Source organism: Cryobacterium sp. Sr8, assembly GCF_004403225.1.
GTDB classification, from domain to species: Bacteria; Actinomycetota; Actinomycetes; order Actinomycetales; family Microbacteriaceae; genus Cryobacterium; species Cryobacterium psychrotolerans.
Window position 1 is genome coordinate 1 of sequence record NZ_SOHO01000070.1, and the last position, 56639, is coordinate 56639.

General features: G+C 69.6%; 53 protein-coding genes (1 of these 53 running past the window's edge). 30 read left to right on the plus strand and 23 right to left on the minus strand.

The features are described from left to right. The 3 genes from E3T54_RS14500 to E3T54_RS14510 form a co-directional block, all read left to right on the plus strand. Positions 1-315, plus strand: a 315-nt coding sequence (locus tag E3T54_RS14500) for an aquaporin (RefSeq protein ID WP_174844434.1), incomplete at its 5' end; no start/stop codon positions are given. Positions 316-388: 73 nt separating this feature from the next. Beyond that, the gene (gene glpK, locus E3T54_RS14505; RefSeq protein ID WP_134476306.1) at positions 389-1903 is read left to right on the plus strand and encodes a glycerol kinase GlpK; all 1515 of its coding nucleotides are present in this window, start codon (positions 389-391) and stop codon (positions 1901-1903) included. A 395-nt stretch (positions 1904-2298) separates the two neighbouring features. Further along, the gene (locus tag E3T54_RS14510) at positions 2299-3189 is read left to right on the plus strand and encodes a hypothetical protein (RefSeq protein ID WP_134476307.1); all 891 of its coding nucleotides are present in this window, start codon (positions 2299-2301) and stop codon (positions 3187-3189) included. Positions 3190-3648: 459 nt separating this feature from the next. Here the strand turns inward: E3T54_RS14510 and E3T54_RS14515 are convergent, their stop codons facing one another. From E3T54_RS14515 to E3T54_RS14535, 5 genes are read right to left on the minus strand one after another with little or no spacing between them, the layout of a single operon-like run. Then, a complete protein-coding gene (locus E3T54_RS14515; RefSeq protein WP_134476308.1) occupies positions 3649-4488 on the minus strand; it encodes an HAD family hydrolase in 840 nt (279 codons plus the stop codon). Continuing rightward, positions 4485-5054, minus strand: coding sequence for a GNAT family N-acetyltransferase (locus tag E3T54_RS14520; protein ID WP_166804933.1), 570 nt, complete (start codon positions 5052-5054; stop codon positions 4485-4487). The genes E3T54_RS14515 and E3T54_RS14520 overlap by 4 nt, the downstream gene beginning before the upstream one ends. A gap of 2 nt (positions 5055-5056) precedes the next feature. Further along, positions 5057-6061, minus strand: coding sequence for a tryptophan--tRNA ligase (gene trpS / locus E3T54_RS14525; RefSeq protein WP_134476310.1), 1005 nt, complete (start codon positions 6059-6061; stop codon positions 5057-5059). A gap of 42 nt (positions 6062-6103) precedes the next feature. After that, positions 6104-6958, minus strand: a complete 855-nt coding sequence (locus E3T54_RS14530) for an exodeoxyribonuclease III (protein ID WP_134476311.1) — start codon at positions 6956-6958, stop codon at positions 6104-6106. 28 nt (positions 6959-6986) lie between these two features. Continuing rightward, positions 6987-8078, minus strand: a complete 1092-nt coding sequence (locus E3T54_RS14535; RefSeq protein WP_134476312.1) for a YihY/virulence factor BrkB family protein — start codon at positions 8076-8078, stop codon at positions 6987-6989. Between the two features lie 228 nt (positions 8079-8306). On the opposite strand from E3T54_RS14535, the gene E3T54_RS14540 reads away from it, so the two are divergent. Beyond that, complete coding sequence (locus E3T54_RS14540; protein ID WP_134476313.1) at positions 8307-8633, plus strand: hypothetical protein; 327 nt, start codon at positions 8307-8309, stop codon at positions 8631-8633. Positions 8634-8682: 49 nt separating this feature from the next. Here the strand turns inward: E3T54_RS14540 and E3T54_RS14545 are convergent, their stop codons facing one another. The 5 genes from E3T54_RS14545 to E3T54_RS14565 all read right to left on the minus strand — a co-directional run bounded on the left by E3T54_RS14545 (position 8683) and on the right by E3T54_RS14565 (position 13427). Continuing rightward, the gene (locus tag E3T54_RS14545) at positions 8683-9441 is read right to left on the minus strand and encodes a succinate dehydrogenase iron-sulfur subunit (protein WP_134476314.1); all 759 of its coding nucleotides are present in this window, start codon (positions 9439-9441) and stop codon (positions 8683-8685) included. Between the two features lie 2 nt (positions 9442-9443). After that, positions 9444-11261: a succinate dehydrogenase flavoprotein subunit gene (sdhA, locus tag E3T54_RS14550; RefSeq protein ID WP_092323202.1), complete on the minus strand. Its 1818-nt coding sequence runs from the start codon at positions 11259-11261 to the stop codon at positions 9444-9446. 18 nt (positions 11262-11279) lie between these two features. Next, positions 11280-11732: a succinate dehydrogenase hydrophobic membrane anchor subunit gene (locus tag E3T54_RS14555; protein WP_134476315.1), complete on the minus strand. Its 453-nt coding sequence runs from the start codon at positions 11730-11732 to the stop codon at positions 11280-11282. 11 nt (positions 11733-11743) lie between these two features. Further along, the gene (sdhC, locus tag E3T54_RS14560; RefSeq protein WP_134476316.1) at positions 11744-12160 is read right to left on the minus strand and encodes a succinate dehydrogenase, cytochrome b556 subunit; all 417 of its coding nucleotides are present in this window, start codon (positions 12158-12160) and stop codon (positions 11744-11746) included. A 112-nt stretch (positions 12161-12272) separates the two neighbouring features. Beyond that, positions 12273-13427, minus strand: coding sequence for a glycosyltransferase family 1 protein (locus E3T54_RS14565; protein ID WP_134476317.1), 1155 nt, complete (start codon positions 13425-13427; stop codon positions 12273-12275). Positions 13428-13505: 78 nt separating this feature from the next. Between E3T54_RS14565 and E3T54_RS14570 the strand changes: the two genes are divergently transcribed. From E3T54_RS14570 to E3T54_RS14605, 8 genes are all read left to right on the plus strand, one after another. Beyond that, complete coding sequence (locus E3T54_RS14570; protein ID WP_134476318.1) at positions 13506-14627, plus strand: mannose-1-phosphate guanylyltransferase; 1122 nt, start codon at positions 13506-13508, stop codon at positions 14625-14627. Between the two features lie 29 nt (positions 14628-14656). Then, entirely contained in the window at positions 14657-15724 is a 1068-nt protein-coding gene (locus E3T54_RS14575) for a BMP family protein (protein ID WP_134476319.1), read from the plus strand. Between the two features lie 160 nt (positions 15725-15884). Then, complete coding sequence (locus E3T54_RS14580) at positions 15885-16985, plus strand: BMP family protein (RefSeq protein WP_134476320.1); 1101 nt, start codon at positions 15885-15887, stop codon at positions 16983-16985. 79 nt (positions 16986-17064) lie between these two features. After that, on the plus strand, positions 17065-18585 hold the full coding sequence (locus E3T54_RS14585) for an ABC transporter ATP-binding protein (RefSeq protein ID WP_092323191.1): 1521 nt from the start codon (positions 17065-17067) through the stop codon (positions 18583-18585). Continuing rightward, positions 18582-19883 carry an ABC transporter permease gene (locus E3T54_RS14590; protein ID WP_174844435.1) on the plus strand — a complete coding sequence of 434 codons (1302 nt, stop codon included), beginning with the start codon at positions 18582-18584 and terminating at the stop codon, positions 19881-19883. The genes E3T54_RS14585 and E3T54_RS14590 overlap by 4 nt, the downstream gene beginning before the upstream one ends. Continuing rightward, a complete protein-coding gene (locus E3T54_RS14595; RefSeq protein WP_134476321.1) occupies positions 19880-21175 on the plus strand; it encodes an ABC transporter permease in 1296 nt (431 codons plus the stop codon). Before E3T54_RS14590 ends, E3T54_RS14595 begins: the two co-directional genes overlap by 4 nt. Positions 21176-21195: 20 nt before the next feature. Continuing rightward, complete coding sequence (locus tag E3T54_RS14600; RefSeq protein WP_255452888.1) at positions 21196-21612, plus strand: cytidine deaminase; 417 nt, start codon at positions 21196-21198, stop codon at positions 21610-21612. 11 nt (positions 21613-21623) lie between these two features. Further along, a complete protein-coding gene (locus E3T54_RS14605) occupies positions 21624-22979 on the plus strand; it encodes a thymidine phosphorylase (RefSeq protein WP_134476547.1) in 1356 nt (451 codons plus the stop codon). 7 nt (positions 22980-22986) lie between these two features. Here E3T54_RS14605 and E3T54_RS14610 read toward each other — a convergent pair whose 3' ends face one another. Next, entirely contained in the window at positions 22987-23931 is a 945-nt protein-coding gene (locus E3T54_RS14610; RefSeq protein WP_134476323.1) for a nucleoside hydrolase, read from the minus strand. A 178-nt stretch (positions 23932-24109) separates the two neighbouring features. Here E3T54_RS14610 and E3T54_RS14615 point away from each other — a divergent pair, with 178 nt between their 5' ends. Genes E3T54_RS14615 through E3T54_RS14625 form a run of 3 tightly spaced genes read left to right on the plus strand, consistent with a single transcriptional unit; the run spans position 24110 to position 26006 of the window. Then, positions 24110-25231: an adenosine deaminase gene (locus E3T54_RS14615; RefSeq protein WP_134476324.1), complete on the plus strand. Its 1122-nt coding sequence runs from the start codon at positions 24110-24112 to the stop codon at positions 25229-25231. A gap of 41 nt (positions 25232-25272) precedes the next feature. Then, the gene (locus tag E3T54_RS14620) at positions 25273-25737 is read left to right on the plus strand and encodes a PTS sugar transporter subunit IIA (protein WP_134476325.1); all 465 of its coding nucleotides are present in this window, start codon (positions 25273-25275) and stop codon (positions 25735-25737) included. Next, positions 25734-26006: a PTS sugar transporter subunit IIB gene (locus tag E3T54_RS14625; protein WP_092323182.1), complete on the plus strand. Its 273-nt coding sequence runs from the start codon at positions 25734-25736 to the stop codon at positions 26004-26006. The genes E3T54_RS14620 and E3T54_RS14625 overlap by 4 nt, the downstream gene beginning before the upstream one ends. A 1-nt stretch (position 26007) precedes the next feature. Here E3T54_RS14625 and E3T54_RS14630 read toward each other — a convergent pair whose 3' ends face one another. The 3 genes from E3T54_RS14630 to E3T54_RS14640 form a co-directional block, all read right to left on the minus strand. After that, positions 26008-27261 (minus strand): hypothetical protein, encoded by a 1254-nt coding sequence (locus E3T54_RS14630; protein WP_134476326.1) that lies wholly within the window; start codon positions 27259-27261, stop codon positions 26008-26010. 36 nt (positions 27262-27297) lie between these two features. Next, the gene (locus tag E3T54_RS14635) at positions 27298-28965 is read right to left on the minus strand and encodes a phospho-sugar mutase (RefSeq protein ID WP_241977270.1); all 1668 of its coding nucleotides are present in this window, start codon (positions 28963-28965) and stop codon (positions 27298-27300) included. 77 nt (positions 28966-29042) lie between these two features. Further along, positions 29043-29876 carry a purine-nucleoside phosphorylase gene (locus E3T54_RS14640; RefSeq protein WP_134476328.1) on the minus strand — a complete coding sequence of 278 codons (834 nt, stop codon included), beginning with the start codon at positions 29874-29876 and terminating at the stop codon, positions 29043-29045. A 117-nt stretch (positions 29877-29993) separates the two neighbouring features. Between E3T54_RS14640 and E3T54_RS14645 the strand changes: the two genes are divergently transcribed. After that, the gene (locus tag E3T54_RS14645) at positions 29994-31430 is read left to right on the plus strand and encodes an NAD(P)H-quinone dehydrogenase (protein WP_134476329.1); all 1437 of its coding nucleotides are present in this window, start codon (positions 29994-29996) and stop codon (positions 31428-31430) included. 158 nt (positions 31431-31588) lie between these two features. Here E3T54_RS14645 and E3T54_RS14650 read toward each other — a convergent pair whose 3' ends face one another. Together E3T54_RS14650 and E3T54_RS14655 are read right to left on the minus strand one after the other, a co-directional pair. Then, positions 31589-33361, minus strand: a complete 1773-nt coding sequence (locus tag E3T54_RS14650; protein ID WP_134476330.1) for a biotin carboxylase N-terminal domain-containing protein — start codon at positions 33359-33361, stop codon at positions 31589-31591. Between the two features lie 100 nt (positions 33362-33461). Continuing rightward, entirely contained in the window at positions 33462-34124 is a 663-nt protein-coding gene (locus tag E3T54_RS14655) for a nucleoside triphosphate pyrophosphatase (RefSeq protein WP_134476331.1), read from the minus strand. A 43-nt stretch (positions 34125-34167) separates the two neighbouring features. Between E3T54_RS14655 and E3T54_RS14660 the strand changes: the two genes are divergently transcribed. From E3T54_RS14660 to E3T54_RS14675, 4 genes are read left to right on the plus strand one after another with little or no spacing between them, the layout of a single operon-like run. After that, positions 34168-35481, plus strand: coding sequence for a class I SAM-dependent RNA methyltransferase (locus E3T54_RS14660; protein ID WP_134476332.1), 1314 nt, complete (start codon positions 34168-34170; stop codon positions 35479-35481). A 50-nt stretch (positions 35482-35531) separates the two neighbouring features. Next, positions 35532-36230: a response regulator gene (locus tag E3T54_RS14665; RefSeq protein WP_370255637.1), complete on the plus strand. Its 699-nt coding sequence runs from the start codon at positions 35532-35534 to the stop codon at positions 36228-36230. Between the two features lie 40 nt (positions 36231-36270). Then, the gene (locus E3T54_RS14670) at positions 36271-37602 is read left to right on the plus strand and encodes a sensor histidine kinase (RefSeq protein ID WP_134476334.1); all 1332 of its coding nucleotides are present in this window, start codon (positions 36271-36273) and stop codon (positions 37600-37602) included. Then, positions 37599-38657: a hypothetical protein gene (locus tag E3T54_RS14675; protein ID WP_134476335.1), complete on the plus strand. Its 1059-nt coding sequence runs from the start codon at positions 37599-37601 to the stop codon at positions 38655-38657. The genes E3T54_RS14670 and E3T54_RS14675 overlap by 4 nt, the downstream gene beginning before the upstream one ends. A gap of 343 nt (positions 38658-39000) precedes the next feature. On the opposite strand, the gene E3T54_RS14680 is transcribed toward E3T54_RS14675, so the two are convergent. Both E3T54_RS14680 and E3T54_RS14685 read right to left on the minus strand, forming a co-directional pair. Continuing rightward, positions 39001-39240, minus strand: coding sequence for an acyl-CoA carboxylase epsilon subunit (locus tag E3T54_RS14680; RefSeq protein ID WP_092323164.1), 240 nt, complete (start codon positions 39238-39240; stop codon positions 39001-39003). Between the two features lie 7 nt (positions 39241-39247). Next, a complete protein-coding gene (locus E3T54_RS14685) occupies positions 39248-40819 on the minus strand; it encodes an acyl-CoA carboxylase subunit beta (RefSeq protein ID WP_134476548.1) in 1572 nt (523 codons plus the stop codon). A gap of 246 nt (positions 40820-41065) precedes the next feature. Between E3T54_RS14685 and E3T54_RS14690 the strand changes: the two genes are divergently transcribed. After that, on the plus strand, positions 41066-41917 hold the full coding sequence (locus E3T54_RS14690; protein WP_134476336.1) for a biotin--[acetyl-CoA-carboxylase] ligase: 852 nt from the start codon (positions 41066-41068) through the stop codon (positions 41915-41917). A 7-nt stretch (positions 41918-41924) separates the two neighbouring features. Beyond that, positions 41925-42590 carry a PH domain-containing protein gene (locus tag E3T54_RS14695; RefSeq protein WP_194088200.1) on the plus strand — a complete coding sequence of 222 codons (666 nt, stop codon included), beginning with the start codon at positions 41925-41927 and terminating at the stop codon, positions 42588-42590. On the opposite strand, the gene E3T54_RS14700 is transcribed toward E3T54_RS14695, so the two are convergent. Continuing rightward, positions 42552-43097 carry a GtrA family protein gene (locus E3T54_RS14700; protein ID WP_134476337.1) on the minus strand — a complete coding sequence of 182 codons (546 nt, stop codon included), beginning with the start codon at positions 43095-43097 and terminating at the stop codon, positions 42552-42554. The two genes, E3T54_RS14695 and E3T54_RS14700, sit on opposite strands and share 39 nt — an antisense overlap. 144 nt (positions 43098-43241) lie before the next feature. On the opposite strand from E3T54_RS14700, the gene E3T54_RS14705 reads away from it, so the two are divergent. The 3 genes from E3T54_RS14705 to E3T54_RS14715 all read left to right on the plus strand — a co-directional run bounded on the left by E3T54_RS14705 (position 43242) and on the right by E3T54_RS14715 (position 46293). Beyond that, entirely contained in the window at positions 43242-44378 is a 1137-nt protein-coding gene (locus E3T54_RS14705) for a 5-(carboxyamino)imidazole ribonucleotide synthase (protein WP_092323158.1), read from the plus strand. Positions 44379-44464: 86 nt separating this feature from the next. Continuing rightward, positions 44465-44932 carry a 5-(carboxyamino)imidazole ribonucleotide mutase gene (gene purE, locus E3T54_RS14710; protein ID WP_134476550.1) on the plus strand — a complete coding sequence of 156 codons (468 nt, stop codon included), beginning with the start codon at positions 44465-44467 and terminating at the stop codon, positions 44930-44932. Next, a complete protein-coding gene (locus tag E3T54_RS14715; RefSeq protein WP_241977248.1) occupies positions 44929-46293 on the plus strand; it encodes an LCP family protein in 1365 nt (454 codons plus the stop codon). The genes purE and E3T54_RS14715 overlap by 4 nt, the downstream gene beginning before the upstream one ends. A 78-nt stretch (positions 46294-46371) precedes the next feature. Here the strand turns inward: E3T54_RS14715 and E3T54_RS14720 are convergent, their stop codons facing one another. Genes E3T54_RS14720 through rfbB form a run of 4 tightly spaced genes read right to left on the minus strand, consistent with a single transcriptional unit; the run spans position 46372 to position 50600 of the window. After that, positions 46372-47556, minus strand: a complete 1185-nt coding sequence (locus tag E3T54_RS14720; protein ID WP_092323157.1) for an acyltransferase — start codon at positions 47554-47556, stop codon at positions 46372-46374. A gap of 32 nt (positions 47557-47588) precedes the next feature. Beyond that, positions 47589-48749, minus strand: a complete 1161-nt coding sequence (locus E3T54_RS14725; protein WP_134476338.1) for a glycosyltransferase family 1 protein — start codon at positions 48747-48749, stop codon at positions 47589-47591. Further along, positions 48746-49600 (minus strand): dTDP-4-dehydrorhamnose reductase, encoded by an 855-nt coding sequence (gene rfbD / locus E3T54_RS14730; RefSeq protein ID WP_134476339.1) that lies wholly within the window; start codon positions 49598-49600, stop codon positions 48746-48748. Before rfbD ends, E3T54_RS14725 begins: the two co-directional genes overlap by 4 nt. A gap of 13 nt (positions 49601-49613) precedes the next feature. Next, positions 49614-50600, minus strand: a complete 987-nt coding sequence (gene rfbB, locus E3T54_RS14735; protein WP_134476340.1) for a dTDP-glucose 4,6-dehydratase — start codon at positions 50598-50600, stop codon at positions 49614-49616. Positions 50601-50761: 161 nt separating this feature from the next. Here rfbB and E3T54_RS14740 point away from each other — a divergent pair, with 161 nt between their 5' ends. The 5 genes from E3T54_RS14740 to E3T54_RS14760 all read left to right on the plus strand — a co-directional run. Then, positions 50762-52996 (plus strand): cell wall-binding repeat-containing protein, encoded by a 2235-nt coding sequence (locus E3T54_RS14740; protein WP_134476341.1) that lies wholly within the window; start codon positions 50762-50764, stop codon positions 52994-52996. Positions 52997-53109: 113 nt separating this feature from the next. Further along, the gene (locus tag E3T54_RS14745; protein WP_134476342.1) at positions 53110-54498 is read left to right on the plus strand and encodes a polysaccharide biosynthesis protein; all 1389 of its coding nucleotides are present in this window, start codon (positions 53110-53112) and stop codon (positions 54496-54498) included. Positions 54499-54506: 8 nt separating this feature from the next. After that, positions 54507-55337 (plus strand): NAD(P)-dependent oxidoreductase, encoded by an 831-nt coding sequence (locus E3T54_RS14750; protein ID WP_166804934.1) that lies wholly within the window; start codon positions 54507-54509, stop codon positions 55335-55337. Between the two features lie 151 nt (positions 55338-55488). Further along, positions 55489-56445, plus strand: coding sequence for a glycosyltransferase (locus E3T54_RS14755; RefSeq protein WP_134476344.1), 957 nt, complete (start codon positions 55489-55491; stop codon positions 56443-56445). Continuing rightward, positions 56438-56639, plus strand: the 5' end (the start) of a protein-coding gene (locus E3T54_RS14760; RefSeq protein WP_241977249.1) for a glycosyltransferase. 683 nt of this gene lie beyond the right edge of the window; the window shows 202 of its 885 coding nt (coding positions 1-202); it begins with the start codon at positions 56438-56440; its stop codon lies beyond the right edge, outside the window. The genes E3T54_RS14755 and E3T54_RS14760 overlap by 8 nt, the downstream gene beginning before the upstream one ends.

The following is a 56639-nucleotide window of genomic DNA, read 5'->3' on the forward strand; positions in this document are numbered from 1 at the left end:
GGCACCTTCGTGCTCGTCTTCGTCGTCATCGCCTTCGGCGGCGGACGCCAGGGCGAAGCCGGCGGCCTCGCCGCCCTCGGCGCCCTGCCGGTGGCCCTGCTCGTGATCGTGATCGGCACCTCGCTCGGCGGCCCGACCGGCTACGCCATCAACCCGGCCCGAGACCTCGGGCCGCGGATCGCGCACTTCCTGCTGCCGATCAAGGGTAAGGGCGGCTCAGACTGGGCCTACTCCTGGGTGCCGGTCGTCGGACCGGTCATCGGCGGGCTTCTCGCCGGCTGGGCTTCGGTCGTGCTGCTGCCGATCCTCAGCTGACTCGCCCCACAGCTTCACCAGCCACAGTCATACTCGTCACCACCCCCTCGCAGTCTCAACAAAGGAGTTCAGAATGGCCCAGTACGTCCTCGCCATCGACCAGGGAACGACAAGCACGCGCACGATCATCTTCGACAAGACCGGTTCGATCGTGTCCAGCGGGCAGAAGGAGCACGAGCAGATCTTCCCGCAGGCCGGCTGGGTCGAGCATGACCCGAAGGAGATCTGGGACAACACCCGCGAGGTGATCGGACAGGCGCTCTCGAAGGCCAACATCACCCGCCACGACATCGAGGCGGTCGGAATCACCAACCAGCGCGAGACCGCCGTGGTCTGGGACAAGACCACCGGCATCCCCGTCTACAACGCCATCGTCTGGCAGGACACCCGCACCCAGCCGATCGTCGACCGGCTCGCCGCCGACGGCGGGGTGGAACGGTTCAAGCAGAAGGTCGGCCTGCCGCTGGCGACCTACTTCTCCGGCACGAAGATCGTCTGGATCCTCGAGAACGTGCCCGGCGCCCGCGAGAAGGCCGACAACGGGGACCTGCTCTTCGGCACGACCGACTCCTGGGTGCTCTGGAACCTGACCGGCGGCGTCGAGGGCGGCGTGCACGCGACGGATGTCACCAACGCGTCCCGCACGATGTTCATGGACCTCGAGACGCTGCAGTGGGACGACGAGATCCTCGGCATCTTCGACGTGCCGAAGTCGATGCTGCCCGAGATCAGGTCCTCGTCGGAGGTCTACGGCGTCGCGAGCGGGCACAGCCTGCTCCGAGAGGTGCCGATCGCGGGCATCCTCGGCGACCAGCAGGCCGCCACCTTCGGCCAGGCCGCGTTCGACCAGGGCGAGGCCAAGAACACGTACGGCACCGGCAACTTCATCATCTTCAACACCGGCACCGAGATCGTGCACTCGAAGAACGGGCTGCTGACCACGCTCGGCTACAAGCTCGGCGATGACGCGCCGCACTACGCCCTCGAAGGCTCCATCGCCGTGACCGGGTCGCTGGTGCAGTGGTTGCGCGACAACCTCGGCCTGATCGGCTCGGCCGACGAGGTCGAGGCCCTGGCGAAGACGGTCGACGACAACGGCGGGGCGTACTTCGTGCCGGCGTTCTCCGGCCTGTTCGCGCCGTACTGGCGCTCGGATGCCCGCGGCGCGCTGGTGGGCCTGACCCGCTTCGTGAACAAGGGCCACATCGCCCGGGCGGCGCTGGAGGCGACGGCGTTCCAGACCCGCGAAGTGATCGACGCGGTCAACGCCGATTCCGGCGTTCCGCTGACCGAGCTCAAGGTCGACGGCGGCATGATCGCCAACAACCTGCTGATGCAGTTCCAGGCCGACCTCCTCGGCGTCCCCGTGATCCGGCCGGTGGTCGCGGAAACGACGGCGCTCGGCGCCGCCTACGCGGCCGGCCTCGCGGTCGGCTTCTGGAGCGGGCTGGACGAGCTGCGCGCGAACTGGCAGGAGGACTCGCGCTGGACTCCGTCGATGGACACGGCCGAGAGCGACCGCCTGCTGCGCAACTGGAAGAAGGCCGTCACCAAGACCCTGGACTGGGTCGACGAGGACGTCCGCTAGCAGCTCTGGCCCACCCCCGCCCCACCCCCGAAGCCCGGCGGCCGTCCCTCGGCCGCCGGGTTTCGGCATCCGCCCTGCCCTCGCTGCCCAGGCTGCCCTCACTGCCGCCCGGCCGCCCTGCCTTCGCCCGTCCGCCACCCGGCCCGCCCTCGATCGCTTCTCCCGGGTCACCGCCTTGTGACCGGCACCAGTTGCGGCCAACTCAGGAGAATCCGTATCCGGGTCCGGCTCGCCCTCGGACCAGTCTGGCGGTTTCCCGTGCGCGCACGGAATGTCCTGAGTTAGCCACGCGGGGCTGTGGGGACATGTTCGCCACAGGGGTGGGTGGGTGGGCGATTTCCCCAGATCCACCGGAGGCCGGGATTCTCCTGCCGCGTGTCGTCAGGCTGCTGGCTATGACCTGGGCCGAATACTTCCGCGACAACCGAGTGCAGATTGCCGAGACCGCGGCCTTGAACGCGGCCGGTGCAACCTGGCGCGCGCTTCGAGGCGCCGTTGACGCTGGCCACCTCATCCGCGTGCGGCGGGGCCACTACGCGCTTCCGGGTACGGATGTTCGCATCCTGGAGGCCGTGCGGGTCGGTGGACGGCTTGCGTGTGTTTCCGCCGCGGCGGACCTCGGCGTTTTCGCCTTCGACAGCCGGTTCGCGCATGTCCAGGTTGACCCCACCGGCTCCCGCTTGCGCACACCCCACGACCGATTCCAGCTCCTCACGGACCAGAACCGGCACGGCGTCGAGCTCCACTGGAATGTGCTGATGCATCCCGCCGACGGCTCCGAGTACCGGGTCGGGCTCATCGACGCGTTGGTGCAGATTGTTCGCTGTCAGGAGCCGAGATTTGCGCTCGCCTCCCTGGACAGTGCCCTGCACCAGGGACTGATTCCGCCGGGCGCGATTTCGGAGATCTTCGCAGCACTGCCAAGGGAGACTCAATACCTTCGGCGCCTCGTGGACGCCCGCAGCGAGGCCGGTCAGGAGACGGTGCTCCGCTTCATCGTCCGGCAGGCCGGGTACGAGTTTGAGATCCAGGTTCGCATCCACGGGATCGGTCGAATCGACATGATCGTGGAAGGCTGCATCGCCGTCGAGGCGGACAGCCGGCAGTTCCATGATGGCTGGGACGCGCACGCGCGCGATCGAACCCGGGATTGCGAACTGGCAATGCTGGGCTACCTGACCCTGCGCGTGTTGTACCGCGACATCATGTTCCACCCTGAGCGCGTGATCGCCGCAATCGCCGGCCTGCTTGACGCCAGTCGTCACTTCCGCCGGACTTTCGTCTAGCCGGGCCGTCGACCGGGGCAGGGACGAGCCCCGCCCGCGGGCTCCTGGCTGGTCCGTGCCCGCACGTCGTCGCAGTGTTTCGCTGGACTTCCGGTCCCGACGGCCGGTCACCGACGGTGGCCAATTCAGGAGATTCGGTGTGCCGCAGGCATTGTTGCGCGTCGTTCCGGGCCTGCCAGCGCGATGCATACGGATTCTCCTGAGTTGGCCGCACCGGGCGGGTTAGCGATGAAGGGCGCACGACTCGGTCCGGCGCGTGCATGGGCGCTGCCGGACGGCCGGTCGCGGTCCCGGCGAGTCGCGCCGGCCTTCCTGGCGCGACTGCACGTCGCCCGACGGTGGCCAATTCAGGAGATTCGGTGTGCCGCAGGCATGGTTGCCCGTCGTTCCGGGCCAGCCAGCGCGCTGCATGCGGATTCTCCTGAGTTGGCCGCCCACGGAGCGGGTGAGGGTCTGTGGTCAGTGGGCGGCGAGGGCGTCGGGGAGGGCAGCCAGGCCCGGGATGCGGACGACGCCGAGTCGGGCAGCCTCAGCCTCGGTCGCAGCCGCAGCCGCAGCCGCAGCCGCAGCCGCAGCCGCAGCCTCGGTCGAAGTCGAAGTCGCAGTCGCAGGAGCAGGAGGAGCGGCAGCCGCGACAGCAGCCTCGGCCGGGTCGGCCGCGGTCCCGGGCCGGGCGAGCCAGACGCCCGTGAGGCCGGCGGCGGCGGCACCGATCGCATCCGTCCGCAAGCGGTCGCCGACGTAGACGGCGTCGGCGGGTGCGACGCCGAAGACGGAGCACGCGTGCAGGAAGATGCGCGGATCCGGCTTGGTGATACCCAGCGAGCCCGACGCGATCACGTGCTCGATCCGCTCGTCCAGGCCCGTCTCGCGCAGCTTCTCGCCCTGGAACGCGAGTTCGCCGTTGGTGATCAGGCCGAAGCGGATCCCCGGGAACCGCAGGGCCAGGGCGTCCAGGCAGGGGAGCGCGTCCTCGTGCAGTCGCCAGCCCGCCCGGTAGTGCGCGAGGTAGCCCTCGAACCAGGCCGCGGCCGCGCCGTCGTCGAGGTCGACGCCGTGCGCGGCGGCGAAACCCTGGGCGCGTGCCCGCCGCTGCCCGCGGTAGTCCAGCACCCCGGCGAGGTAGGAGTGGTAGTGCTCCTCCTCGAGGGAGCGCCACAGGGTGACGGATGCCGCGGTGTCGGCGCCGGCGAACGCGCCTCCCTCCGACACGAGGTGCCGTTCGATCCCCCAGGCGACCGCGTCGCTGTGGGCGAAGAGCGTGTCGTCCAGGTCGAAGAGGGCCAGGCGGGGGATCATCCGGCCGATTCCTCGATCGGCCAGCCGGCCTTCGGCTCCCGGGTGTCGGAGGAGCGGAGCACGGCGTGCCAGGACGGGGGATAGGTGCCGTCGCGGTGCGCCTGGATCGCCGGCCCGACCCCGGTGAAGGTGAACCCGGCCTTCCGCGCGGCGCGCGCGGAGGCCATATTCCCCTCGAGGCATTGCCAGCTGATGGTGTCGACCACCTGGTTCGCGAACGCCCACTCGATCACCAGCCGCTGCGCCTCGGGGATGTGGCCGTGGCCGCGATGCGGGGCGCCGAGCCAGTAGCCGATCGAGGCGCTGGGCAGCCGCAAGCCGATGACCCCGAGCAATTCAGCGGTGTCCGGGTCGCGGACCGCCCAGGTGTACTCCGTGTCCGACGCCCACGCCGCCGGCATATACCCGGAGACGAATGAGTCGGCGTCGGAGCGCTGGTACGGCCACGGGATGTGCAGGTAGCGCTCGAAGATCGGGTCCTGGCAGTACTCGTAGACGCGCTCGGCATCGGCAGGGAGCAGCTGGTCCAGCCGCAGGAGCGGCGAGGACAGGGTGACGGGCTGCACCGTCAGCGCCGCGGCAGCAGGCCGACGGCCTCGTAGGCCCGGGCCAGGGTCACGTCGGCCACGGCCGCGGCCCGGTCGGCGTTGTGCGCCAGCAGACGGTCCAGCTCCGCCGGGTCGTCCAGCAGTTCGATCACCCGCGAACGGATCGGGCCGAAGGTGCCCTCGACGACCTCGACGAGACCCTTCTTCAGGTCGCCGTAACCGCGCCCCGCATACTCGTCCTCGAGAGAGCCGATCGTGACCCCCGCCAGCACCGAATAGATCGTGAGCAGGTTCGCCACCCCGGGCTTGTTCTCCCGGTCGAAGATGACGCCGCCCTCGGCGTCGGTGACCGCACGCATGATCTTCTTCTTCGTCACCGACGGCTCGTCGAGCAGCCAGATCACCCCGGCATGCGACTCGGCCGACTTCGACATCTTCGAGGTCGGGTTCTGCAGGTCGTAGATCTTCGCGGTCTCCTTGACGATGGCCACCTCCGGCACCGTGAAGGTCGAGCCGAAACGCGAGTTGAAGCGTGCCGCCAGGTCGCGGGTGAGCTCGACATGCTGCCGCTGGTCTTCGCCGACCGGCACGACCGTCGTCTGGTAGAGCAGGATGTCCGCGGCCATCAGCGTCGGGTAGGCGAACAGCCCGACCGTCGTCGCATCCTGCCCGTGCCGGGCGGACTTGTCCTTGAACTGGGTCATCCGGCTGGCCTCGCCGAAGCCGGTGATTGTGTTGAGCACCCAGGCCAGCTGCGCGTGAGCGGCGACATGCGACTGCACGTACAGGGTCGACGCCGAGGGGTCGATGCCGGCGGCGATGTACTGCGCCGCGGTGCGCCGGGTGTTCTCCCGCAGTGCGGCGGGATCCTGCGCGACCGTGATGGCGTGAAGGTCGACGATGGAGAAGAACGCGTCGTGCGTCTGCTGCAGCGCCTTCCAGTTGAGCAGGGCGCCGATGTAGTTGCCGATCTGCAGCGATTCTGCGGAGGGCTGCATGCCGGAGTAGAGGCGGGGCTTGTCCATGAGGTCAGGTCTCTCGTGCGTGTGCCGTGGGCGGCAGGAAGGTCAGATGGCGTAGTCGACGACGACGGGAGTGTGGTCCGACCAGCGCTGGTCGTAGGCGGCGGCGCGGTCGACGGCGTAGTTGGTGACGGATGCCGCCAGCGCCGGGGTAGCGAGCTGGTAGTCGATCCGCCAGCCGGTGTCATTGTCGAAGGCCTGCCCGCGCCAGGACCACCAGGTGAACGGCCCGTCGACCTCTCCCGCCCACTTGCGGCCGACATCCACCCAGCCGAGGCCCGCCCCGGCGTTGTACGCCGGGTCGTCCTCCGCGCCGAGGATCCGGTCGAAGTAGGCGCGTTCTTCGGGCAGGAAACCGGCCCGCTTGACGTTGCCCTTCCAGTTCTTGATGTCGAATTTGCGGTGGCCGACGTTCAGGTCGCCGAGCACCACGACGCGGTCGCTGTGCGCGGCCAGCTCGGGCAGGCGCGCCAGCATGGCGTCGAGGAAGGTGTACTTCTCGACCTGCTTCGGGGTGTCGGCCTCACCGGAGTGCACGTAGGTGCTCACGACGGTGACGATGGTGCCGTTGACCTCGTAGTCGGCCTCGAGCCAGCGTCCGGCGCTGTCGAACTCTTCGGCGCCGAACTGCACCCGGTGGATCGTGGCCGTCGATCGGCTCGCGATCGCGACGCCGGCCCGGCCCTTGGCCGTCGCCGCGTCGTGCACGACGCTCCACTCCGGGCCGAGCAGGCCTTCGAGGTCATCCGTGGATGCCCGCACCTCCTGGATGGCGAGGATGTCGACGTCCCGGCCGGCGAGCCAGTCGCCCATGCCCTTGCGGAACGCGGCGCGCACGCCGTTCACGTTGATGCTGGCGATCCGGAGCGGTTTGGCGGGTGTGGCGGGGGAAGGCGGCATGGAGCAAGTCTAGTTTGGGCGCAGCGGCTTACCGTTTGGCGATCGGGTCCGCGCCGGCTGCGCCTTCCCGCGCTGCGCGTTCGACGGCGGCGCGGAGGCGGCGGGAGGTGCCCAGCTTCTGGTGCCAGGCGGCGTCCTTGTGGGCGCGGCTGGCGTCCCGCAGCTCGGTGAGCACGGCCACCCGGACCGCTTCCGCCTCACGTCGGGCGCGTTCGACTTCGGCGTCGGCGGCGGCCGCGGTGCCGAGCCGGCGCGGGTCGATCCCCGCGTCTTGCATGCCGACGGCGATCCAGGCGGCCGAGAGCAGCGTGACTGTGCTCATCAGGTTGAACCAGATCAACAGCCCGATGACCACCGCGAAGGTGGCGAGCAGGGGGTTCCGCCCGGCGCCGCCGAGGAGCGCCCCGCCGAGCACCTTGAGCCCGCCGAGGGCCGCCGCGCCCAGCAGCGAGCCCGTGAGGAGGCGGCGGAGGGGGATGCGCACCCGCGAGAGCACCCGGAAGAGCACGGCGAGCGTGGCCGTGTCGATGACCAGCACGAGGAGCAGGCCGAAGGTGCGCGCCGACGCGTTGAACCAGAACGAATCCTGCGACATCCCGGCCAGCCCGAAGATCGCGCCCAGAGCCCAGGTGCTCGCGAGCGAGACGACGGCCGACACGACGAGGGCAAGACCGAAGAGCAGGCCGAGGCCGAGTTCCCGCGCCTTGACCAGCACGAAGAACGTCGAGTCGCGCTCCATCCCGAAGATGATCCGCACGGCCGTGGCGGTCGTCGAGAGCCAGCCGAGCGCGGTCGCGAGCAGCCCGACGAGGGCGATGGCTCCCGTCCAGCTCAGCACGCCCGCGGTGGCGAGTTCCGTCGGGTCGATGATGCCGTCGCTCCCGATCAGCCCCGGGATCGACTGGTTGATCAGGGCGAAGAGTTCTTCGGTCAGCGCGGGGTTGGAGTAGAGCCACAGCCCGGCGATGGAGAACCCGACCCAGATCGCGGCGAAGATGGCGAAGATCGACTGGTACGACATGCCGCCGGCGAGGATGCCGCCACCGCTGTTCGAATAGTGGGTGATGACGCGCATCGGTCGCCAGGCCATGACCCGGTTGACGATGTCGGTGATCTTCACTGCACCAGCCTAGCGAGGCGCGTTGCCCGACGGGACGGCGCACCCCCAGTTCGGGGCGCAAACCATAAGTGAGCGAGTCTCACCTCTTGCGGACGCTGCCTCGTCCTGCGACTATTCCACTGCTGAACCACCCGAGCCGCCACTCCATACCCCCGAACGTGGAGGGTGACCATGTCTCCGACGCACCCACAACCTCGTCTACCCGATTCCGGGCAGCCGAGTCGACGGATGCGCGCCGCCCAGGTCGCCGCGGTGGCTGTGGCGCTCCTGTCCTGTGCCGGCCCGCCGGCGGCGTATGCCGCCGACGGACCGGCCGGGCAGGGTGCGGTTGTGGTCGAGGCAGACGCGAATCGCGTCGGCCGGCCGGTGGCGCCGCGACCCGAAGCGGCCCCACCGGCTCCGGCCCGAGTCACCGAGGCCGCAGTCGCCCAGGACAGGACCGCTCGACCCGGAGCGCTCGACTTCGTCTGGCTTCTCCCGCTGGGCAGCGGCCTGGCCGTGCTCGGTACCGGCTGGGTGCTCAGCCGACGCAACCGCAACGACGATTCCGACTAGGCGAGACCGCCCGGCCGAGACCGCCCAGGCGAGACCGCTCAGGCGGAAGCTACGGCTTGCCTCGCATCATGGCCTGCTTGACCTCGGCGATGGCCTGGGTGACTTGAATGCCTCGGGGGCACGCCTCGGTGCAGTTGAAGGTCGTGCGGCAGCGCCACACGCCCTCTTCGTCGTTGAGGATGTCGAGGCGCACGGCGGCGTTGTCGTCGCGCGAGTCGAAGATGAAGCGGTGCGCGTTGACGATCGCGGCCGGGCCGAAGTACTGGCCGTCGGTCCAGAACACCGGGCAGCTCGACGTGCACGCGGCGCAGAGGATGCACTTGGTGGTGTCGTCGAAACGCTCACGCTGGGCCACCGTCTGGATGCGCTCCTTGCCGTCCTTGGGCGCCTGCTGCGACACGAGGAACGGCTGCACCGCCTTGAACGACTCGAAGAAGGGCTCCATGTCGACGATGAGGTCCTTCTCCAGCGGCAGGCCCTTGATGGCCTCCACGTAGACGGGCTTCGTGATGTCGAGGTCCTTGATCAGGGTCTTGCAGGCCAGGCGGTTGCGGCCGTTGATGCGCATCGCATCCGAACCGCAGATGCCGTGGGCGCAGGAGCGGCGGAAGCTCAGGGTCCCGTCCTGCTCCCACTTGATCTTGTGCAGGGCGTCGAGCACGCGGTCGGTCGCGTACAGCTCGACGTCGAAGTCCTGCCAGTGCGGCTCGGCGTCGACCTCCGGGTTGAACCGGCGGATCATCAGCGTGACGGTGAAGGACTCGATCGCCTCGGGGACGGCGGGCGGCGTAATGGTTGCGGTGGTCACCGTCAGTACTTCCTTTCCATCGGCTGGTAGCGCGTGATCGTGACCGGCTTCCAGTCGAGCGCGATGTGGTCGGCCGCGTCGGCGGAGTGCGGGTCCCCGGTCAGGTAGGCCATGGTGTGCACCAGGTAGTTCTCGTCGTCGCGCAGGGGGAAGTCGTCGCGCATGTGCCCGCCGCGGCTTTCCTTGCGGTTGCGGGCGGAGAACACAACGACCTCGGCGAGGTCGAGCAGGAAGCCGAGTTCGACGGCCTCGAGCAGGTCGGTGTTGAAGCGGCGTCCCTTGTCCTGCACGCCGATGTTCTTGTAGCGCTCGCGCAGCGAGTGGATGGTGTCGGTCACGTCCTTGAGGGACTCGTCGGTGCGGAACACCTGCGCCTTGGCGTCCATCGTCTCCTGCAGTTCCTTGCGGAGCACGGCGATGCGTTCGGTGCCGGTGGAGCTGCGGATGCCCTCGATCAGTCCGCGGACGAACTTCGCCGGGTCGGCGGGCAGCGGCACGAACTCGGCGGTCTTGACGTACGCGACGGCGTTGTTGCCGGCGCGCTTGCCGAACACGTTGATGTCGAGCAGGGAGTTGGTGCCGAGGCGGTTGGAGCCGTGCACCGACACGCAGGCGCATTCGCCGGCGGCGTAGAGGCCGGGCACGACGGTGGTGTTGTTGCGCAGCACCTCGGCGTTCACGTTGGTGGGGATGCCGCCCATCGCGTAGTGCGCGGTCGGCATGACCGGCACCGGCTCGGTGACCGGATCGACGCCGAGGTAGGTGCGGGCGAACTCGGTGATGTCAGGGAGCTTGGTCTCGAGCACCTCGGCGCCCAGGTGGGTGCAGTCGAGGTAGAGGTAGTCCTTGTTCGGTCCGGCGCCGCGACCCTCCGCGACCTCCTTGACCATGCAGCGGGCGATGATGTCGCGCGGCGCGAGGTCCTTGATGGTCGGCGCGTACTTCTCCATGAACCGCTCGCCGCTGGCGTTGCGCAGGATCGCGCCCTCGCCTCGGGCGCCCTCGGTGAGGAGGATGCCGAGCCCGGCGAGGCCGGTCGGGTGGAACTGGAAGAACTCCATGTCCTCGAGCGGGAGGCCCTTGCGCCAGATGATGCCGACGCCGTCGCCGGTGAGGGTGTGCGCGTTCGAGGTGGTCTTGTAGATCTTGCCGAAGCCGCCGGTGGCGAAGATGAAGGCCTTGGCCTGGAAGACGTGCAGCTCGCCGCTGGACAGGTCGTAGGCGACGACGCCCGAAGGCTGCTCGACCCCGTCGACCTCGGTCATGATCAGGTCGAGCACGTAGTACTCGTTGAAGAAGTTGATGCCGCGCTTGACACAGTTCTGGTACAGCGTCTGCAGGATCATGTGGCCGGTGCGGTCGGCGGCGTAGCAGGCGCGGCGCACCGGGGCCTTGCCGTGGTCGCTGGTGTGGCCGCCGAAGCGGCGCTGGTCGATCTTGCCCTCGGGGGTGCGGTTGAACGGGAGGCCCATGTTCTCGAGGTCGATGACCGCGTCGATGGCTTCCTTGGCGAGGATCTCCGCCGCATCCTGGTCGACGAGGTAGTCGCCGCCCTTGACCGTGTCGAAGGTGTGCCACTCCCAGTTGTCTTCCTCGACGTTTGCGAGGGCCGCGGCCATGCCACCCTGGGCCGCGCCGGTGTGGGACCGGGTCGGGTAGAGCTTGGAGATGACCGCCGTGCTGGCGCCGGGGCCGGCTTCGATGGCGGCACGCATTCCGGCTCCACCCGCTCCCACGATGACGATGTCGAACTGGTGGTAGTGCACGCCGTCAACGACGGTGGACTCCGTGGGCGCTGTGGAAGAGGCGGGCGTTGTCATGATGGGTGTGTGCAGCTCCTAAAGGGCCGAGCAGAACGAGGGGAGGAGGTCGGCGGGCGCGCCGGCCGGGCAGGGGTCGAAGGTGAAGACGACCAGGGTGCCGAGAATGATGAGGACAGCGACGCTGGCGAAGATCGCCCACTTGAGGATGCCGCGGGTCAGCGGCTGGGTGGCGTAGTCGTTGACCAGCGTGCGCATCCCGTTGCCGCCGTGGATCAGGGCGAGCCAGAGCATCAGCACGTCCCAGGTCATCCAGAACGGGTTGGTCAGCTTGCCGGCGACGAAGGCGAAGTCGAGGGCGCTCACCCCCTTGCCCACCATGAGGTTCACGAAGAGGTGGCCGAAGATGAGCACGACCAGCACGACGCCGGAGGCGCGCATGTAGATCCAGCCCCACTTCTCCCAGTTGACGCCCCGCTTGCGGGGCGCACGGGCGTAGGGACTGCGGGGGGCTTCGATGGTGGTTGACATGTCGTCCCCTCCTAGTCGCTGAACACGTTCGTAAGCTGGCGCGGCACGAAGGCGAGCATGGTGAGCACCCAGAGGCCGATGACGACGTAGAACATCACCTTCTGGTACTTCGCGTTCCAGAAGTCGATCAGGATGATCCGGATTCCGTTGAACGCGTGGAACACGATGGCACCGACCAGGGCGATCTCACCCAGCCCCATCAGGGGCGTCTTGTAGGTGCCGATCACCGCGTTGTAGGCCTCTGGGCTCACGCGCACGAGCGCGGTGTCGAGGATGTGGACCAGCAGGAAGAAGAAGATCGCCACGCCCGTGATGCGGTGCAGGACCCACGACCACATGCCTTCGCGGCCCCGGTAAAGGGTTCCGGCGGGGCGACGCGAGGTCGTCTTTTGCTGATATGTCGGGGTTCCTGCCGTTTGCTGTGGCATGAATAACCCTCCCTGGTTGAGATGTGGCCGCGATGAGACGAGGCAGTCGCGCTCGAGAGCGCGTGTTCCCAGTCTAGGTGTCGGCGCCCGGGTTTTTTGCGGCCGGGCCCGCCTAGCGTCGCATCGAGGGCGGCACGAGCGTGTTCGCCCAGACGGCGGCGCGCTCGTCGATGGCCCGTTCGTAGTAGCCGAGCAGGGCGCCGCAGACGCCCTCCCACGACCGGCCGAGCACACTGCGGCGCCCGGCCTCGCCCATCCGGCGGCGCAGCGCGCCGTCCGTGGCCAGCCGCGAAACAAAACGGCGCAGATCCCGCTCGTCGTTCGGCGCGAACAGGAAGCCGTCCTCGCCGTGCGCCACGAGGTCGATCGGGCCCCCGGCGCGCGGGGCCACGACCGGCAGGCCCGCTGCGTGGGCCTCCTGGATGGTCTGCCCGAAGGTTTCCTCCGTTCCGGCGTGCAGGAACAGGTCGAAGCTCGCGTACGCGGCCGAGAGGTCGGCGCCGGCCAGACGGCCGAGCCAGGCGACGGGCATCCCGGCCAGTTCGCGCCGCACGAGGTCGGAGGACGGCCCGTCGCCGACGAGGGCCAGGCGGATGCCGTCCAGCCCGCGCAGCGCCCGGAACCGTTCCACCTGCTTCTCCGGGGCGATCCGGCCGACGTAGCCGACGACGACCTCCCCGCCGGGGGAGAGCCTCGCCCGGAGCCGCCGCGCTGCCGGATCGCTGCGCTGGTTCGGGTGGAAGCCGACGAGGTCCACGCCGCGGGCCCACGGCTCCAGTCGGCGAAGGCCGATGCGGCGCAGGTCGGCCATTGACGCCGTCGAGGGGACCAGGGTGAGGTCGGCGCCCTCGTGCACCCACTTGACGAGGCGCCAGGCCAGGCCGGCGGCCTGGCCGAGGTTGTTCCGGCGGGCGTAGCCGGCGACATCCGTCTGGTAGATCGCGACGGTGGGGATGTCCAGGCGGTTGGCCGCGGCGATGCCCTGGGCGCCGAGCAGGAACGGGGACGCGGCGTGCAGCACGTCGGGCCGGAAGTCCTGCAGCAGCCGGGAGACGAAGGGGCTGGGCAGGCCCACCGGGAATTGCCGGTAGGCCAGGGCCGGCACGGTGTGCACTGGAAACCCCGCGTACTCGGGCGGCGCCCCGGCCGGCGCGATGACGATGGCGTCGTGCCCGTGTCGCGCGAGGTGGTCGAGCACCCGGCACACGCTCGTGGTGACCCCGCTGATCGTGGGCAGAAAGCTTTCCGTGATGACCGCGACCCTCATGAGGCGAGCGTACGGAGGCGAGATAGCCGCCGGGTGAATGGCGGGTATCCGGCCGGGCGGCGGCGGTAGTCTGGCCAGATGCCTCAGACCAGCACCCCCATTGAGCGGTTTTACAGCGTGATCCCGGCCGGCGGGATCGGCTCGCGGCTGTGGCCGCTGTCCCGCGCGGACGCCCCCAAGTTCCTGCACGACCTGACCGGGTCCGGCCAGACGCTGCTGCGCGACACCTGGGAACGCCTGGCCCCGCTCAGCGGCGAGCAGCGCGTCATGGTCGTGACCGGCCGGGCCCACCGCGCCGCCGTCGAGGAGCAGCTTCCGGAGCTGGCCGACCACAACGTGGTGCTGGAGAGCGAGCCGCGTGAATCCTCCGCCGCGATCGGACTGGCCGCAGCGATCCTGGAGAAGCGGGAACCGGGCGTCATCATCGGTTCCTTCGCCGCCGACCACGTCATCAAGGGCTCCGCCCAGTTCCGCGACGCCGTGACCGAGGCCGTGGCGGCCGCGGACGCCGGCTACATCGTGACCATCGGCATCCGGCCGACCGAGCCGGCCGTCGGTTTCGGCTACATCAAGTGCTCCGGGCCGCTCGACATCCCTGCGGCCGGCAGCGCCCTCGCGGTCGAGCGGTTCGTCGAGAAGCCGGACCTCGAGACCGCGGAGGAGTACCTCGCCGACGGCCAGTACCTCTGGAACGCGGGGATGTTCATCGCCAGGGCCGACCGCCTGCTCGAGGAGATCGGACGCTCCGAACCGGAGCTGCTCGCCGGCCTGCTGGAGCTCGCGGAGGCGTGGGACACCCCGCGCCGAGGCGCCGTGGTCGACCAGGTCTGGCCGCGCCTGAAGAAGATCGCCATCGACTACTCGGTCGCCGAACCGGTCGCCGCCACCGGCAAGCTCGCCGTGATCCCCGGCCAATTCGACTGGGACGACGTGGGCGACTTCGCCTCCATCGCCAAGATCCACTCCGGCGGACGCAAGCACGATCTCGCCATCCTCGGTGAAGGTGCCCGAGTGCTCGCCGACTCCAGCACCGGCATCGTGGTCAGCCACACCAAACGGATGATCGCCCTCATCGGTGTTGAGGACATCGTCGTCGTCGACACCCCGGACGCCCTGCTCGTCACCACCAGCGCCAACGCCCAGAAGGTCAAGGCCGTCGTCGACGCGCTGAAGCTGTCGGGTTCGAGCGACGTTCTCTAGACTCGGTCCACCCTCTGAAGGAGCGTCAGATGACTCGTCGTGGTTTCACCCTCCCGGCCGTCGCGGTTTCCGCCCTGCTGCTCGCCGGCTGCGCGCCGGCGCCGGAGCAGGACGCGCGCCCCAGCGGCACCGCCGCGCCCGACTACTGCGCGCGCATGGTGACCAACTCCGGCGGCCTCGAGGACCGCTCCTTCAACCAGTCGAGCTGGGAGGGACTCCAGCAGGCCGCCGCCGACTTCGACATCGGCGTCGACGCGATCGTGTCGACAGCGGAGACCGACCTGGCACCCAACGTCGAGCAGGCCGTGGCCACCGACTGCGACTTCATCCTGACCGTCGGCTACGAGCTCGCCGACGCCACGGCGGCCGCGGCGACGGCGAACCCCCAGTTGCACTTCTCGATCGTCGACGAGCAGGTCGCCGGGGAGAACATCAAACCGATCGTCTTCGACACGGCGCAGGCCGCTTTCCTGGCCGGGTACCTCGCCGCCGGCGTCAGCCGCACCGGGATCGTCGCGACGTTCGGCGGCGGCAACCAGCCGCCGGTGACCCTCTTCATGGACGGCTTCGTCGACGGGGTGGCCAAGTACAACGAACTTAGGGGGACCGCGGTGCGGGTGCTCGGCTGGGACAAGGCCACGCAGGACGGCGTGTTCACCGGCGACTTCGAGGACACCGTCAAGGGAAAGACGACCACCGAACGGTTCCTCGACCAGGGTGCGGACGTGATCATGCCGGTGGCGGGCCAGGTGGGCGAGGGCGCGGCGGCGGCCATCCTGGAGGATGGCGAGTCCTCCCTCATCTGGGTCGACAACGACGGCTACGAGTCCCTGCCGGCCCAGTTCCACCCGATCCTGCTCACCAGCGTGCTGAAGAACACGCAGGACGCTGTCGTGGAGATCATCGGGGCGGACCTCAAGGGTGATTTCTCCAGCGACCCGTACGTGGGCACCCTCAAGAACGGCGGTGTCGAGATCGCCCCGTTCCACGATCGGGCCGGGCTCGTCTCCAGCGAACTCGCCGCCGGCATCGACGAGTTGCGTGCCGCGATCGTCGCCGGAATCCTCAAGGTGACCAGCCCGAACACCCCCGGCTGACCCCCGTTCGGGGCCGCTGCGCTGCTCATCTGAGCAAGATTTCCCGGGGTATGTAACTGTTCGGTCACGACTCCTGTTTGCTCATCTGAGCAGGCAATTGTTCGCTAAGTTGGTCCCACATAGCCCCTGCCCACCGCAGGGCCGCATCTTGGAGGTCGCTTTGAGAATCACATCCCGTAAGCCCGCACTGAGCGGCCTTGCCGCGCTGGGTGTCGTCGCTCTCTTCGCCGGGTGTGCTCCGGCACCGGAGGAAGGCGGGGACACAAAGGCCCCCGTCGTCAGCGACTTCCTGCCCTGCATGGTTTCCGACGCCGGCGGGTTCGACGACAAGTCGTTCAACCAGCTGGGCTACGAAGGCCTGGTCAAGGCGGCCGACGAACTCGGCGTCAAGGAAAAGCACGTCGAGTCCGCCACGGCCACCGACTTCAAGCCCAACCTGACCAGCCTGGTCGACCAGGGCTGCAACCTGATCATCACCGTCGGGTTCGCCCTCGCCGAGGCCACCGCGGAATCCGCCAAGGCCAACCCGGACATCGAATACGTCAGCATCGATGACACCATCGACCTCGACTTCGACGGCAAGACCGACGTTCCGAACGCCAAGCCCATCGTGTTCGACACCGCCCAGGCGGCGTTCCTCGCCGGTTACCTGTCGGCGGGCGTCTCCGAGACCGGCAAGGTCGGAACCTACGGCGGAATGCAGTTCCCGACCGTCACCATCTTCATGGACGGTCTCGCCCAGGGCGTCGCACACTACAACAAGGAAAAGGGCACGAAGGTCGAGGTCGTCGGCTGGAACACCGAAACGCAGAAGGGCGTCTTCTCCGGTACGTTCAGCGCCGGCACCCAGCCCCTCACCGACGCGCAGAACCTGATCGACGCTGGCGTGGACGTGCTGCTGCCCGTCGGCGGCCCGATCTACCAGAGCGCCGCCGCGGCCATCCGCGACTCCGGCAAGGAGATCGCCCTGATCGGGGTCGACGCCGACGTCTTCGTGACGGACCCGTCCGTCGCCGACCTGCTGCTCACCTCGATCCTCAAGGGCATCGACGTCGGCGTGGAGGAAGCCGTCCTCAAGGCCGGCCGCGACGAGTTCGACGTGACGCCGTTCGTCGGAACGCTCGAGAACGACGGCGTCGGCCTGGCCGAGTTCCACGACTGGGCCGACAAGGTCCCGGCCGAGCTGCAGGATGAACTCGACAAGCTGCGCGACGACATCATCAGCGGCGACGTGAAGGTCACGTCCTACCTCGCCGGCTAATTTCGGCAGGTAAATCTGTGGGGAGGCGGGCTCCGGCCGGCCTCCCCACAACATCGTTAACCACCCTAGGATCGGGAACATGAAGCTCGAACTGCGCGGCATCACAAAGACGTTCGGTGCCCTGGTCGCGAACGACCACATCGACCTCACGGTCGAGGCGGGAGAGATCCACGCCCTGCTCGGAGAAAACGGCGCCGGCAAGTCAACGCTCATGAACGTGCTCTACGGCCTCTACCAGGCCGACGCCGGTGAGATCGTGCTCGACGGAGTGGTGCAGAAGTTCGCCGGTCCCGGTGACGCGATGAACGCCGGCATCGGCATGGTGCACCAGCACTTCATGCTGATCCCCGTCTTCACCGTCGCCGAGAACGTCATGCTCGGCCATGAGGAGACGAACGTCCTCGGCCGGCTCAACCTCGGCGCGGCCCGCAAAAAGGTCAAGGAGATCTCCGACCGATTCGGCTTCCACATCGACCCGGATGCGCTGATCGAGGACCTCCCCGTCGGCGTGCAGCAGCGGGTCGAGATCATCAAGGCGCTGTCCCGGGAGGCGCGCGTGCTCGTGTTCGACGAGCCGACTGCCGTGCTGACCCCGCAGGAAACCGACGAGCTGATGGCCATCATGCGCCAGCTCAAGGAAGCCGGGACCTCGATCGTGTTCATCACCCACAAGCTCCGTGAGGTGCGCGAGGTCGCCGACCGGATCACGGTGATCCGGCGCGGCAAGGTCGTCGGCGAAGCGTCTCCGACGGCGACGAACACCGAGCTGGCCTCACTCATGGTCGGCCGGGCCGTCGAACTGACCGTGCACAAGGACGAACCGAAGCTGGGTCACGAAGCCCTGGTCGTGCGCGACCTCTGCGTCATCGACGCGCGCCACCAGCTCGTCGTCAACCACGTCAGCTTCGAGGTCCAGGCCGGGGAAGTGCTCGTCATCGCCGGCGTGCAGGGCAACGGCCAGACCGAGCTGATCGAGGCCCTGATGGGCCTGCAGCCCCGGGTGACGGGCACGATCGAGCTCAACGGCACATCCCTGCGCGGCCTCAGCGTGCGCAAGATCCTCGACGCCGGCGTCGGATTCGTGCCGGAGGACCGCACCGAGGACGGCCTGGTCGCCGCCTTCACCGTCGCCGAGAACCTCATGCTCGACCGCAGCACCGGAGCACCGTTCGTCAAGGCGGGCACCCTGCAGCGCGGCTTCCTCGCGGATTTCGCCCGGGAAAAGGTGACCGAGTTCGACATCCGCACCCAGGGCATCGACTCCCTCGCCGGCCAGCTCTCCGGCGGCAACCAGCAGAAGGTCGTGCTCGCGCGCGAACTCAGCCGGGAACTGCACCTGCTCGTAGCGACGCAGCCGACCCGCGGCCTGGACGTCGGCTCGATCGAATTCGTGCACAAGCGCATCATCGCGACCCGGGACGCCGGCATCCCCGTCATCGTCGTCTCCACCGAACTCGACGAAGTCGTCGGACTCGCGGATCGAATCGCGGTCATGTACCGCGGAGGAATCGTAGGTATCGTGCCCGGAACCACCCCACGCAGCGTCCTTGGACTCATGATGACGGGCGAACCCGCCCCCGGAACGGAGGCCGTGGCATGAGCGACAGCACCCAGCCGCCGGCCGAGCCCGCCGGCGCCGTGGCGGCGCCAGCCGACCACCCCGACGCCCCCCGGGGGCAGGACGCCGACTCGGAGCGCTGGTCGCAGGCCATGCGCGACATCGTGGGCGGGAGCGCCGCCATCTCGGTGCTCGCCGTGTTCCTCGCCCTCGTCGTCGGCGCCATCCTGATCGCCCTCACCGATGAGCCGGTCCAGAAAGCCTCCGGCTATCTCTTCGCCCGGCCGGGGGACATGTTCGCCGCCGTGTGGGATTCCGTCTCCGGCGCCTACTCGGCGCTCTTTCAGGGGTCGATCTACAACTTCCGCCGGCCGGGATTCGCCGCCGGAATCCGTCCGCTCACAGAGACCCTCACCTTTGCCACGCCGCTGATCGCTGCCGGTCTCGGCGTCGGCCTGGCCTTCCGGGTCGGGATGTTCAACATCGGTGGCCGCGGGCAGATGCTGATCGCCGCCGCCAGCGCCGGCTGGGTGGCATTCGCCGTCGATCTGCCCGCCGGGATCCACCTCATCGTCGCCGTGCTCGCCGGCCTCGTCGGCGGGGCGCTGTGGGGCGGCATCGTCGGCCTGCTCAAGGCCCGCACGGGCGCACACGAGGTCATCGTCACGATCATGCTCAACTTCGTGGCGCTGTACCTGGTCTCGTACCTGCTGCGCACCCCCGGGCTGCTGCAGGAACCGGGGTCAAGCAACCCGCAAACGCCGCCGATGAAACCCACCGCCGTCTTCCCCGACCTCCTGGGGCCGACGTACAACCTGCACGCCGGCTTCCTCACGGTCGTCGCCGCAACGATCTTCGTCTGGTGGCTGCTCAGCCGCTCGAACCTCGGGTTCCAGTTCCGAGCCGTGGGTGAGAACCCGAACGCCGCGCGAGTCGCCGGAATCAACGTGCAGAGCGTGTATGTGAGCGCGATGCTCATCTCCGGCGGGCTCGTCGGCCTGGCCGGGATCAACCAGGTGCTCGGCACCGTGACCACCGGTTTCGGCGCCGGGATCGACGCGAACATCGGCTTCGACGCCATCACGGTGGCCCTGCTGGGCCGTTCGCGGCCCTGGGGGATCTTCTTCGCCGGCGTTTTGTTCGGCGCGTTCAAGGCCGGGGGCTTCTCGATGCAGGCGGCCGAGGGCGTCCCCATCGACATCGTCCTCGTCGTGCAGTCCCTGATCGTGCTCTTCATCGCGGCGCCGCCGCTGGTGCGCGCGATCTTCCGGCTCCCGACACCGGGAACCAAACCCAGGTCGCGACCGACCGTCGTGAAGAAGGAGGTGACGGCGGGATGAGCACCATCACCCAGACCGTCCAGCCGAGCCAGGGCCAGCCGGCCCTGAGCACGGTCGTGCTCCGCAGCTGGAAGGCCGCGATCGCCCTCAGCATCTTCGCGGTCCTCGGCCTGCTCATCTTCGTCCTCCTCGGCGTGGACACCCAGGGGCAGGTGAGCACCTTCCGGCTGTCCCAGTCGCGCGATCTGATCCAGCTCCCGGACCTGGTGCTGCCGACCTTCGTCACCGCTGTCGTCTCCAGCATCCTGCTGTTTGCCATGGCCGCCTGGTCGATTTGGATCACCACTCACTCCCGCAAGGTGCCGCTCTTGCTCGTCGTGGTCTTCGCGGTGGTCTTCATGATCGGGTTCCTCACCTGGGCGGCAGCAGGCTCGACGATCCCCGTCCCGGGGCTCTTCGTGGGCACCATCACCCTCAGCGTCCCGCTGATCTTCGGGGCGCTCGGCGGTGTGATCTCCGAACGTTCCGGGGTCGTGAACGTGGCCATCGAGGGTCAGCTCCTCGCCGGGGCGTTCAGCTCCGCCGTCGTCGCCTCGATCACCGGCAACCCGTACCTCGGGCTCGTCGCCGCGGCGATCGCCGGCGTGCTCGTCTCGTTCGTGCTCGCCGCGTTCTCGATCAAGTACCTCGTCGACCAGGTCATCGTCGGTGTCGTGCTCAACGTGCTCGTGATCGGGCTGACGAGCTTCTTTTTCTCCCAGCTCCTCTCACCCAATGCCGCGGCGCTCAACACACCGGAGCGTTTCCCCCGGATCAACATCCCGCTGCTGAGCGAGATCCCGATCCTCGGCCCGGCGCTCTTCCGCCAGACGTTCATCGTCTACTTCATGTATGTCGCCGTCGCCGTGATCTACTTCGGGCTGTTCCACACGAAGTGGGGACTGCGGCTGCGCTCCGTCGGTGAGCACCCCAAGGCCGCCGACACCGTGGGCATCAACGTCAACGGCACCCGGTTTTGGAACGTGTCCCTGGCCGGTGCCATCGTCGGCTTCGGCGGTGCGTACTTCACCCTCGGATCCGTCGGCGCATTCAACAAGGAAATGACAGCCGGCCTCGGCTTCATCGCCCTCGCCGCCGTCATCTTCGGCCGGTGGGACCCGCTGAAGGCGACCCTCGCGGCGCTTCTGTTCGGTTTCGCCAGCAACCTGCAGAACGTACTCAGCATCATCGGGTCACCGGTGCCGAGCGAGTTCATGCTCATGCTCCCGTACGTCGTGACGATCTTCGCCGTCGCCGGCCTCGTCGGCCGGTCCCGGCCGCCTGCCGCCGACGGCAAGCCGTATATCAAGTGATGACTTCAGGAGCGGATGACGTGACCCCACCAGCGGGCGACATCGACTGGGATGCGCTGCGCGAAGCGGCCATGACGGCGATGGCCCTGGCCTATGTGCCGTACTCGAATTTCCCGGTCGGGGTGGCGGCACTCGTCAGCGACGGGCGGATCATCAGCGGCTGCAACGTGGAGAACGCGTCCTACGGGCTCACGCTCTGCGCCGAATGCGCCCTCGTCTCGTCGCTGCACATGACCGGGGGCGGCCGGCTGGTCGCGTTCACCTGCGTCGACGGCCACGGGCAGGCGCTGATGCCGTGCGGCCGCTGCCGCCAGCTGCTCTACGAACACTCCGCGCCCGGCATGCTGCTGGAGACGGTCTCGGGCCTGCGCACCATCGATGAGGTGCTGCCGGATGCCTTCGGGCCCAGGCAGCTGGCCGAGTACCAGGGAGAATGACGGGGATGACCATGGACTCCAGTGCCGGCGCCAGCGCCACCGCCCTTCCGGCCGGTTCGGCCGGGCGCATCGAGGCGTTCGACACCGTCGACCTCATCCACGCCAAACGCGACCGCGGCGAACTCAGCACCCCGCAGATCGACTGGCTGATCGACGCGTACACCCGCGGCTATGTGGGCGACGAGCAAATGGCCGCCATGGCCATGGCCATCTTCCTCAACGGCATGACCCGCCGGGAGATCCGCGACCTGACCATGGCGATGATCGACAGCGGCGAACGGATGAGCTTCGAAGGCCTCGGCAAGCCGACCACCGACAAGCACTCCACCGGCGGCGTCGGCGACAAGATCACCCTGCCGTTGATGCCCCTCGTCGCGGTGTTCGGCGTGGCCGTGCCCCAGCTGTCCGGCCGCGGCCTCGGCCACACCGGGGGCACCCTCGACAAGCTCGAATCCATCCCGGGCTGGCGCGCCAACCTCACAAACGAGCAGATGTTCGCCCAGCTGCGCGAGGTCGGCGGCGTGATCTGCGCCGCGGGCAGCGGCCTGGCCCCGGCCGACGGCAAGCTCTACGCCCTCCGCGACATCACCGGCACCGTCGAGGCGATCCCACTGATCGCCTCCTCGATCATGTCGAAGAAGATCGCCGAGGGCACCAAGGCGCTCGTGCTCGACGTCAAGTTCGGCTCCGGCGCCTTCCTCAAGAACATCGAACAGTCCCGGGAACTGGCCCGCACCATGGTCGCGCTCGGCCAGGATGCCGGGGTCGCGACCTCCGCGCTGCTCACCAACATGAACGTCCCGCTCGGCCTCGCCATCGGCAACGCGAACGAGGTGCGCGAGTCGGTGGAGGTGCTTGCCGGCGGCGGGCCGGCCGACATCGTCGAGCTCACGATCACGCTGGCGCGCGAGATGCTCGCCCTCGCCGGCAAGACCGACGTCGACGTCGAGGCCGCCCTGAAGGACGGCCGGGCGATGGACAAGTGGCGCCAGGCCATCCGCGCCCAGGGCGGCGACCCGGATGCCGCGCTGCCGGTCGCCCGCGAAACCCACGTCGTTCTCGCCGACCGGGACGGCATCCTCGTGCAGCAGGACGCCCTGCCGTTCGGCATCGCAGCCTGGCGGCTCGGCGCCGGCCGCGCCCGCAAGGGGGACCCGGTGCAGCACTCGGCCGGCGTCGACCTGCACGCCAAGCCGGGGGACGCCGTCACGAAGGGCCAGCCGCTGTTCACGCTGAGCGCCGACGAGCCCGCCCGGTTCCCGCGCGCGCTCGAGTCGGTCGAGGGCGCCTGGCGGATCGGCGACCCGGGTGAGCCGGTGCTGACCGGCGGCCCGCTGATCGCCGAGCGCATCACCGCCGACGACTGACCCGCTTCTACTCGGGGTCGCCGATCCGCTCGAGCGCGTCGACGATCAACGACCAGAACTTCTCGTGGTCCAGGTCGACGGCGACCTGCGTGGTGCAGTCCGCCGGGGCGGGGGCTCGGAAGTCGGCGACGGTCATGCCCAGGGTGAGCGTGCCGGTGAGTTCCACATCGAGCGGGGTGCGGCGCACCGCGATCACGCTGGGATCGATCACGTAGGCCACCGCGCACGGGTCGTGCACCGGCGGGTGGTCGAAGCCCTGCGCCTCCTTGTAGGTCCCGGCGAAGAACTCGAGAAGCTCCCCGACGAACCTGGCCGGCCCGGTGCCGACCGCGGCGATCCGCGCCGCCACGGCGGGCGTCGCGAGCGCCTGGTGGGTGAGGTCGAGGCCGATCATGGTGAGCGGCCACTTCTCGTTGAAGACGATGTGCGCGGCCTCCGGGTCGATCACGATGTTGAACTCGGCCGTCGCCGACCAGTTGCCCACGTGGTATCCGCCGCCCATCAGCACGACCTCCCTGACCCGCTGGGCGATCCGGGGTTCCTTGCGCACGGCCAGGGCGATGTTGGTGAGCGCACCGGTGGGCACGAGGGTGATCTCGCCGGGCTCGTGCGCCATGATCGTGTCGATGATGAGGTCGACGGCGTGCCGGGGGTCGAGCCGGATGACGGGCTCGGGGAGCACCGGGCCGTCGAGGCCGGACTCGCCGTGGATGGTCGGCGCCGTCTCGATCCGGCGCACGAGCGGACGCGCGCAGCCGGCCGCGAACGGCACGCCGGTGATGCCGGCCACGCGCGCGACGGACAGGGCGTTTCGGGTGACCTTGTCGAGGGTCTGGTTGCCCATCACGGTGGTGACGGCGACGAGGTCGATGTCGGGGTTGCCGTGCGCGAGCAGCAGCGCGATCGCGTCGTCGTGGCCCGGGTCGCAGTCGAGGATGATTTTGGTCGGCATGTGCCCAATCTATCCGCGCGTCGCTAGTGGCCCGCCCCGAGTGGGCGACCGGTTGAGTTGCGGGGAAAGTACCTTCGTCAGCACTGTGAAGGTACTTTCTCCGCGATTCGGCGTGGCACCCAGCGAGCATTCAGGAAACAGGGAGGCTCGCGGGGCGCTCCGCCGGTAGATTAGGGGGGTGAACACGAGCCCAGACGAATACCTGCTGCCCGGCGGCGGAGCGAGCATCAACGCCCTGCCCAAGATCTCCCTGCACGACCACCTCGACGGCGGGCTGCGCCCCGCGACGATCGTCGAGCTGGCCGACTCCGCCGGCGTCGACCTGCCGACGACGGATGCCGCGAGCCTGGGCTCCTGGTTCGCCAGGCAGGCCAACTCCGGCTCCCTGGTCGAGTACCTCAAGACCTTCGACGTGACCACCGCCGTCATGCAGACCCGCGAGGGGCTCGTGCGCGTCGCCCGCGAATTCGTGGAAGACCTGGCCCGCGACGGCGTGATCTACGGCGAGGTCCGCTGGGCCCCCGAACAGCACCTCACCCGCGGACTGACCCTCGACCAGGCCGTCGAGGCGGTGCAGGAGGGTCTTGACGCCGGTGTCGAGCACGTCGGACAGGCCGGCCACGACATCCGCATCGGCCAGCTTGTCACGGCCATGCGGCACGCGAACCATAGCCTCGAGATCGCCGAACTGGCCGTTCGCCACCGGGGGAACGGCGTCGTCGGCTTCGACATCGCCGGAGCGGAGCTGGGTTTCCCGGCCCGCAACCACGTGGCCGCCTTCGACTACCTCGCCCACGAGTTCATGCCGGTCACCGTGCACGCCGGCGAGGCCGACGGGCTGGAGAGCATCCGCGGGGCCCTGTTCGACGGTCGCGCCCTGCGCCTCGGTCACGGCGTTCGCCTCGCCGAAGACGTGAAGATCGGCCGCGCCGACGGCGACAACACATTCGTCACTCTCGGCCCGCTCGCCCAGTGGGTGCGCGACCGCGAGATCGCCCTGGAGCTGAGCCCGTCCTCCAACCTGCAGACCGGCGCGATCGCGGCCTGGGGCAAGGACCTGCTCGACCACCCGTTCGACCTGCTCTACCAGCTCGGCTTCCGGGTCACCGTCAACACCGACAACCGCCTGATGAGCAATACCACCCTCTCGAAGGAGATGGCGCTGCTCAGCGACGCCTTCGGCTACGACATAGACGACCTCGAGGTGTTCCAGCTCAACGCGGCCGCGGCGGCGTTCCTCCCGCTCGAAGAACGCGAGGAACTGGCGGATGCCATCGTCGCCGGATTCGAGAACGAGTAGGCATCGGCCGCTCCGGTCGAGCCCGCGCGAACCGTGACACGATGACGCTCCTGCCCCTTCCCCTCGACGCGATCGAGATCGGCGTGCATGCCGATACCTGGCGTGCCGCAGTGACCGCGGCGGGAGACGCGCTGCAGCGCTCCGGCGCCACCGAGGCCGGCTACACCGAACGGATGATCCGCGTCATCGACGAATTCGGTGCCTACGTCGTGATCGCGCCCGGGCTGGCCCTGGCCCACGCCCGGCCGGGGCCCGATGTGGTCACCGAAGGCCTGAGCATCGTCACCCTGGCCGAACCTGTCGCGTTCGGGCATCCGCACAACGACCCGGTCGGCGTCATCGTCGGCCTGGCCGTGAGGAACGGCGACGAGCACCTGCATGTCGTCGCCCAACTCGCCAATGTGTTCAACGATCCGCAGGTGATCCCCGCGATCGCGGCGGCGACGGATGCCGAGGCCATCCGTTCCCTGCTCGGAATGACCGACTCCGCGAAGGAACCGGAATGAAAATCGTCGTCATGTGCGGTGTCGGAATCGGAACATCCGCCATTCTCAAGGTCAACGCCGAACGCGCGCTGGAACGGCTCGACATCGACGCCGACGTGACGGCCACCGACGTCGCCGGCGTGCAGGCGGCCGGCTCGGACGCGCAGGTCATCCTCACCTCGCCGGAGCTCGTGCACGCGATCGGCAAGACCAACGCCGACGTCATCGTGATCGACAACTACTTCGACCTGGACGAGCTCACCGCGAAGCTGGAAGCGGCCCTGGGCTAGTTCAGGCGATGCCCGGAGCCGCCGGGCCGAGGGCCCGCCTGGGCCGATTGAGGCGAGGGAACACGACGGCTGCGAGCACAACGGCGAGCACCGGAGACGCGAAGGCGACGAGGAGCAGAGCCGCGCCGGTGAGCACGGTCAGGCCGAGGCCGATCAGTGCCGCGGTGGCGGCCCGGCCCGGTCCGGCCAGCGGCAGCCGGGCGAACGCGCCCACCGCGATCGCCAGCCCGTAGAGGAGCAGGCCGATGGCGGCGAGAAACCAGCCCACGGCTGAGCCCGCGCCGGCAGTCAGCACGGTGTCGACGGAGAACGTGGCCTCGGCCAGGAGCGCGCCGGCCAGCAGCGCGGCCGGAGCCCAGGCGGCCCACCGCGGCGCGTGCCTCGTTCGGCGCCGGTGCGCCACGAGCGCCAGGGCGAGCAGGAGCGGCAGCGCGCCGACGAGTCCCGCCGCTATGCCCCAGCCCATTGCCGTTGTGCCGTCGAGGCCGCGCCCGAGCCACGGCCAGTGCCTGCCGGACAGAGCGAAGGCCACGGCGCCCGCGCCGAGCCCGGCGCTGAGCCAGGCCAGCGCCGCCGGGGCGCGGCCGACCGGGGAATGCGCCCCGGGCGCCGCATCCCCGCCGGCGCTCTCCCCGCCGCCGTCCCCGGCGCCCTCGGGCCTGGCGCTCGCACGGGAGGCGCCGGGCGCGCCGGCAAGGAGCACGAGCACGGTGACCGCGATGCTCGCCAGCACGGGGGTGACCGGCGCGACGAACGACAGCCCGATGGCCGGCGCGGCGAACACGGCCAGCAGGCCGGCCAGGCCGATCCGGCGGGGGCGGGGGAGTGTCGTGCGGCGGAACAAAACATCGAGGGCCACGAAGGCCGAGGCCGCGCCGAGCAGCCAGCTCGTGCCGAGGAAGACGAGGAACAGATCGGCGAACGGGGTGGACGGGAGCCCGGCGTCCGCCAGGTCGAAGCCGACCGCCCAGGCGGCCGTCGCGAGGGCCCCGGCCGTGAACGCCGCCAGGCCGAGCGCCACGGCGACGGCGGCGCTGCCGGCCGGAACGCGGCGTGACCGCACGCCCCAGCCGGCGAGGGCGATCAGGAGCAGTGTGGGCGCGACGCCGTTGCCGAGAGCGTTGCCCAGGAGCGCCCGGCCGAGTTCCGCAGCCGGGCCCAGGCGGAGCCAGAGACCAAGGGTGGCCGTGACCAGCGCGACGAACCCGAGCCACGCCTCACCGACGTACCGCGCCGTTCCCCCCGGAGTGCTCATGCCGCCAGTATGGCAGCGCCCCGGGCCTGCCGAACGCTAGGCGATCAGGGCGCGCATGCCGCGGTCGAGGTCGGCGAGGGTGGCCTCAGCGGCGGCCTTGCGCTCGGGCACCGTGCCGATCGAGGAGCGCGTGTCGAGGTAGACCTTGAGCTTGGGTTCGGTGCCGCTCGGGCGCACCATCACCCGGGACCCGTCGGCGAGGCGGATCCGCAGCACGTCACTGGGCGGGAGCCCGCCGACGCCCTGGCTGAGGTCGTCGATGGAATCGACCCGGATGCTGCCCACGAGTTCGGGGGGATTCGCGCGCAGCCGCGCCATCACCCGGTCGATCTCCGCGACGTCGGTGACCCGCACCGAGATCTGGCCGGAGGCGAAGTGCCCGAACCGCTCGCTGAACCGGTCGAGGTGGTCGGCGACGGTGAGGCCGTCCGCCTTGAGCTCGTCGGCCAGGGCGAGGAACGCGAGCGCGGCGGAGATGCCGTCCTTGTCGCGCACCACGGCGGGGTTCACGAGGTAGCCGAGGGCCTCTTCGTAGCCGAAGATCAGCGCCGGGGCGCGGGAAACCCACTTGAACCCGGTGAGGGTCTCGACGAAATCGAGGCCGTACGCCGTGGCGACGGAGGCCAGCGCCGGGGACGACACGATCGAGCAGGCCAGGGTCCCGGTGGGGCCCTCCGGCGAGTTCGCGGCGATCTCGGCCGCGCGCCAGCCCAGGATCGCGCCCACCTCGTTGCCGCTCAGGCGGCGGTAGCCGTCCGGGGAGTCGGCGTCGGGGATGGCGATGGCGAGACGGTCGGCGTCGGGGTCGTTGGCGATGATCAGCTCGGCGCCGGCCTCCCGGGCGGTGGCGTAGGAGAGGTCCATCGCACCCGGTTCCTCGGGGTTCGGGAAGGCGACGGTGGGGAACGCGGCATCCGGGGCGATCTGCGCGTCGACGAGGGTCGGCAGGTCGAAGCCGGCGGCCTCGAGCACCCGGCGGGTGGTGTCCCAGCCGACGCCGTGCAGGGCCGTGTAGACGGCGTTGACCTGGGCGCGCGGCGGCGGCGCCAGGCTCGCGGTCGCCTCGATGTAAGCCTGCACGACCGACTCGGGGGCGGTCTCGTAGGCGGCCCGGGGCAGCTCCGGCACGAGGCGCTCGGCGGCCACGCGCAGGATTTCGGCGGCGATGCCCGCGTCGTCGGGGGACACGATCTGCGAGCCCTCGTTCTCCCCGCCGAGGTAGACCTTGTAGCCGTTGTCGTTGGGCGGGTTGTGCGAGGCCGTCACCATGACGCCCGCGCTGGCGCCGAGGTGCCGCACGGCGAAGGCGAGCACCGGGGTCGGCAGCAAACGGGGGAGCAGGATGGCGCGCACCCCGGCTCCCGCCATCAGCGCCGCCGTGTCGGTGGCGAACACGGAGGACTTCTTGCGTCCGTCGTAGCCCACGACGACCGAGGGGACGGTGCCTTCCGGGGCGCGGGCGACCAGGAACGCGGCGAGGCCGGCGGCGGCCTGGGCGACGAGCACGCGGTTCATCCGGTTCGAGCCGGCCGCGATCGCACCGCGCAGCCCGGCGGTGCCGAAGGCGAGCCGTTCGTCGAAGCGGGAATGCAGTTCGGCGAGGGCCTCGGGGTCGCCGGCGGCCGCCGACGAGACGAGCGGGCGGAGTTCGCCCTGGGTTTCGGGGTCGGGATCCTGGCCGAGCCACGCCCGGGCCGCTGCGATGACCGGATCGGCGGCATCCGCGGCAGTCGGTGCGGAGTGCCGCCCGCGCGCGTCGGGCCCGGCGCCGTTCTCCGGGCTCACAGGGCGGCCACGATCCGGGCGAGGAGGGCGCTGATCACGGGTTCGGCGTCGCGGCCGGCCTCGAGCACCTCGGTGTGGCTGAGCGGTTCCTTCTGGATGCCGGCGGCGAGGTTCGTGATCAGGGACATGCCGAGGATCTCCATGCCGGACTGCCGGGCGGCAATCGCTTCGAGCGCGGTCGACATCCCGACGATGTGGCCGCCGATGACCTTCGCCATCTGCACCTCCGCGGGCGTCTCGTAGTGCGGGCCGCGGAACTGGCAGTACACGCCCTCGTCGAGGGTCGGTTCGATGGTGCGGGCCAGGTCGCGCAGCCGGCTCGAGTACAGGTCGGTCAGGTCGACGAAGGTCGCTCCCTCGAGCGGCGAATCCGCGGTGAGGTTGATGTGGTCGCTGATCAGCACGGCTGTGCCCGGCTTCCAGGTCTCGCGGATGCCGCCGGCCCCGTTGGTCAGGATCATCGTGGTCGCCCCGGTGGCGGCGGCCGTGCGCACGCTGTGCACGACCCGGCGCACGCCGTGGCCCTCGTAGTAGTGCGTGCGCGCGCCGATCACCAGCGCGCGCTTGCCGCTCGGGAGCAGCACCGAGCGGAGCATGCCGCCGTGCCCTTCCAGCGCGGGGGCGCCGAACCCGGTGATCTCCTGCGCGGGAATCGTGTGCGTGGTCTCGCCGATCAGGCCGGCGGCGCTGCCCCAGCCGCTGCCGAGGGTGAGGGCGACGTCGTGCCGGTCGACCCCGGTGATGCGGGCGATTTCCGCGGCGGCGATCCGGGCGATCTCAAAGGGATCGGCATCGGGCAGGTCAAGCGGGTTGGTCGGGGTCGTGAGCATCCCACCACTCTAATTGCCTGTCGAATTCGACGGACATATTGCTCACATGTGGGCGGTGTGGCGTTCCGACGAGGGCGCGGTTTGGCGAGGGGTGCCGTGGAGCGAGAGAATAGAGCAATGGCCTACGAGTTTGAACGCAAGCAACGCATCGCCGTACTCGGCGGAGGGCCCGGCGGCTACGAGGCGGCTCTTGCCGGCGCCCAGCAGGGAGCCGATGTCACCCTGGTCGAGCGAGTCGGTGTCGGCGGATCCGCAGTGCTCACGGATGTCGTGCCGTCCAAGTCCCTGATCGCCACGGCCGAGGCCTCCAACTCCATCGGCGAAGCCACCGACCTCGGGGTGCAGTTCTTCGTGCGCGGGGACACCGGCAAGCCGTCCCGGCCGGAGGTTGCGATCAACCTGACCGCGGTCAACAAGCGTCTTCTGGCGATGGCACGGCAGCAGTCCGAAGACATGAAGGCCACGCTCATGCACGCCGGCGTGCGCCTCGTGCAGGGCCACGGCCGGCTCGACGGCACCAGCGGCGTCATCGTGTCCACGGCGGACGGCGAATCGGGCACCGACTTCGACCGGATCGACGCAGACACCATCGTCGTGTCGGTCGGCGCGAGCCCGCGCATCCTGCCGTCGGCGCTGCCGGACGGCGAACGCATCCTCACCTGGACCCAGCTCTACAACCTGCGCGCCGTGCCGGAGCACCTGATCGTCGTCGGGTCCGGCGTCACCGGCGCCGAGTTCGCCTCCGCCTACCGCGCCCTCGGCGCGAAGGTCACCCTCATCTCCAGCCGCGACCAGGTGCTGCCCGGCGAGGACGCCGACGCCGCGCACGTGATCGAGAACGTGTTCAAGCGCAACGGCATGGTCGTGCTGTCCAAGTCACGCGCGTCCTCGGTCGAGCGCACGGCCGGCGGCGTCGTCGCCACCCTGTCCGACGGCCGCACGGTCGAGGGCAGCCACTGCCTGATCGCGGTCGGCTCCGTGCCGAACACCGCCGGGATCGGCCTGGAGGAGGCGGGCGTGCAGCTGGCCGACTCCGGCCACATCCGGGTCAACCGGGTCGCCCGCACGTCGATGCCGAACGTCTACGCGGCCGGGGACTGCACGACCGAGCTGCCGCTGGCATCCGTCGCGTCGATGATGGGCCGCACGGCCGTCTTCCACGCGATGGGCGACGCGGTCAACCCGATCGAGATCCGCAACGTGGCCGCGAACATCTTCACCCAGCCGGAGATCGCGACCGTCGGCTGGTCGCAGAAGCAGATCGAGGAGGGGCTCATGCAGGGCGACATCTACAAGCTGCCGCTCGCCTCGAACCCCCGCGCCAAGATGATGGGCATCAAGGACGGCTTCGTGAAGCTGTTCGCCCGCACCGGCAGCGGCACCGTGATCGGCGGCGTGATCGTGGCCCCCAAGGCCAGCGAGCTGATCTTCCCGCTCGCCCTCGCGGTCGAGCACCGGCTCACCGTCGACGACGTCGCGCAGGCGTTCCCGGTCTACCCGTCGCTCACCGGCTCGATCACGGATGCCGCCCGCGCCATGCACGTCGTCCTCTAACGCCCCTCGATACCCCGCGAAACCGCAGTTGTGCGCGCTAAAACACGCTCATAACGCGCACGAGTGCAGACTCGCGGAAGGGATTGTCGGCGCGCGTTAAGCGTTCGAGTTCAGGGGGCTGCCGGATGAGGGGCTGCCGCCTTTCGTGACGCTGCGCGTCACGCAGCGTCGAGGACGGTGAGCAGAAGGTGGCCGGATGACACGGTCGTCCCGACCTCGGCGCCAATGCTGCCGATCACGCCGTCCTTGTGCGCCATCAGCGGCTGCTCCATCTTCATCGCCTCGAGCACCAGCAGCAGGTCACCCTTGACGACGGCGTCTCCCACGGCCACGAGCATCTTCACGATGGTGGCCTGCATGGGCGACTTGACGGCGTCGCCGGTGGCCGTGTCGATGGCGTGGGCGCCCGCGCGACGGCGGGGGGCCGGGCCGCCGGTGGCCTGGGCCGCGCCGCCGGGCAGCAGACGCGTGGGGAGGGACACTTCGATGCGCCTGCCCTCGACCTCGACTACCACGCTGTGCCGCTTCTGCGGTCCGGCGGTCTCCTCCAGGGTGCCGCTCCACGGTTCGATGGTGTTCTCGAACTCGGTTTCGATCCACCGGGTGTACACCGAGAACGGTGCGCCGCCGGCCGGGGCGAACGCGGGGTCGCGCACGATCGCACGGTGGAACGGCAGCACGGTCGGCAGCCCGGCCACTTCGAACTCATCCAGGGCGCGCCGGGAGCGCTCGAGGGCCTCTTCGCGGGTGGCGCCGGTGACGATGAGCTTGGCGAGCAGGGAGTCGAACGACCCCGAGATTTCGTCGCCCGCCTGCACGCCGCTGTCGACGCGCACGCCGGGGCCGCCGGCGGGCTTGAAGACGTGCACGGGGCCCGGTGCCGGCATGAAGCCGCGGCCGGCATCCTCGCCATTGATCCGGAATTCGAAGGAGTGCCCGACGGCGACCGGGTCACCGTAGGTGAGCTCTCCACCCTCCGCCATCCGGAACTGCTCGCGGACGAGGTCGATGCCGGTGACCTCCTCGGAGACGGGGTGCTCGACCTGCAGGCGGGTGTTGACCTCGAGGAACGAGACTGTGCCGTCCTGGCCGATCAGGAACTCGCAGGTTCCGGCGCCCACGTAGCCGACCTCGGCGAGGATGGCCTTCGAGGCGCGGTACATCTCGGTGGTCTGCGCCTCGGTGAGGAACGGAGCCGGCGCTTCTTCGACCAGCTTCTGGTGGCGCCGCTGGAGCGAGCAGTCCCGGGTGGAGACGACGACCACGTTGCCGTGCATGTCGGCGAGGCACTGGGTCTCCACGTGGCGGGGCTTGTCCAGGTACTTCTCGACGAAGCATTCACCCCGCCCGAACGCGGCCACGGCCTCGCGCGTGGCCGAATCGAAGAGTTCGGGGATTTCTTCACGGGTGCGGGCGACCTTGAGGCCGCGTCCGCCGCCACCGAAGGCGGCCTTGATCGCGACGGGCAGCCCATGCACGTCGACGAAGTCGAGCACCTCGGATGCGTCGACGACCGGATTGAGGGTGCCCGGGGCCATCGGGGCGTGCACCTTCTCGGCCACGTGCCGGGCGGACACCTTGTCGCCGAGCTTCTCGATCGCCGCGGCCGACGGGCCGATCCAGATCAGGCCGGCGTCGATGACGGCGCGGGCGAAGGCGGCGTTTTCGGCGAGGAAGCCGTAGCCGGGGTGCACCGCGTCGGCGCCGGAGCGGCGGGCAATGGAGAGGATCTTCTCGATCACGAGGTAGGTTTCGGCGCTGGTGGTCCCCTCGAGGCCGTACGCCTCGTCGGCGAGCCGCGCGTGCAGGGCGTCGCGATCCTGGTCGGCGTAGACGGCGACGGAGAGGATGCCGCTGTCCTTCGCGGCGCGGATCACCCGGACGGCGATCTCGCCCCGGTTGGCGATGAGGACCTTCGTTATAAGCGACACAGTGACCTAGCTTAGGCGGCGCGGTGAGCCGGGCTTTGGTTCCGTCATACAAAAAGGTGCCGGTAAGGAGTGCGGATCCCTACAACGATTGCCCGAGCGTTCAGAGGGCCCCGGTGCGGTTCCACAGGCTCGGCCACGAGTATCCGAGACCCGAAACCAGCCGGCGCAGCGTCGGCAGGGACAGCCCGACGACCGTCGATGGGTCGCCGGAAATGCGGGTGATGAACGGCCCGCCGAGGCTGTCGATCGTGAAGGCGCCCGCCACGAAGAGGGGCTCGCCGGTGGCGATGTACGCGTCGAGTTCATCGTCGCCGATGTCGTCGGCGAAGGTGACGTCGGCGACGGCGACCGCGCCGACCGCCCGCCCGGGCGCGCCGCCCAGTTGCTCGATCAGCCAGTGGCCCGAATACAGCTGCCCCGTGCGGCCGCGCTGGTTGTGCCAGCGCTCACGGGCCTTTTCCGGCGTGTGCGGTTTGCCGTAGATGACCCCGTCGATCACGAAGACGGAGTCCCCGCCCAGGATGAGGCCGTCGATGGGCGCCGCCGCGTCCGCCGCGTTCCCGGCCCGCGACACGGCCTCGGCCTTGGCCCGGGCCAGCAGCTCCACCACGTGGTGCGGGGTCAGCGGGGCTCCCTGCACCCGGGCTGCCTCCGCAGCGACCGCGTGCTCGTCGACGTCGGGGGCCAGCGTCACCGGTTCGATCCCGGCCGAACGCAGCAGCGTGAGTCGCGCCGGCGAGGTCGAGGCGAGGTAGAGGCGCATGGGGTCCTTCGTGCAATGTCGAGGGGTGTGGGATGCTCAATGAATGGTTTCGAGCAATAACATTCAGGCGGATTCGAGCGGTCAGGTACCCGAGGTGGGCACCGAGCTCGAACTCGACGTCACCAACGTAGCTCACGGCGGAATCTTCGTCGCCCGGCACGAGGGGCGCGTGGTGTTCGTGAGCGACACCCTGCCCGGCGAACGAGTCCGGGCGCGGCTGACCGACGCCAACAAGAAGAGCTTCTGGCGGGCGGAGACCATCGCGGTGCTGAGTGCTGCGCCGGAGCGCCAGCCGCACGTGTGGTCGGCCGCCGCGATCGAGCGCGCCCCCGAGGACCGCGCCGGCGGAGCCGAGTTCGGGCACATCGCGCTCGGATTCCAGCGCGAACTCAAGCGGCAGGTGCTCGCCGACGCCCTCCAGCGCATGGCGGGCGTCGAGTCGGATGTCACCGTCGAAGCTGTCCCGGTCGGCCGCAACGCGTCGCCCGGTGACGCGATGGACGGCACCGGCTGGCGCACGCGCATCCGCCTGCACGTTGCCGACGACGGGTCGATCGGCCCGTACGCGGCGAGGTCGCACCGGGTGATCGCCGTGGGCGACCTTCCCCTGGCGGAACGGTCCGTGGAGGCGGCCGCGCCGCTCGACACCCGCTTCCCGGGGGCCGCATCCGTCGACGTCGTCGCCCCGAGCGTCGGCGACGTGCAGGTGCTCGTCGCCGAGAAGGATGCCAGGGGCAAGCGCATGCCGACCCCGCGCAAGGTCATTCGCGAGGTCGTGGGCGACCGCGAGTTCCGTCTCGACGCGGCGGGCTTCTGGCAGGTCCACTCCCGTGCGGCGGAGACCCTGTACCGGGCCGTGCAGGACAGCATCGACGAGGCCGACTTCGATCCGCGCGCGTCGAACCTCGACCTGTACGGCGGAGTCGGGCTGCTCGCCGCGGCCGTAGGGGACCGTTTCGGCTCCGACGTGCGCATCACCTCGGTCGAGAGCGACCCGCAGGCGACCGATTTCGCGGCCGAGAACCTCAGCGACTGGATCGGCGCCCGCGCGCAGACCGACCGGGTCGACCGGTACCTGCAGGGCATCGTGCGTGACGCGGGCGCGCTGGAGAGCGGCCGGCAGCAGGCGGCCACCGTCGTGCTCGACCCTCCCCGGGCCGGCGCGGGCAAGGCCGTCGTCGACCAGCTCGGAGCGCTCGGACCGCGCCGGATCGTCTACGTGGCCTGCGACCCGGTGGCCCTGGCCCGCGACGTCGCCCTCTTCGCCGGCCACGGCTACGAGCTCCGCGCTCTGCGCGCCTTCGACCTGTTTCCCAACACCCACCATGTTGAATCCGTCGCAGTGCTCTCCAGATAGATATCCTTAGCCCGGACACCGAAACAAAGGACACCACTCACGTGACCCAGATAACACCAGAAGCCACAGCCCCGATACCGGGAAGCACGGCCGTCCGGGTCGGCATCATCGACGACCACGAATCGGTTCGGCTGGGACTCAAGGCGGCCTGTGAGAACGTGGGCTACGAGGTCATCCACACGGCCGCCTCCGCCCGCGACTTCGTCGAGGGCCTGGGCGACCGCACCTGCGACGTGATCGTGCTCGACCTCTCCCTCGGCGATGGTTCGGTCGTGACCGAGAATGTGCGACTCGCCCAGAGCACGGGTTCGTCGGTGCTCGTGCACAGCATCGCGGACCGGGTCGCCCTCGTGCGTGAGGCGCTCGCCGCCGGCGCGGCCGGGGTCATCCCGAAATCGTCCGCGACCGCGACGGTCATGGCCGCCGTCGCCACCGTGGCGCGCGGCGATGTGCTCAACAACCTCGAGTGGGCCACGGCCATCGACGCCGACAGCGATTTCGCCAAGGCACAGCTTGGCCGCCGCGAACGGGATGTCCTGCACCTGTACGCCTCCGGCCTCCCGCTCAAGATGGTTGCCATGCAGCTCGGCATCGCGCATTCGACCGCCCGCGAGTACCTCGACCGCATCCGGGTGAAGTACATCGAGGTCGGCCGGCCGGCCCCCACCAAGGTGGACCTGCTCCGGCGCGCCGTGGAAGACGGCATCCTCCCCGGGCTCGACCCGGATGGCGGGGATGCGCGCGCCTAGGCCCGCGCCGTCCCCAGGCGACGGCGGCACGGTCCGGTCAGTGGCCTTCGGCGCGGACCCGCTCGAGGTGGAACTTCTCGGCAAGGCCAGGCAACCGCGCAAGCCGATCAGCCGCGCTCAGATCGAAACGGTTGTCTCCCGGTCGGTGGCCGGGGTCGGCGTGGTCTTCGCCCTGCAGGCGCTGCCGGTCATGATCGAACAGCTTCAGGTTCGCCTGCCGGCGGTGGGCGTGATCGGGCCCGTGATCCTCGCTGTGGCCCTCGGCTTCGTCGTGCTCGCTACGACGTTCAAGGTGGGCATCAAGACCGCCACCGGCTCCGTCGCCATGATCTACCTGCTGGCCCTCATGGCCTGGCCGTTCCTGATGCGCGATCCCGAGCAGGTCCTCGACGGGGTGCCCTGGCTCTGGTTCCTCTGCACCGTCGCCACCTCGTGCGCCGCGATCGCTTTCCCGCTGTTCTGGGCGGCCGGGTACACGCTGGCGATCCCGGTCCTGTACGGCGTCCTGCGGGTGACGCCCTCCGGCGGCGGCGCAGACGGCCTGCTCGCTTCGCTCGACGCGGTGTACGCGATGCTGCTGGGCCTGGTCGTGCTGATCATCATCGCCATGCTTCGCCAGGCCGCGGCGGCGGTGGATGCCGCGCAGCTGAATGCGCTCGACCGGTACGCCCTCGCGGTGCGCCAGCACGCCACCGAGAGTGAACGGGTCGAGGTCGACTCGATCGTGCACGACACCGTGCTCGCCACCCTCCTGTCCGCCGCGGGGGCCCGCAACGCGACGGCGGCCCGCCTGGCCGCGGTGATGGCCCGGAACTCGCTCGACCGCCTGGAGGAAGCCGGTTCGGCGTCCGTGAGCGACGAGACGGTGATCCCGTTCGATGTCCTCAGTCGGCGCATCCGGGATGCGGCGGCCGCGATCGCCAGCTCGTTCGTCGTGACGGAGCAGGACCTGCGCGCGGCGACGGTGCCCGTTCACGCGGCCGAAGCCCTGTATTCGGCGAGCGTCCAGGCGATGGTGAACAGTCTTGAGCACGCCGGGACGGCCGGGGCAGCCGTTGCCCGGACGCTCACGATGGGCCCCAACGCGCGGGGCGGATGCACCATCGAGATCGCCGACACCGGTGTCGGGTTCGACCCCGCGCTGGTGCCGGGCGAGCGCCTCGGCCTGCGCGTCTCGATCCAGGAGCGCGTCACGAGTGCCGGGGGCTCGGTCGTCGTACGCACGGGCGTCGGCCGGGGGACCAGGATCGTCATTGACTGGCCGCGGCCGGCGGGGGCGGCCGACCCCCTGGTCGGGCTGGTCCCGCCCGAGGAGCTTCCGCTGCTCCCCCTCGCGGATGCCGCACCGACCGACGCGGGGCCGACGGCATGATCACCGTCCCCCGAGGGCTCGTCGTTGGACTGGCCGCCCTGTTCTCGGCCTACCACGTCGTGCTCGGCATCTATTCGCTGGGCGTGGCGGACCACCCCGCCCCGGCGATCGTCGCGATCGGTCTGTACGTCGTCGCGACCACACTGAGCCTGTGGCCATCAGGCCCGGTGCGGATGCCGCTCTGGCTGGCGCTCTTCAATGTCGCGGTCTGCGCCTCCCTGCCGCTGCTCGTGGGCAGCCAGCTGGATGGCTCGTCCTCGGCTAACGGGTACGCTACCTGGTACGTGGCCGCCGTCGGCACGCTTATGACGATCACGGCCACCCGGAAGCAGCAGGGCCCGTCCCTCGTCGGAGTGATCTTCCTGATGGTGCACACCATCGTCTGGGCAGGCCCGGGTGCCCTGGCGTCAATGGGAGTCATCGGGAGCGCGGTCTGGGTGGTCGTCGCAATCCTCACCTCGCGGGCGCTCGCCAAAGCCGGCCGCGACGCCCGGCAGTACGCCCTCGCGGAACGCGAAGCGACGGAGTGGCAGGCAGCGCAGGAGGCTCACCTCGACGAACGGCAGGTTCGGCTCGCCCACACCATCCGACTGGCGGCACCGATGTTGCGCCGGATCGTCGAGGTCGGCGGCGCACTGAGCGAAGCGGAACGGCAGGAATGCCGATACCTGGAGGCTGCCGTCCGCGATGAAATCCGTGGCCGCAAGCTGCTCAATGACGCCGTGCGCCAGAACGTCATGGCCGCCAGGCGGCGCGGCGCGGTCGTCACACTGCTCGACGAGGGCACCATTGACGACCTCCGCGGGAGCGAACTGGACGGCGTGCTCAACCGGCTCGCGGACGCGATCGGCGGCACCACGGCCGACAAGATCATCGCTCGCACCTCGGCGAACGGCTCGGACACCGCGGTCACCGTGGTCGGCCTGAGCGGCGCAGACCCGAGCAGCGCCGACCCGAGCGTCAGCGCGCTTGGCCAGGACACGCCCGGCGAGGAAGTCTACCTCTGGCTCGAAATCCCGCGCGCTCAGCCCGACCCGCGCGCGCAGCGCCGCTGACCTTCGCCGAACTGTGAGTTTGGCACCTCCCGGGCGCCCGGGAAGGTGCCAAACTCACAGTTCGGCGCGACGATAAATGCGCGATGAGGAATGCGAAAGAGGACCAGCCGTGAGGTTGGTCCCCTTTCGCATTCTGGGCCAGAGCGACAACCCGAATGCCACCCTGACGAGCCCCCAGCCGAATCGGTTACTTACCCTAGTCGCCGAGCGGTTGGTGGTGTGCCTGCGAGAGGCGCACCGGGCAATACTCATCCTGGAGGAGCGGCGAGCCCCCGCACAGTCGGCACTTTAGGGGACATTCCGCGTCTACCGCGCGGCCCCGAGAGGGTGCGCGGCGGCGGCCTCAGGCCGAGAAGCCGCGCCAGCGGCCGTGGCCGGGCGTCATCGGGCCGCGGATGCCGCGCTGGCTGACCTGCCAGGCGCTCTGCCCGCGCTCTGGGGCCGCTCGGATGCCGTCGGACTCCTCCTGCAGCACGCCGCGCAGCACGGCGGTCACCGCAGATGCCTCGGCGTCGGTGACCCGACGGGTCACGAAGGCGAGCTCCGACGGATCGAAATCGGCTGAATTCGTTGAGGCAGTCATGGCGCCGCTACAGCGGAATGTTCCCGTGCTTCTTGGGCGGCAGGCTGGCCCGCTTGGTGCGCAGCGCGCGCAGGGCCTTCGTGATCGCGACCCGGGTCGCGGCCGGCTCGATGACGCCGTCCAGCTCGCCGCGCTCGGCCGCCAGGAACGGGCTGGCCACGTTGTACGTGTACTCGTTGGCCAGGCGCGTGCGCACGGCGGCGACATCCTCGTTCGCGGCCTCCGCCTTCTTGATCTCGGCACGGTAGAGGATATTGACGGCGCCCTGGCCGCCCATGACCGCGATCTCCGCGGTCGGCCAGGCGAGGTTGATGTCCGCGCCGAGCTGCTTGGACCCCATCACGATGTACGCGCCGCCGTAGGCCTTCCGGAGGATGACGGTCACCAGCGGAACGGTCGCCTCGGCGTAGGCGTAGAGCAGCTTCGCGCCGCGGCGGATGACGCCGGTCCATTCCTGGTCGGTGCCGGGCAGGAAGCCGGGCACATCGACGAGGGTGAGGATCGGGATCGAGAAGGCGTCGCAGAACCGGACGAACCGGGCCGACTTCTCGCCGGCCTGGATGTTCAGGGTTCCGGCCATGGCGAGCGGCTGGTTGGCCACGATGCCGACCGAGCGGCCGTCGATCCGGGCGAAGCCGACGACGATGTTCGGCGCGAACAGCGGCTGGGTCTCGAGGAAGTCGCCGTGGTCGACGAGGCTCTCGATGACCGTCTTCACGTCGTACGGCTGGTTCGGCGAGTCGGGAATGATCGTGTTGAGCTTGTGGTCGGCGTCGGTGATCTCCAGCTCGGCCTCGCTGTCGAACACCGGCAGCTCGGCCAGGTTGTTGTCCGGCAGGAAGCTGAGCAGGGTTCGCGCGTAGTCCAGGGCGTCGGGCTCGTCGCTGGCGAGGTAGTGCGAGACGCCGGACACCGTGTTGTGGGTGAGCGCGCCGCCGAGCTCCTCCATGCCGACATCCTCGCCGGTGACGGTCTTGATCACATCGGGGCCGGTGACGAACATCTGGCTGGTCTTGTCGACCATGATCACGAAGTCGGTCAGGGCGGGGGAGTAGACCGCGCCGCCCGCGGCGGGGCCGCAGATGATCGAGATCTGCGGGATCACGCCGGATGCCGCCGTGTTGCGCCGGAAGATCTCGCCGTACTTGCCGAGGGCGACGACGCCCTCCTGGATGCGCGCTCCGCCGGAATCGAGGATGCCGATGATCGGCACGCCGGTCTTCAGCGCGAGGTCCATCACCTTGATGATCTTCTCGCCGGCGACCTCGCCGAGCGAGCCGCCGAAGATGGTGAAGTCCTGCGAGTAGACGCAGACCTGGCGGCCGTGGATGGTGCCGGTGCCGGTGACGACGGCGTCGCCGTAGGGCCGTTTCTTCTCCATGCCGAAGGCGACGGTGCGGTGGCGCACGAATTCGTCGATCTCGACGAAGGAGCCGGAGTCGAGCAGCATGTTGACGCGCTCGCGGGCGGTCATCTTGCCCTTGGAGTGCTGCTTCTCGATGGCCGCCTCGCCGCTGGCGGTCACGGCCTCGTGGTAGCGCGCCTTGAGGTCGGCGAGCTTTCCCGCGGTCGTGTACATGTCGGGGCCCGAATCGGGCGAGTTCTCAGTCACGCGGTTCACTCTACCGGCCAGCCCGTGGCGGCACCCGTTGACGATTCTCCACAAAGATCGCCCGTTTCGCTGGTCGGTTCCCCTTCCCCTCCCGCGGCCAACACTTCCCCTCCCGGGGTCAACTCAGGAGAATCCGGGAACTGGGGCCCGAAACTCGGTCTTTCGGCACCGATTCGGCAGAATAGCCTGAGTTAGCCCCGGGAAGAGGTTCGCATGGAGTTTCCGCTCAGCAGCAAGGTCGCGCCGCGGCTGGAATACCTGGCCGAGGTCGGCTCGACGAACGACGTCATGGCCGGGCACGCAAGTGGGCCGGATGCCGCCGCCTGGCCCAACCTGTCGGTGGTCGTCTCCGACAACCAGACTCGCGGCCGCGGCCGGCTCGGCCGCACCTGGCTCGCGCCGACCGGCAAATCGCTCGCCATCTCGGTGATCCTGCGCCCGACGACACTCGACGGCCAGCCCCTGCCGCCCGACCAGCTCGGCTGGTTCCCGCTGCTCGCCGGGGCGGCGATGACCAGGGCCGTGCGGGGCGTCGTCGAGGCCAGCGCCGCCCGGCCCCGGCCCTACGACGCGCCGGGCGAGGACGCGCCCCGGCACGAGGTCACCCTCAAATGGCCCAACGACGTGCTCATCGACGGCTACAAGGTGTCCGGCGTGCTCTCCGAACTCCTGCCGGATGCCCGCGGCCTCATCATCGGGACCGGCCTGAACCTGAGCCTTGACGAACACGACCTGCCCACCCTCACCTCGACCTCGCTCCTGCTGGTCACGGGCAGCAGCCCGAGCCCGGATGCCGTGCTCGCGCGCTACCTCACCGAGCTGCGGGACCTCGCGGGCGCGTTCACCGCCGCCGGTGGGGACGCCGTGGCCAGCGGCCTGCTCGAGCAGGTCACCGAACTGTGCGGAACACTCGGCTCCCCGGTGAGGGTGGAGCTGCCCGGCGGGACCGACCTGATCGGCACCGCAATCGCCCTCGACACGCACGGACGGTTGATCGTCGAGGACCACGCGAATGGCGAGCTGCAGGCCGTCGCCGCGGGCGATGTGACCCACCTACGGTATTAATGGAGGTATGACGAAAAGTGCAGGGGCTGCGTCCGCGGCGGGATCGACGGAGCAGTGGGCGACCACACCCCTGTCCGCCACGCGCGGGTCCTCGCCCTCCCCGGCGGCCGCGGCCACCTCCGGCTCCTCTCTCGTCGGCTCGTCGCCCGCCGGCTCGTCGCCCGCCGAACGAGTCGTCGCCCGGCTCCGCCCGCACGCCCGGCGTCTCTTCTGGCCGACCGTGGCGCTCGTGCTCGTCTGCGGCGCCACCGGATACTTCTACGGGAACCTGCCCGAAGACTGGCAGAACACCGGCCTCATCGTGCTGGCCGCGGCGGTCGTCGTGTTGCTCTGGCTCCTGCCCCTGGCCTCGTGGCTGAACCGGCGGTACACGATCACCACCCGGCGCATCATCTTTCGGCACGGGTTCTTCGTGCGCAGCCGCCAGGAGCTGCTGCACGGTCGCGGCTACGACGTGACGGTACGCAAGAACTGGCTGCAGGCCGCGTTCCGCTCCGGCGACGTGCTCGTCAACTCGGGGCTGGAGCATCCGCTCGTGCTGAAGGATGTGCCGAGCGCCGACCTGGTGCAGCAGGTGCTGCACGAGCTGATGCAGGAGTCGCAGACCGTGATCGGGTCACGACGCCAGGAACAGTCAGCGCTCCCCGACCAGCCCCCGTGGGCCGGCCGTTAGCCGATCGACCGCAGGCGCGGCAGGCGCCGCAGGCGCGGCAGGCGCGGCGTCGACGCGGCCAGGGGCGAAGACCCAATAACGGTAGAGCGTGAACCGGAAGACGGCGCCCAGGCCGAGGCCGATCACATTCGAGGACACGTTGTCGGCGATGATGCTGGTGTAGCCGAGCACGTAATGGCTGAGCCACAGGCAGAACAGCCCGATACCCATGCCCACCAGGCTGACGGCGAAGAATTCGAGCCCCTCACGCAACGCCCGCGGCCGGCGGGACGTGCCGAAGGTCCAGTAGCGGTTGCCGATCCAGTTGGCGAGAATGGCCAGCACGGTGGACACGATCTTCGCGTAGATCGGTCCGGCATGCACGAACTCCGGATCGAAAACAGTGCTGCGGAGCAGGTTGAACACGGTGACGTCCAACACGAATCCCACGAGCCCGACGGCCCCGAACTTGCCGAGCTGGCCGGCGAAGGCCAGGAAGCGGCTCCTGGTGACCGCGTTTGTCGACATGCGTCCGTCCGGGCTGGATATAGGAAGATGGATCTGTAAGCGAGGATAGAACTCCGAGACCCGCAGTCTATGGCGAGGTCGGGATCACAGGCTGGGAGTTGACTCCGGGCCGAATGAAGGTTCGCACAGGAATTGGTGGAGATTATGGCTAGGACTGTTGGCGTCATCGGTGGTGGCCAGCTGGCCCGGATGATGATCCCCGCCGCGGTGAACCTCGGGATCGACATCCGCGTGCTCGCCGAGAACGAGGGCATGGCGGCCGGGCTGGCCGCGGTCCAAATCGGCGACTACCGCGACCGCGACGTCGTGCTCGCCTTCGCCGACACCGTCGACGTGATCACCTTCGACCACGAGCACGTGCCGCAGGAGATCCTGCGGGAGCTCGTGCAGCGCGGTGTGGCCGTGCACCCCGGGCCGGACGCGCTGCTCTACGCGCAGGACAAACTGCTCATGCGCGAGCGGCTGACCGAGCTGGGGCTGCCGGTGCCCGACTGGGCGCGGGTGGAGAACACCGACCAGCTCGCCGCGTTCCTGGCCGAGCACGGCGGCCGCGCGGTGCTCAAGACCGCCCGCGGCGGCTACGACGGCAAGGGCGTGCGGATGATCACCCACGAACACGAGGCCGACGACTGGTTCGCGGCGCTCGCCGAAGACGCCAACGACGGCGCGCTGCTCGTCGAAGAGCTCGTCGACTTCCGCCGGGAACTGGCCCAGCTGGTGGCCAGGCGCCCGTCCGGCGAGACCCGGGCCTGGCCGGTCGTGGAGACCGTGCAGCGGGACGGCGTCTGCGCCGAGGTCATCTCCCCGGCCCCGCAGGCACCCGGGCGGCTCATCGAGGTGGCGGCCGAGATCGGCATGGCCGTCGCGAACGGACTCGGCGTGACGGGCGTGCTCGCCGTCGAACTGTTCGAGACGACGGATGAGCGGGTGCTGATCAATGAACTGGCCATGCGCCCGCACAACAGCGGTCACTGGTCGATGGAGGGCTCGACGACGAGCCAGTTCGAGCAGCACCTCCGGGCCGTGCTCGACCTCCCGCTCGGCGCCACCGAGTCCCGCGAACCGTGGTCGGTCATGGTGAACATCCTCGGCGGCCCGGCGACGGGCTCGCTCGACGACCGGTACGAGGCGGCCTTCGCGGCGCATCCGGGCGTGAAGATGCACAACTACGGCAAGGATCCGCGGCCCGGACGCAAGGTCGGCCACGTCACCGCGAGCGGTCACGATTTGGACGAAGTCGCCTACCAGGCGCGTGCCACTGCGGCGCTCTTTCAGGACTGACGCCTAAGATCATCTGCGTGCCAGAGAACCCCGTGAATGAGACCTCCCCGTTCGGCAGCGCCGGTGCGCCCCTGGTCGGGGTCGTCATGGGCTCCGATTCGGATTGGCCGGTGATGAGCGACGCGGCCCAGCTGCTGCGCGACTTCGGAGTGCCGCACGAGGTGCAGGTCGTTTCCGCGCACCGCACCCCGGAGAAGATGATCGCCTACGGCAAGAGCGCCCACGACCGCGGACTGAAGGTCATCATCGCCGGGGCCGGGGGCGCCGCGCACCTGCCCGGCATGCTCGCCTCGGTCACCACCCTGCCCGTCGTGGGCGTGCCCGTGCCGCTGGGCCGGCTCGACGGCCTCGATTCTCTGCTCTCCATCGTGCAGATGCCCGCCGGCGTCCCCGTCGCGACCGTGTCGATCGGCGGCGCGCGCAACGCCGGGCTGATCGCGGTCAAGATCCTCGCCACCGCCGATGACTCCCTCCGACTCAAGCTGGCCGGCTACGCGGAGGCGCTCGCCGAGCAGGTCGAGCAGAAGAACCGGGACCTGCAAGCCAGGCTATGAGCAGCGCCCGAAGCCCGATCCGCTACCCGGATGCCCGATCCGCGCCCGTGATGACCAAGCGAGCCTGGTGGCTCGTCGTGCTCAACACGGTGCTGCCCGGTTCGCCGCAGGTGCTGGCCGGAAACCGAAAACTCGGCCGCTTCGGCCTGCGCCTGACGCTGGCCGTGCTCACCCTGGGCATCGCCGTCGGCGTCGCCTGGGTGCTCTGGCCGCAGGTCGTGCTCACGGTCTTCACGAGCACGATCGGCCTGTGGGTCGCCGCGCTGGCGCTCGCCTTCTGCGCGGTCGCCTGGGCGGTCCTCAGCATCGACACCATCCGGCTGGCCCGCCTCGTGCGCACCTCGCCGAAGGCCCGGCCGATCATCGCCGGCCTGGCGGTCGTGCTGATGGCGTTCACCAGCGGCACGGCCGCCTACGGGGCTTATGTGGCGACCACGGCGAGCGGTTTCCTGTCGTCCGTGTTCTCCGCCGGGCCGTCGGAGCCGCCCGTCGACGGCCGGTACAACATCCTGCTCCTCGGCGGCGACGCCGGGCCCGGCCGCGACGGCCTGCGCCCCGACAGCATTTCCGTGGTCAGCATCGACGCCAAGACCGGCCAGGCCACCATGATCGGCCTGCCCCGGGACCTCGAGAACGTGCCCTTCCCGGCCGACTCCCCGCTCGCGGACATCTACCCGGAGGGCTACGGCGCCATCGACGGATGCGACGTCTCCGCCTGCATGCTCAACTCCATCTACACCGAGATGGAACTCAAGCGCCCCGAGCTGTACCCCGACGCGGCCGCCCAGGCCAGCTCGCCCGGCATCGAGGCCATGCGGGACGCCGCCCAGGGCGTCACCGGCTTGAGCATCCAGTACTACGTGCTGATCGACATGCAGGGCTTCACCGACCTCATCGACGCGCTCGGCGGCGTGGACATCAATGTCAAGGAGCGCCTGCCGATCGGCGGCGACGAGCAGTTCAACAACGTCGACGGCTGGGTCGAGGCCGGGCAGCAGCACATGGACGGGTACACCGCGCTCTGGTACGGCCGGGCCCGCCACGGCACGAGCGACTACGACCGGATGGCCCGCCAGCGGGTGCTCCAGGAGGCGATCCTCAAGCAGTTCAACCCGGCCAACGTGCTGACCAAGTTCCAGGCCGTCGCCACGGCCGGCGCCCAGGTCGTGAAGACGGATGTCCCGCAGGGCATGCTGGGCTACTTCGTCGACCTGGCCTCGAAGACGAAGAAGCAGCCGATCAACTCGGTCGAGCTCGTGCCGGAGAACGACGTCAAACCGGAAGATCCCGACTACGACTACATCCGTTCTCTGATAGACAAAGCCCTCGCGCCCCCCGCCTCTCCCACGCCCGCCCCCTAACGCCCCCGAAGTCCCCGCGAAACCGCAGTTGTGCGCGCTAAAACACGCGAATAACGCGCACAACTGCGGTTTCGCGGGTCAGGTGGTGACGGGATCGGGGGCGAGGGCGGCCACCCGGGCGGCCTCGCGGCGGGCGAGCCGGGCATCCCAGCGGCTGCGCAGGAACCGTTCGCAGGGCTTCTCGACGGCGTAGTGCAGGGCCGCCGACATCATCAGCGCCAGGGCGAGCATTCCCACGTACCACAGGATGCTCCACCGGCTGTAGGGCTGCGGGCCGACCTGGGCAAGCACAATGTAGATCCCGGTGGCGTGCACGAGGTAAAACGTGTACGACCACTCGCCGAGCTTCACCAGGGGCTTGCTGCGCAGGATCGACCGGCCGCCGCGGACGTCCCGGGACGCGACCGTCACCACGAGCAGGGCGCAGAGCAGCAGCATCCACTCGTTGGTGCTGCTGCGCACGGCCAGGCCGATGGCCCCGCCGCCGACGATCTCGGCGTTCGCGGGACTGAGCAAAATGGGCGGAAGCACGTACCAGGCAATGAACAAGCCGCCGGCGAGGTACATGACGATGGGGGAGAGCCGTGTGGTCCAGCCGAGGCGCATGGCGTGCGCGGCGGTCATGCCGAGCGCGAACTCGCTCAGCCGCACGACCGGCCACGGGATGTCGGTCACGAACGTTCCCGGCCAGGCCAGGCTCGCGGCCCGGTAGCCGAAGCTGAGCACGACGATGGCCAGCGCCGCGATCAGCGTTCCACGCAGCCGCAGCATCCGCAGGAACGTGTTCAGGGCCGGGTGCAGGGCATAGAAGAAGGACTCGAACGTCAGCGTCCAGCCGGCCGGGTTGCCCGAGAACAGCACCACGGGATCCTTCGACCAGCCCTGCAGCAGCACGACCGACAGCAGCAGGATGCCCACGTCGACCGGCTTGACCCACCAATCCGCGGGGTCGGGGGCGAAGCTGTAGAACACCGGGATCGCGATGATCAGCGCCACGAGGTAGGCGGGGTAGATCCGTGCGAAGCGGCGCCACCAGAACGTCGTCGGGGAGACCTTCGCGTTGGCGGACCAGGTCAGGACGAACCCGGAGAGCAGGAAGAAGAACATGACCCCGTAGTTGCCGAACCGGAGGATCGGAAAGATCGGAAGTGGCGCCAGGTTGTTCATGTGGAACAGGAAGACGCCGAAGGCGGCCCACCAGCGCAGTCCGGTCAGGGAGTCCAGGCGCCGGGCGCGCGGGACCTCGGTCGGGGACGAATGCATAGGCTTTAGGTTACCGTGCGCGAGGCGGCGGGCTACAGGTCGGCGTGCAGCTGCCAGACGCGCTCGGCCGAGTCTCGCCAGCTGAACGCCCTGGCCCGATCGCTGCCGGCGATGCTCAGCCTGCGGGCGAGCTCGGCGTCGCCGAGCACCCGGGACACCGCGGCGGCGAGCCGTTCGGGGTAGCCGGCCGCGTCCTGCCGCTCGACGACGAACCCGGCGTCACCGGCCGCTTCGACGTTGGCGGGGGCATCCGAATGCACGACCGGGGTGCCGAAGTGGAAGGCCTGGATGATCGGGGTGGAGAAGCCCTCCTCCAGGCTCGGGAAGACGAAGACCGAGGCGCGGGAGATCACGACCGCGAGCTCCTCGTCGCTCAGCCCGGTCATCGCCCGCACGCGGCCCGGCGCGAGGCCCACCTCGTCGGCCACCGAGGCGATATCGAGCTCACCCCAGGAATCCGGCCCGAGCACGATGAGGGGCAGATCGGGCGCGCCGGGCAGCCCGAGGGCGGTGATCAGCGCGGTGATCGCCTTGCGCGGCTCGAGGGTGCCCGCCGCGAGGATGTATTCCGCCGGGAGCCCGAGAGCCTCGGTGGCCGCCACCCCCGAGGAGAGCGTGCCGGAGACGAGGTAGTCGGTGGGAAGCCGGAGCCCGCTGGCCACGGCGCCGCCGATCACGCGCACCCGGTCCCCGAAGTCGGCGATCTCCGACAACTGGTCGGCGACCGCGTGGCTCGGCACGACGACCGCGTCGGCGTGCTTGCGGGCGCGCTTCAGCATCGCCTTCGTCCAGGCGACGGTCGTCGGCGTGAGCGCCTCCGGATGCGTCCAGGCGAGCACGTCGTGGACGGTCACGGCCAGCTGGGTGCCGTCGGCCAGGTCGTGCCGGCGGAGCGGGGCGAGGAGGCCCGTCGCGTGGATCAGGCCCGGCCCGGGCGAGGTGGTCATGCCGAGCTGCCAGGCGGCCGCCAGCTCGCGGCGGGCGAGGGTCGTCTTGTACAGCCCGGACAGGCCGGGCAGCGTCCGTTCGACGTACTCGTACTGGTCGCCGGAAGACGACGAGACGATGCCCTCGACGAAGCAGTCGGCAGGGGCGGTCGCGATCAGCTGCCGGGTGAGTTCCTCGGTGTAGCGGCCGATGCCGCCGGGAACCGGCGCGATCATCTGGTCGACGAGGACGCGAAGGGTGATCATGTTTCTCCAAAGGTGCCTTGGCGGGCGGCGTCGGCGAGGGCGTCGGTCCAGGCGCGCATCGGGGGGAGCCCGGCGTCCTGCCAGGCGTCGTGTCCGAGCACGGAGTAGGACGGCCGGGGTGCCGGCCGAACGAACTGGGAGCTGTCGGTGGGGGTCACCCGGTCAGGGTCGAGGCCCGCGTGGGCGAACACGGCCCGGGCGAAGTCGTACCAGGTCGCCTCGCCCGAGTTCGTGCCGTGGTAGATGCCGGGCGGGGCCTCGGCGTCGAGCAGGGCGACGATCTGCCGAGCGAGGTCGGCGGTCCAGGTGGGCTGGCCCCGCTGGTCGTTCACGACGCTGACGGTGTCGTGGGTGGCCGCCAGGCGCAGCATGGTGGCGGCGAAGTTTGGGCCGTGGCCGCCGTAGAGCCAGGCGGTGCGTACGATGAAGCTCCCCGTCGGGTTCTCCTGCTGCACGAAGCGTTCGCCAGCGGCCTTCGTGCGCCCGTAGGCGGAGATCGGGTCCCGCGGGGTGTCTTCCGGGTAGGGCGAGGTGCCGCGGCCGTTGAAGACGTAGTCGGTGGAGACCTGCACGAGCTGGGCCGAACCGGCGGATGCCGCGATGGCGAGGTTCCGGGCGCCGAGCGCGTTCACGGCGTAGGCGGCGTCTTCGTTCTTTTCGGCGTCGTCGACCTTTGTGTACGCGGCGGCGTTGATGATCACGTCGTGCCCGGCCGCGGCGTCCCGCACGGCGGCGAGGTCGGTGACGTCGAGGTCGGCGCGACTCAGCGCGGTGACCTCGCGGCCGGCGAGGGCGGCCTGCAGGTCGCGGCCGAGCATCCCGGTGGCGCCGGTGATCAGATAGCGGGCCATTAGCTCAGCTCCATCAGTTCAGAGCCGCGCGGGCCTTGAGCGGTTCCCACCAGGCGCGGTTGTTCCGGTACCAGTCGACGACGTCGGCGAGGCCCTGCTCGAACGGGACCTCGGGCCGGTAGCCGAGTTCGGCCTGGATCTTATTGATGTCGACGGAGTAGCGCAGGTCGTGGCCCTTGCGGTCGGGCGCCCGGTCGACGTGCGACCAGCCCGTGCCGGTGGAGTCGAGCAGCAGCTGGGTGAGTTCGCGGTTGGTCAGTTCGGTGCCGCCGCCGATGTTGTAGATCTCCCCGGCGCGGCCGCCGACGAGCACCATCGCGATCGCGCGGGTGTGGTCGTCCACGTGCAGCCAGTCGCGGATGTTGAGGCCCTCGCCGTAGAGGGGCACGTGCAGGTCGTCGAGCAGGTTGGTGACGAAGAGTGGGATGACCTTTTCGGGGAAGTGGTACGGGCCGTAGTTGTTCGAGCAGCGGGTGATCGACACGTTCAGGACGTGGGTGCGGTGGTAGCTGCGGGCGAGCAGGTCGCTGGCGGCCTTCGACGCGGAGTAGGGGGAGTTGGGCTCCAGGGCTCGTTCCTCGTCCCAGGAGCCTTCCGCGATCGAGCCGTAGACCTCGTCGGTGGACACGTGCACGAACCGGGCCAGGTCGTGGCGGAGGGCGGCGTCCAGCAGCCGCTGGGTGCCGAGTACGTTGGTCTCGACGAAGATCGACGCGTCCGTGACGGACCGGTCGACGTGGGATTCGGCGGCGAAGTGCACGACGGCGTCGAGGCCGGGGAACAGGGTGTCCAGCAGCGCGGCGTCGCGGATGTCACCGTGCACGAACGAGTACCGGGGGGAGTCGAATACCGGGGCGAGGTTGTCCAGGTTGCCGGAGTAGGTGAGGGCGTCGAGCACGACCACCTCGGCGCCTTCGAGGCCGGGGTAGGCGTCCGCGAGGGTTCGCCTGACGAAGTTGGAGCCGATGAATCCGGCTCCGCCGGTGACCAGAATCCTCACGGGGAAGGCTGCTCTCTTTCGGGATGAAGGTTTTGCCGATTCTAGCTGGCCGGTTCGGCGGCAACCTGATGACACCAGAACGGGCGCTATCGCCCGCTGGCATTTACTGATTTACTTCTGGGAGCGCAGCAGGTGCTGCTCACGCAGGGGGAGCAGTACCGATGATGCACAGACCAGCCGCGCGGCGCCACGTCGCGATCCTGACCATGGCGATCCTGGGGCTCGGGTTGATCCCGACCGCGCCCGCCGCGCTCGCCGCCGCCCCGGCCGCGCCGCCTGCGGCCGAGGACTCGCTCACGGCCCTGGCCGGCGACGACACTGTCAGCCCCACGGATGTCCTGGGTGCCGCGCCGGCGGCTCGCCGGGGCGCACCATCCGACATCCCGGTGGCCGGGTACCTGCAGGGCGCGCACACGGTCGACGTGGCGGTCGTGACGCCGAGCGACTCGAACCCGCCGGCGCCGCTGCTGGCTGACGCCGGGGTGCGCGACCTGGTGGCGAAGACGGGCGCCTACTGGACGGCGCAGAGCAACAGACAGGTTCTCTCCCTGACGCCCAACGCCACGATCCGGCGCTACGCGAGCGGCTACAGCTGCAACGACGACCCCGGATGGCTCTGGGATGAGGCGGCAAAGCTCTTCGGCCGCAACGGCGAGTACTACGTGGCGGCGCAGGGGCACCACCTGCTGGTGCTCGTGCCGGAAGGCTGCGGCGGCGCCGGCGTCGGCACCATCGGAAGCTTCGACGCGGCGGTGAGCACGGCCAATGGAGGGATGATCTGGGCCCAACTGGTCGCTCCGGTCACCCTCGACATCGTCGCCCACGAGTTCGGCCACAACCTGGGGCTGGAGCACTCGAACACGCACGTGTGCCCTGACCCCTCGGTCATCGAGGGGATCTACTCGAAGGCGGACAACACGTACTCCGACGGCTGCGCGGACGAGGAGTACGGGGATCTCTACGACGTGATGAGCTCCGCCAACTCCATGAACTGGGACGGCACGGTCTACACCAACACGCGGCCGACCGCGCTCAACGTCACCCAGAAGGAACGGCTCGGCGCGCTGGTCCCGGGCGAGCTGCAGGGCATCACGCTGCCGGCCGGCACGGCCATCCAGGACACCCCGACGACGCTCGCGTCCACCGGCGCAGCCAGCGGCAGGCGGGCACTCAAGGCCACCGACCCGCTCACCGGCCAGGTGTACTACATCGATTTCCGCGGCGGCGGCGGTGCTGACGCCGGGTCGCTCTACGAAACCGGCTACATGAATTTCCTCGGCGTCGACATGGGCGTGCGGGTGCTCACCCGGCGCGCCGACCAGTCCTCGGTCGTGCTCCTGAACCCCGCCCCCGAGTTGGACGCCGTCAGCAGCAAGCTCTACCTCAAGCCGGGGCAGAGCCTGGCCACCCGCTCCGGCGGCCTGCGCGTGAGCGTGCAGTCCATCGCCGGCGGGCTGGCGTCGGTGACGGTCACCCTGTCGACGCCGGTCGCCCGCCTCTGGGGCGCCGACCGGTTCTCGGCGTCGGCGGACATCTCCAGGAAGAACTTCCCGGTCGGCGTGCAGGTGGCCTATGTCGCCAGCGGGCGGAACTTCCCGGATGCCCTGTCCGGCGCCCCGGTCGCCGCCGGCAAGGCCGCGCCCATCCTGCTGGTCGAGGCCGGCAGTATCCCGGCGTCGATCGCGACGGAACTGGCCCGGCTCAAGCCGGGGAGGATCGTCGTGCTCGGCGGATCGGGATCGGTGTCTGCCACGGTCCAGGCGAAGCTGCAGTCGTACACGGCCGGCACGGTCACCCGGCTGTGGGGTGCCGACCGGTTCTCAGCGTCGGCGGACATCTCGAACAAGAACTTCACCGCCGGGGTCTCGGTGGCCTACGTCACCAGCGGACGGAATTTCCCGGATGCCCTGTCGGGCGCCCCGGTCGCCGCGGGCCAGGGCGCGCCGATCCTTCTGGTCGAGGCCGGCAGCATCCCGGCGTCGATCGCCGCGGAACTCAAGCGGCTGAAGCCGGGCAGGATCGTCGTGCTCGGCGGCCCCGGCTCGGTCTCGACCACCGTCCAGGCGAAGCTGCAGTCGTACACGGCCGGCTCGGTCACCCGGCTGTGGGGAGCCGACCGTTTCTCGGCGTCGGCGGACATCTCGAAGCAGAACTTCCCGGTCGGGGTCGATGTCGCGTACGTCGCGAGCGGGCGGACCTTCCCGGATGCCCTGTCCGGCGCCCCGGTGGCCGCGGCCAAGGGCGCGCCGATCCTGCTGGTCGAGGCCGGCAGTATCCCGGCCTCGATCGCGACGGAGCTGAAACGCCTCCAGCCGAAGAGCATCATCGTGCTCGGCGGTCCGGGCTCGGTTTCCGCGCTCGTGGCGGCCCAGCTCGCCCGCTATGTCACCCCTTAGCGGGGGTCGCGAAATCGCCGCCGTGGCATGAGATGCCACGTGCAGGTCCGAGAGCTGACGATGCTATGCCCCCTCCCCGGGAGGCGCCCGGCGGGTGCTTGTAGAGTTGCGCAGTGAGTACTTTGCAGAAGAGCGACAGTCCCATCCTTATCGTCGGTCACGGGACTGCGGGCACGGCACTGGCCCGGAACATCGCCCTGCGCGGCGGCAACGTCGTGGGCTACCTGGATGACTCGTCCACCGCGCCCGAGGTTCTAGGCACGCTGCGCGATGTCAACGATGTCATCGCCGAACACCGCATTGCGACGGTGTACTTCGCGATCCCCTCGGTGGGGTCGAAGACGGTGCGCGACTTCATCAACAGCATCGCGACGGACGACATCGAGTTCGCGATCGTCCCCCGCACGTACAGCACGCTGACCCGCGAGACCGTCGACATCGAGGACCTCACCGACGTCGATGTGCTCGACCTCGTCGGGCGGGAGCCGGTCAAGCACGACCTGGAGTCCTCCCGCCGGTTCATCGCCGGCAAACGCGTCCTGGTGACCGGGGCGGCCGGGTCGATCGGCTCCCAGCTGGTGCGGCAGATCGCCGGGATGAACGCCGAGGCGATCGCCTGCGTCGACTGGTGGGAAAACGGCGTGTTCTTCCTCGGCCAGGACCTCGCCGCCCAGGAGAACATCGAATACCACATCGCCGACGTCAAGAACGAACCGCTCCTCGACGCCGTCATCGGTGATTTCAGGCCCGACATCATCTTCCACGCCGCCGCGTACAAGCACGTGCCGCTGATGCAGGCGAACCCGCTGGAAGCCATCAACAACAACGTGTGGGGCACCCTCAACCTCATGCGGCTGGCCATCGCGCACGCCGTTCCCAATTTCGTCTACGTGTCGACCGACAAGGCCGTCAACCCGGTCAATGTGATGGGTGCGACGAAGCGACTGGGCGAGATGACGATGGAAGCCCTCGCCAAGGGGTCGCACGGCACGACGTTCAACGCCGTGCGCTTCGGCAACGTCATCCAGAGCAACGGATCGGTCATGCAGATCTTCCGGAAGCAGATTTCCCGGAAGGCACCGCTCACGGTGACGCATGCCGATGTCACCCGCTTTTTCATGACCATCGACGAAGCCAGCCAGCTGATCATCCAGTCGGCCATGATGGGCAGCGACAGCGACATCTTCGTGCTCGACATGGGGGAGCCGGTGAAGATCCTCGACCTGGCGCGCAGCCTCGTCAAGGTCGTCGACCCGAGCCTTGAGATCGAGATCACCGGGCTCCGCCCGGGCGAGAAGATGTTCGAGGAACTCACCTACGAACCCGACAACGTGGGCACGACGAAGAATCCCAAGATCTTCGTCGTCCGCGACGAGATCGACTTCGACGAGTCAGCCTTCATCCGCTCCCTGGACGAGTTCCTCGTCCGGACCAGGGCGTACACGATCACGCCGGACCAGGCCGTCGACTTCCTGAAGCGGATGGGATTCGCGATCCAATGAAGGTGCTCGTGACGGGAGCACACGGTGCCATCGGCCGACGGCTCGTCGCGGCGCTGGGGCAGCGTCCCGGATTCAGCCCGGTTTCCCTGGTCTCGCCCCGGGCGGGCGGGGGGCCCGGCCAGGTCGCCGTGGACGTCGGCGATCCGTTCGCCTTCCGGGCCGTCCTGGCCGACGTGCGGCCCGACGCCGTCGTGCACCTGGCGGCACTGACCGGGGCGGCCTGCGACGTCGACCCGGAGCTGACCGAGGCCGTCAATGTGGGCTCCGCCGTGACGCTGGCCGAGGCCCAGCGCGACGCGGGAATCGGCCGCATCGTGTTCGTCTCGACGTCGGCCGTGTACGGCGACCAGTACGACCGGCCGGCCGATGAATCCGCGCCGCTCCGCCTTGGCACCAGCTACGCGAGCAGTAAACACCGGGCCGAACAGGCGCTCGCCGCGGCGACAACCGGCGACAGCGTCAGCCTGAGGGTTTTCAACATGTTCGGTCCGGGAACACCGAACTCCCTGGTCACCCGCTTGCTCGAGGCGACCCCGGATCGGCCGGTTCCCCTCCGCGGGCCGGACGACTTCGTCCGAGACTACGTTCACATTGACGACGTCGCGGCGGCGATCGTCTCGGCGCTGGCGGCGCCCCTCCCACAGCCGCATTCCGTCTTCAACATCGGATCCGGAATCGCAACGAGCAACCGCGACATCGTGCGCGCGCTCGGCTGCGACCCGGCCACCTACACGCTCGTCGACTCGCCGCCGAGCTACTCCGTCGCACGGATCGACCTGGCCCGCCGGTGGCTCGACTTCGAGCCCACCCGGACGGTCCTGGCGGGGCCACAGCCCTGATTCCGAACGGATCCCGCACGCACTCCGAAGGCGACGCCGGTGGGGCGCTGGCGACGCGCTGGTGAGGCGGGGGAGCGCGCACACAGCATTGCACGGCAAGATAGAGGGGTCCCCGCCCTGAGTTCCACCCCGAGTTCCTCCCCGAGAGCACATGCCTCCAGCACCCACCCCGCCGCGCGTCGTCGCGGTCGTCGTCGCCTACAACCGGCGCGACCTGCTCCTCGAAGTGCTCGACGCCCTTGCCCGGCAGGATACGGCGCTGGCCAGGATCGTCGTCATCGACAACGCGTCAACGGATGATTCCGCCGCCGTCGCCGCGGCGGCAGGGCCCCTCGTCGACCTGGTCGTGCTCGAGCGGAACACCGGCGGCGCCGGCGGGTTCGCAGCGGGCCTGGCCGTCGCCCTCGAACGGCACGCGCCGGACTGGGTATGGATGATGGACGACGACACGATTCCGACCGCGTCGGCGCTGACCGAGCTGCTGGCCGCCGTGTCCGGAACGGGCACGGTCGTGGCCGGGTCCCGCGTGATCTGGACCGACGGCACCGACCACCCGATGAACACGCCCCGCGAAAAACCGTTCGTTTCCCGGGCGGAGCGCACGGCCGCGGCCGACCGGGGCCTGCTCGCCGTGCGCAGCAGCTCCTTCGTCTCGATGCTGGTGCGCGCCGACGTCGTGCGCGCGGAGGGCCTGCCCCTGGCCGACTACTTCATCTGGAACGACGACTTCGAGTATTCGACCCGGCTGCTGCGCGGCCGCCGGGGCGTCTTCGTGCCCGGCAGCGTCGTCGTGCACAAGACGAAGGCGCTCGCCGCCACCGACATCGACCCCGGCCCCCGCTTCTACTACGAGGTGCGCAACAAACTCTGGATGCAGCGCGCGTCCCGGAGCCTCAACCCCGGGGAGAAGCTCGTCTACGGCGCGTCGACGCTGCGCCGGTGGGTGCGCACGTTCATCCGCTCGGCCGACCGCGCCGTGCTCAGGGACGGGCTCGCGCGCGGACTCGCCGACGGCCTGCGCACCCGACCGCGCCACAACGCTGTCTCCCTGGCCGGGCTCGGCCCGGTGACCGATGCCGTGCGTGCCCTCGAGGGGCCCCATGCCTGATGCCCCCATGACCGATGTCCCCGAGACTGGCACCTCCGTGCCCGGAGCATCCTTCTCGCTCCTGCTGCCCGTCTACCGCGGAGACACGGCGGCGCATTTCGCGAAGGCGTTCACCACCAGCGTGCAGGGACAGACGCTCCCGCCGAGTCAGGTCGTGATCGTGCAGGACGGTCCGATCGACGCGTCCCTGGCCG

Bases quoted from the DNA above. Each gene is read 5' to 3' on its own strand.
- E3T54_RS14620 (WP_134476325.1), top strand. From the start codon at position 25,273: ATGACGCTCCTGCCCCTTCCCCTCGACGCGATCGAGATCGGCGTGCAT.
- purE (WP_134476550.1), top strand. From the start codon at position 44,465: ATGGGCTCCGATTCGGATTGGCCGGTGATGAGCGACGCGGCCCAGCTG.
- E3T54_RS14740 (WP_134476341.1), top strand. From the start codon at position 50,762: ATGATGCACAGACCAGCCGCGCGGCGCCACGTCGCGATCCTGACCATG.
- E3T54_RS14645 (WP_134476329.1), top strand. From the start codon at position 29,994: ATGGCCTACGAGTTTGAACGCAAGCAACGCATCGCCGTACTCGGCGGA.
- E3T54_RS14575 (WP_134476319.1), top strand. From the start codon at position 14,657: ATGACTCGTCGTGGTTTCACCCTCCCGGCCGTCGCGGTTTCCGCCCTG.
- E3T54_RS14680 (WP_092323164.1), bottom strand. From the start codon at position 39,240: ATGACTGCCTCAACGAATTCAGCCGATTTCGATCCGTCGGAGCTCGCC.
- E3T54_RS14605 (WP_134476547.1), top strand. From the start codon at position 21,624: ATGGACTCCAGTGCCGGCGCCAGCGCCACCGCCCTTCCGGCCGGTTCG.
- E3T54_RS14660 (WP_134476332.1), top strand. From the start codon at position 34,168: ATGGTTTCGAGCAATAACATTCAGGCGGATTCGAGCGGTCAGGTACCC.
- E3T54_RS14720 (WP_092323157.1), bottom strand. From the start codon at position 47,556: ATGCATTCGTCCCCGACCGAGGTCCCGCGCGCCCGGCGCCTGGACTCC.
- E3T54_RS14690 (WP_134476336.1), top strand. From the start codon at position 41,066: ATGGAGTTTCCGCTCAGCAGCAAGGTCGCGCCGCGGCTGGAATACCTG.
- E3T54_RS14715 (WP_241977248.1), top strand. From the start codon at position 44,929: ATGAGCAGCGCCCGAAGCCCGATCCGCTACCCGGATGCCCGATCCGCG.
- E3T54_RS14530 (WP_134476311.1), bottom strand. From the start codon at position 6,958: ATGCCGCCTTCCCCCGCCACACCCGCCAAACCGCTCCGGATCGCCAGC.
- E3T54_RS14540 (WP_134476313.1), top strand. From the start codon at position 8,307: ATGCGCGCCGCCCAGGTCGCCGCGGTGGCTGTGGCGCTCCTGTCCTGT.
- E3T54_RS14590 (WP_174844435.1), top strand. From the start codon at position 18,582: ATGAGCGACAGCACCCAGCCGCCGGCCGAGCCCGCCGGCGCCGTGGCG.
- E3T54_RS14570 (WP_134476318.1), top strand. From the start codon at position 13,506: ATGCCTCAGACCAGCACCCCCATTGAGCGGTTTTACAGCGTGATCCCG.
- E3T54_RS14695 (WP_194088200.1), top strand. From the start codon at position 41,925: ATGACGAAAAGTGCAGGGGCTGCGTCCGCGGCGGGATCGACGGAGCAG.
- E3T54_RS14585 (WP_092323191.1), top strand. From the start codon at position 17,065: ATGAAGCTCGAACTGCGCGGCATCACAAAGACGTTCGGTGCCCTGGTC.
- E3T54_RS14705 (WP_092323158.1), top strand. From the start codon at position 43,242: ATGGCTAGGACTGTTGGCGTCATCGGTGGTGGCCAGCTGGCCCGGATG.
- E3T54_RS14595 (WP_134476321.1), top strand. From the start codon at position 19,880: ATGAGCACCATCACCCAGACCGTCCAGCCGAGCCAGGGCCAGCCGGCC.
- sdhC (WP_134476316.1), bottom strand. From the start codon at position 12,160: ATGCCACAGCAAACGGCAGGAACCCCGACATATCAGCAAAAGACGACC.
- E3T54_RS14675 (WP_134476335.1), top strand. From the start codon at position 37,599: ATGATCACCGTCCCCCGAGGGCTCGTCGTTGGACTGGCCGCCCTGTTC.
- E3T54_RS14655 (WP_134476331.1), bottom strand. From the start codon at position 34,124: ATGCGCCTCTACCTCGCCTCGACCTCGCCGGCGCGACTCACGCTGCTG.
- trpS (WP_134476310.1), bottom strand. From the start codon at position 6,061: ATGGACAAGCCCCGCCTCTACTCCGGCATGCAGCCCTCCGCAGAATCG.
- E3T54_RS14700 (WP_134476337.1), bottom strand. From the start codon at position 43,097: ATGTCGACAAACGCGGTCACCAGGAGCCGCTTCCTGGCCTTCGCCGGC.
- rfbD (WP_134476339.1), bottom strand. From the start codon at position 49,600: ATGGCCCGCTATCTGATCACCGGCGCCACCGGGATGCTCGGCCGCGAC.
- E3T54_RS14515 (WP_134476308.1), bottom strand. From the start codon at position 4,488: ATGATCCCCCGCCTGGCCCTCTTCGACCTGGACGACACGCTCTTCGCC.
- E3T54_RS14625 (WP_092323182.1), top strand. From the start codon at position 25,734: ATGAAAATCGTCGTCATGTGCGGTGTCGGAATCGGAACATCCGCCATT.
- E3T54_RS14630 (WP_134476326.1), bottom strand. From the start codon at position 27,261: ATGAGCACTCCGGGGGGAACGGCGCGGTACGTCGGTGAGGCGTGGCTC.
- E3T54_RS14555 (WP_134476315.1), bottom strand. From the start codon at position 11,732: ATGTCAACCACCATCGAAGCCCCCCGCAGTCCCTACGCCCGTGCGCCC.
- E3T54_RS14725 (WP_134476338.1), bottom strand. From the start codon at position 48,749: ATGATCACCCTTCGCGTCCTCGTCGACCAGATGATCGCGCCGGTTCCC.
- E3T54_RS14610 (WP_134476323.1), bottom strand. From the start codon at position 23,931: ATGCCGACCAAAATCATCCTCGACTGCGACCCGGGCCACGACGACGCG.
- E3T54_RS14510 (WP_134476307.1), top strand. From the start codon at position 2,299: ATGACCTGGGCCGAATACTTCCGCGACAACCGAGTGCAGATTGCCGAG.
- E3T54_RS14755 (WP_134476344.1), top strand. From the start codon at position 55,489: ATGCCTCCAGCACCCACCCCGCCGCGCGTCGTCGCGGTCGTCGTCGCC.
- E3T54_RS14685 (WP_134476548.1), bottom strand. From the start codon at position 40,819: ATGTACACGACCGCGGGAAAGCTCGCCGACCTCAAGGCGCGCTACCAC.
- glpK (WP_134476306.1), top strand. From the start codon at position 389: ATGGCCCAGTACGTCCTCGCCATCGACCAGGGAACGACAAGCACGCGC.
- E3T54_RS14640 (WP_134476328.1), bottom strand. From the start codon at position 29,876: ATGCTCACGACCCCGACCAACCCGCTTGACCTGCCCGATGCCGATCCC.
- sdhA (WP_092323202.1), bottom strand. From the start codon at position 11,261: ATGACAACGCCCGCCTCTTCCACAGCGCCCACGGAGTCCACCGTCGTT.
- E3T54_RS14565 (WP_134476317.1), bottom strand. From the start codon at position 13,427: ATGAGGGTCGCGGTCATCACGGAAAGCTTTCTGCCCACGATCAGCGGG.